Source organism: Pseudomonas sp. RA_35y_Pfl2_P32 (genome assembly GCF_963970735.1).
Taxonomy (GTDB): Bacteria; Pseudomonadota; Gammaproteobacteria; order Pseudomonadales; family Pseudomonadaceae; genus Aquipseudomonas.
In genome coordinates this window covers 1-55,394 of sequence record NZ_CAXAQF010000026.1, presented here as the reverse complement: position 1 = coordinate 55,394, position 55,394 = coordinate 1, and the positions used below count along the sequence as shown (strand labels likewise).

Sequence of the window (55,394 nt, the reverse complement as noted above, 5' to 3'; positions counted from 1 at the left end):
CCGGTGCTCGGCCAGCCACTCGCGGATGCCATCGTTGTCGGCTGAGCAGTTGGTCGCGGACGATACCACCATGCACCCCTGTGGCCGGCCGGGCAGGGTGTACAGCTCGACGGCGTCCCTGAGCATGCGCTCGATGGCGTCGCGGACACTGCTTTCCCCGGCCAGGGCAACGTCGGCAAAGGCCCCGTCGGCGGACTCGTAGAGGGCGATGGCTTCTCGAAACAGCGCTTCCTTGGAGCCGAACGCGGCATAGATCCGGGCTGACGCGATGCCCAGCGCCTCGACCAAGTCGGACATGGACGTGGCTTCGAAGCCGCGCCGCCAAAATACATCGCGGGCCTTGCACAAGGCTTGATCGCGGTCGAACTCTCGGGGTCTGCCAGCCATGGGTTGGGGGTCTCTTGGGGGAAGGAGCGTGGGGTCTGTCGCTATTATTGGTCGATCGACAAAAAAATCAAGTCGGCGTATTGACCGAACGCGGTGAACGTCCCTATTCTTTGTCAATCGACAAATAAATGGAGTCAGCGATGAAAACCCTCAAGGGACCGAGCTTGCACCTGGCGCAATTCAGTGACGCCGCGCCGCCGTTCAACAGTCTGCCGGCCATCGCGGCCTGGGCCGCGGACCGCGGATTCAAGGCGCTGCAGATTCCGGCCTGGGATGAGCGCCTGTTCGATGTGAGCCTGGCAGCGCACAGCCAGGATTATTGCGATGACATCAGCGAGACCTTGGCAGAGCACGGCCTGGTGATCAGCGAGTTGACCACCCACCTGTTCGGGCAATTGGTGGCGGTGCATCCGGCCTATGACAGCTTGTGCGACGGGTTCGCCCCGCCAGCGCTGCAGGGCAACGCAGCTGCCAAGACCGAGTGGGCGCTTGAGCGCTTGCGGTTGTCGGCCAAGGCTTCACGCCGCTTGGGGCTGACGGACATGGGCACATTCTCCGGCTCCTTTGCCTGGCCCTATCTGTTCCCGTTCCCGCAGCGTCCCGCAGGCCTGATCGATTCGGCATTCGACGAGTTGGCCAAGCGCTGGCTGCCGATCCTCAATGCCTGTGACGAGGAGGGCGTGAACCTGTGCTACGAAATCCACCCCGGCGAAGACCTGCACGACGGGGTGACATTCGAGATGTTTTTGCAGCGGGTGGGCAATCATCCACGCTGCAAGATCCTCTTTGACCCCAGTCACTTCGTGCTGCAGCAACTCAACTACCTGGACTATCTGGACATCTACCGCGATTTCATCCGCATGTTTCACGTCAAGGATGCCGAGTTCAATCCAACCGGGCGCCAGGGCATCTACGGCGGGTATCAGGGATGGGCCGATCGCGCGGGTCGGTTTCGTTCCCTGGGCGATGGCCAGGTCGATTTCAAGGGCATCTTCTCCAAGCTGGCACTCCATGACTATGCCGGCTGGGCGACGCTGGAGTGGGAGTGCTGCCTGAAAGACCAGGATGACGGCGCCAGGCAAGGTGTGGCGTTTATCAATGAGCACATCATCCGGGTCACGGACAAGGTGTTCGACGACTTTGCCGGCGCCCCGGTCGACCAGGCCCAGCTCGACGCCATGCTCGGACTGGCCCGGCCTTCGCTTCAAGGGCGGGCATGACCATGGATCACTTCGAACAGCAGGCGTTCGCCGGACGCACCCATGAGCATGGTTACGCCGAGGTCGACGGCAGCCGCATTCATTATGTGACCGAGGGCCAGGGGGCGCCGGTACTGTTGATCCCCGGTTGGCCGCAAACCTGGTTGACCTGGCGGCATGTAATGCAGGCACTGGCGGCGAACGGATTCCAGGCGATCGCGGTGGATCTGCCGGGCACCGGGCTCTCCGATAAACCGCTAGCGGGTTATGACACCGGGGCCACGGCCTGCCGTTTGCACGGTTTGATGCAGGTTCTGGGCCACGAGCACTACGCGGTGGTTGGTCATGATGTCGGCATGTGGGTGGCGTACGCCCTGGCGAGCGACTATCCGCAGGCGGTTGATTGCCTGGTATTGACGGAGGCAGTGATTCCCGGATTGGCGCCAGCGCCGTCGATTTTTGCGCCTGCGGGGCAGAACATCTTTCTCTGGCATTTCATGTTCAACCAGTTGCTCGACCTGCCCGAGGTGCTGATCGCGGGGCGGGAAGCCCAGTACCTGGCCTACATGTTTGCACAATGGTCGGTGCGCCAGGATCGGGTTGCGGTGCAGAGCTACATCAACGCCTACTCGACACCGGGAGGACTGAGGGGTGGGTTCGGCTATTACCGGGCGATCCCGGAAACCATCGCGCAGAATCAGCGGCGAGCCAGCAGGCCGCTAGAAATGCCGGTGTTGGCGATCGGTGCCGAACATGCGACCCACGATGCGCCGCTGCTGACGATGCAAGGCAATGCCCTGAATCTGCAAGGCGCGATTGTGCCAGGTTGTGGTCACTTCATTACGGAGGAGGCGCCCGAGGAATTTGTCGCGCATCTGCTGCCGTTTCTGCTGGCCTGGCCAGCACCCCGGATCAGCGTGCAGCGCTGAGGGGCTGCTGCCAGCGCCATGGAATGGCGCTGGCAGGCCGGCGGATTAACGGATGAAGGCTTGCAAGTCGCTGTTGAGTTTGGCGATCGCCGCCTTGAAGTCGTTGGTGGTGATCTTCTGGCTGGAGTTCTCCAGGGTCTTGCCGAAGAGTTTGCGCACGACCCTGGCCACCGTCTGGTTGGTGCGGGCGTCGACCAGCTCGGCCTCGATGAACAGTTCGGTGTCCTGGTCACGATGACCGGTGGCCGCGCTGACCCCGCCGACGACAGCGGCGATGGGCACCACTTCATACCATTTCATGCCTTCGTTGGAGGCGCTGACCCCGGTGATCGCGGCACGCAGGATCAACACCCGTGAGCCGGCGGGTGCCGCTTGCGGGGCAGCCACGATGCGGTACTTCTGGCCCAGGGTGGCCTTGGTACCGGCGGTCATGTAGCGCTGCAACTCATCCAGGGTCTGGCGGTTGACTCGCTCATCGGGCTTGGGCGCCGGGTACAACTCCAGCTTGTCGAAAGCCACGGTGTCGTAGGCGTTGGCGTTCCAGGACGGGCTGACCCAGCGCATGGATTTCTCGCCGCTGGTGGTGGTGACTTCTTCCATGTTGTTGTAGTTGGGCAGGAAGCCGGAGTACTGCTCCCGCTCTGTGACTTTCGAGGTGCAACCGCCCAGCAAGAGGCTGGCCAATGCGGCGCCGAAGATCATTTTTCGCGTCAAGCTCATAGGGTGTGACTCCAAATATTTAAGTTCGGGTTGCAGGGTCTCAAAATCAACAGGTCATGTTGCCGGTCACTGCGTGTATCCAGGCGTTATCGAATTGCCCCGAAATTCGCTCGCCTGAGCGTGATTTGCTCTGATCCACCGGCATGTCCCCCAGCCAGACCAAGGCCCAGCTGAGATTGACATCGGTGCTGTCGTTTACAGCATAGGTGGCTCCTGTGGCAATGCGCCAGGATTCTGCCATGGGTACGCTCACCGTGCGGTGGTTGTCGCAGGCACCTCGCCTGGCAACACGAGCCGGACGGTTACTGGTAACGGATCACAATGCCTTTGAGTTTGCGGCCCTGGATGGTTTCGATATCGCGACTCCACAGCGGTCCGCTGACATAGGCGGCCACCGGCTGGATACGGTCGTAGACCACCACCACGGCGTCTCCGCCGATTTTCGCCGCTTCATCCTTCAATTTCAGTTCAACGTCAGCGATCGGCGGGGCAGGGTCGACACTGGCATCGACCAGAATTTCACCCAGGCGCACAGGGGGGCGCATCGGCTCAACCCGCAGCACCTGGACGTTGGACGCCAGGGTCGGGCCGGGATGAGGCCCGCCAACGTAGGCGGTGGTCTGGGCATCGATGCTGGCGCAGGCACTGAGCAGCAGGCTGACCAGGGTAATCGTCAGCCAGGAAAGCGTGTTTTTCATCGCACAACTCCGTCATCCAGGAATGGGTGGGTTCAAGCGCTGCTCATCGGGTGAAAAAAAGCCTAGCACAAGGTTTTGCGCGTACCGCTGCAAGCGGCGCGAGGTCGCCCGGCGTGGGCGATCACAGCACCTTGACCGCCCGGCCGATGAACTGGATCGGCCCGGTGGGTTTGCCGGTCGGCGAGCCACCGGGGTTTTCCAGGGTCAGTTCAAACAACTGGTCGGGCGTCAGAGGAGGTAACTGGTCCAGGGGCACTTGCAAGCGCTGCCCGGGCTTGACCAGGCCCAGGGACACCGGCGCTTGCCAACCCTCGGCCTTGGTCCAGAACTGCAGGGCCTTGTCGGCAGGCACCTGGGCGACCCCCAGGGGAATCAGTTGAATCTCCCGGGGACTGCTCGCCTGGATGACCCAGCCTGGGGCCTGGCTCTGTGGGGCCACCAGCACCACCAGGTAGGCGGTCTCGGGCAGGGGCGTGGTCCGCGTCAGCAGCACGCTGCCCAGTACCAGGGTCGCGGCAAGCCCGGCGCCGGCGAGGCCGCGCCACAGTGCCAGGCGGTCCCACCAGGTTGGCGCTGTGACCGGGGCAGACGTTGCCGTTACAGGCCGATCGAGGGCGTCGAGGCTGCGTTCGATGCGCCCCCACAGGTGTGTGCTGGGAGGGTGGGGCTCGGTCAGGTCGGTCAACTCCAGCAGGCGCCGCTCCCAACTGGCGACCGCCAGGCGCAGGTCTGCGTCCACGGCCAGGCGTTGCTCAACCTCGCGCCGTTGTTCGGCCGCCAGGGTGCCCAGTACGTATTCACTGGCCAGTTCGTCATTGTCCTCGGGGCTCGTGTTCATCCCATGCACTCGCGTAAGGCCGCCAGGCTGCGTTTGATCCAGGCTTTGACGGTGCCCAGGGGCGTACCCAGTTTGTGGGCAATCTGTCCATGGGAATAGCCGTCGACATAGGCATGCAGCAGGCAATCGCGGCGGGCCGGCTGCAGTTGTTCAAGGCAGTCATATATCCGTCCCGAATGAGCGTGCAGGTCGAAGCCGGACGAGGCGTGTTCGTGGTCCCCGTCGATCGGCACCAGCCTGGCGCTGTTACGCATGAAGTTGAGGGCCAGGTGCCGAGTGACGCTGAAGATCCAGCCGCGCGCGGTCCCCAGCGCCGGATCGAAACTGGCGGCTTTGGTCCAGATCCGGATAAACGCGTCGTGCACGATGTCTTCGGCCAGGGCGTTGTCCCCGGCGATGCGGCGGGCCACCCCGAGCAGCCGGGCGCTCTCCTGCGTGTAGAGGTCGTGCAGGGCCTGTTGGTCGCCTTGGGCGCACGCCGTCAGGCACGCTTCATAATCAAAACCGGGTTCGGGCAAGGACAATGGATCCGCCATCGACAGGGTGAAACCGCCCCAGCCCTAAGGCTGGGGTGCCATGGCAGCAGGTTAGACGAGTTTTCCCTGCTGCTCGGGTTTTTGCCCCGCGCCGTCAGTTGGTCGCCCAGAACAGGTAGTCGGCCTGATAGCTGACGACCTCACGCTGTCCCTTGTTCGCGGCAGTGCAGGCGAGGCTGGGGGCGACACCGCCGCGCGTTGCCACGCGCTGGATGTAGCTGACACCGGTCATGGCACCCTTGCCTTGCGCCGGATTGGCCTTGACCAGTTGATAGGGCAGGTTGCCGCTGGATGAGGGAGCGACCGCCAGTTGGGTGCCAGTGATGGTCGAACCGTCCTTGGCCTGCCAGGTGGCAGGCGGGCCAAAGTAGCTGCCCAGCATTTGCCCGTCGCGGGCATTGAGCGTGGCTTTGGGGCCGACAAAAAACCATTCGGTCTGCCCGGGAGCGTTGGCCTTGCCGCGGCACTCATAGGTGATTTCGCCAACCCCCACGCTTTCCAGCACCAGCTTGTGCCCCGACGGCACTTTGATCGGGTCCGGCAGGTTCGTTTGCCCGTGGGCGAGCGACAGCGCGCTCATCAGGCAGGTCGCGGATAACGCAGTACCGAGGTGGCAGAGCAATTGTCGGGTGTTCATTGAGGTCTCTCCAGCAGGTTGAACAGCTCGGCAGCGCAGGGGCTGCTACCTGTACTACCCGCCAGGGAGGGTTTTGGATGCAGGTGCCGGAAAAAATAAGCGGCGGCCGGATTAAACAGCCTGAAACAACTTGTTGCAGGGCGTCGAAATGCTGTTTTACCGAAGTGGCGCAGCGCTCTGGCGCAGGGTTTATGGCCCATACCGCGGGGCCACGGCGCGGTCGTCGCTGTCCTGCGCTGGTTTAATCGCGGCATCGACTTGGAATATCACGGCACATCCTGTGCGTCCCTTGGTACCATCGAGCACATCTATATGAAGATTTAATGTCTGGAAGATTATTTTTGTGAACATCATTCGTCACTGGTTGCAGCACCCGCGCGCGCGCCTGGTTGCCCTGATGGGTCTGGTCCTGGTGACACCCCTGTGCCTGCGAGCGGCCATGGGCTGGTCCAACCCCTTGGGCTATCTGTCGGACCTGGGCATCGGCAGCCTGCTGGTGGTGCTGTTGCATCGCCGTCCCTGGTGGCTGGCGCTGCCGGTGTTACTGGTCTGGGGCCTGTTTACCGTGGCGACGGCCGAGTTGGTCAGCGCGGTCGGCCGGCTGCCCAATGCGGCCGACCTTAACTACCTGATCGACCCGCAGTTTCTCGACAAATCCACCAGCGGCAGTTTCGCCCAGCCATGGCTGGCCGCCAGCCTGATGTCGGGGTTGCTGGTGTGGCTGCTGTGCCAATGGGCAGGTCGCGGTCATCCTGCGCCGCGCCTGCCGCGCAGCGTCTGGGCCGCCCCGGCATTACTGCTGGCAACGCACTGGGGTACCCAGTACCTGCACCCGACGGATGCCGATCAATGGCAACTGTTCAACCTGCCGCACCAGTTGCTGGCCGCCGGCGTCGGCGACGTGCAGATGCGCGCCGAAGAATGGCTGGAAGGGGATGTGGTCGATGTGCCGCCGCAGATGGCCGGCCTCACTCAACTGGACCTGGACGGGCAGCAACTGCTGGGCGCCCCGGGTCGCGCGCGCAACGTGCTGATCATCACCCTGGAGGGCATTCCCGGGGCCTATGTCGGGGTCAATCGCCAGGCCCTGCACAGCAGCTATCAGGAAAACCTGATGCCCAACCTCAGCCGCTGGGCCGAGCGCGGCATGAACACCCCGGACTATGTGCTGCACAGCCACCAGACCATCCGTGGCCTGTACGCCATGCTTTGCGGTGACTACGACAAGCTCGACAACGGCACGCCCAAGGGCGTGGAAATGCTCACCCAGACCGAACGCAACCAGGCCTGCCTGCCGGCCCAACTGCGCCAGCACGGCTTCGCCACCCATTACCTGCAGGGTGCCGGCCTGCGCTTTATGGCCAAGGACAAGATCATGCCGCACATCGGCTTTGATGCGACCCATGGCCTGGAGTGGTTCAGCAACAGCAACTACCTGGAATTCCCCTGGGGCAAGGACGACAAAGCTTTCTTCGAAGGCGCGCTGGACTACGTCGGTCAACTGAAAAAACAGAAACAGCCGTGGATGCTGACCCTCCTGACCGTGGGCACCCACCAGCCGTACTCGGCCCCGGACGAGTACCTGCAACGCTACGACACGGCCAAACAGGCCGCCGTCAGTTACCTGGACGATGCCCTTGGGCAATTCCTCGATGGCCTGGAACGCCAGGGCATTCTCAAGGACACCCTGGTGGTGATCACTTCCGACGAATCCCATGGCATCGATGGCGTGCGCCTGGCCTCGTCCTGGGGTTTCAACCTGACACTGGCCCCCGAGCAGGAGCAACTGCCCCGGCTCAAGCACGGGGTCTATGGTCACGTCGACCTGAGCACCTCGATCCTCGACTATTTCTCCCTGCCGGTGCCGCCGAGCCTGAGTGGCCGCTCGCTGTTTCGCGACTATGCCAGTGGCCGTGAAATCATGTCCTACACCAACGGCAACCTGCGCTACCACGACGGCCAGGGCACCCTCACCGAGTGCGATTTCCAGCAACGCTGCCGTTATTACAACAGTGAGGGGTTCATTGCCGATCGCGCGACCTTCGCCGGCCAGTACGGCGGCCTGCGGGCACGTCAGATCAGCGCCCGCGCCGAGGCCCTGGACCGCACACTGCTGCGCACCCCGCTGAACCAGCGCTACCAGTTCGGCAGCCCGGCGATCATCCCGCTGCAAGCACAGATCAAGGACGACTGGGCCGACAACCTGATCGGCGCGCAGTACCTGGAAATGCCCAAGGGCTCCCATACCCGCGTGCGCCTGACAGTGCGTTCGGTGGACCCGCAGGAGAAGGCCTACATCCTGCTCAAAGCCAAGGAAATGGAACAGGACGTACCCCTGGGGCTGCCGGAAGAAATGCTGGTGACCGGCGATCAACCGCTGCAGATGAACTTCAGCTTCGACAACCCAGAGTCACGCAAGGCGTTTTCCTTCCACCTGCTGGGGTACGGGGTGGGAGCGATCGAGGTCAGTGATTTCACGGTAATCACCGAAGATCCGGGGCAACCGGAGTCGTTGGACGATGGCCCGGACGAGGCGATTGTGCATTCGAGCTGAAGCCTTCAGCTCGCCCCAGGTTTTGTTGCCAACTGCGCGTAGCCAATGAAGTCGGTGCCGAACTCGCCTGCGCCGGGGCGGGGAATCGCAGGGTGTGCAATTCGCTCAGTCAAGCAGGCCGGCGTTCTTCAGCAGCGGGTAGAGGCCATCGGGCACCAGGGGGGCGCTGGCGGTGAACGCCGAGCTGTCTTGCCAGGTGGCCTGAAAGGCCATGCCGTCGCTTTCATGACCGGTGAGGTAGGCCATCTGGTACAGGCGCTGATCGCGAAATTGCCCATCGTAGACCTGGACGATTTCATGCCCTGGCGTGTTGTTGTAGGTGAACAGGCTTTCCAGCGTGCCGACCAGGCGCAGGTGGTCGATCACCTGGTCAAGCTCTTCCTGGACTTCGCGCACGATCGCCTGGGCACTGGTTTCACCGAATTCGATACCACCGCCCACTGGCCGGAACAGGGTCTGTCCGGTGACGGGGTCGTCGAAGCGATGGACCAGGATTTTTCCCTGGTGGTGGAACACGCAGAGCGCGAGTGCGCGAATGCGGGGAGATGTCATGGGTTGCAGTCCTTTTGCCGGTGGCGCGCGAAATAGCGCCAGGTCCTGGGGCAGGATAACGCGGCGACCGTGTTTGAAGCCATGAGGGTGGGTGGTGGGTGTATGCAGAATCTGCCAGCACCCAAAATTACCAATGTGCGAGCCTGCTCGCGATGGCAATCTCGGATACACCCCAGCCCCCTGTAGCCGCTGCCGAGCCTGCGAGGCTGCGTTCGAGGACGCAGTCCTCGCCGCCTTTCACTCACCCCGCCAATTCCCGCTCCTCCAGCGCCAACTGCTTACCGTGCACGCGGTTGACCCACCAACCGAAGCCTGCGGCGGTGAAGAACATGATGAAGCTGTAGATCGCGGCCGGAATGGCCATGGTGGCGTTGTTCAGCAGGCTCGGGCTGAGTGCCAGGGCGATGGCCAGGGTGCCGTTGTGGATACCGATTTCCATGCCAATGGCCACGGCCTGGCGTTGTGGCAGGCGGAGCAGGCGGGGGACGCCGTAGCCGATGGCCAGGCTGAGCAGGTTGAACAGCAGCGCGGCCAGGCCCACGACCGGCGCGTAGTCGACCACGGTCTGCCAGTCCTTGATGAAGGCGATGGTCACCGTGCCCACGAGGAACAGGGCAGAGACGATTTTCATCGGTTTTTCCATGCGGCTGGCAAAGCGGGGCCAGAAGCGGCGCACCAGCATGCCCAGGCCGACCGGCACCAGGACAATCGCGAACACCTGCAGCACCTTGGCAAATTGCAGGGGAATGGCCTGGTCGGCGGACATGAAGTACAGCAGCGACAGGTTCACCAGCATCGGCATGCTGAGGATCGCGATCATCGAGTTGACCGCCGTCAGCGTCACGTTCAACGCCACGTCGCCGTGGGCCAGGTGGCTGTAGAGGTTGGCGGTGGTGCCGCCGGGCGAGGCGGCCAGCAGCATCAGGCCCACGGCCAGCGCTGGTTCCAGGCGAAAGCCCTGGACGATCAGGAAGCACAGGAATGGCAGTACCAGCAACTGGCAGACCAGGCCGATCAACACGGGCCTGGGGTATTTCACCACGCGGGTGAAGTCGGCCAGGGTCAGTGAGAGGCCCAGGCCCAGCATGATGATGCCCAGGGCAATGGGCAGGAACGCGGTCAACAGGGGAGTAGCGGTCATGGTCGGTCGACTCGAGGGAAAGGACGCTCACCAAGGTGTAGCACGCAGTCGGGAAATGGACAGGTCGTCAGTGGTTAAAAAATTCTCGCTGGCGGCTGGACCCCGTCGCGACCGATGAGCGCCTGCATCAGGCACCAGCCCGCATGACTGGTCTGCCAGCCGGCAATTGCGTAACATTCACGCCCTTTTCCCGCCATCGCCCACGACCGGCTGTACCGGTCGCCATTTCAGGTAAGCCATGAAACCTCAACGTCTGCGCGCCGATGTCCTGGCCGGACTCACCACGTCTTTCGCCCTGTTGCCCGAGTGCATCGCCTTCGCCCTGGTGGCCCACCTCAATCCGTTGATGGGGCTCTACGGTGCCTTCATCATCTGCACCCTGACCGCGCTGTTCGGTGGCCGCCCGGGCATGGTGTCCGGCGCGGCCGGTTCGATGGCGGTGGTGATCGTCGCGCTGGTGGTCCAGCACGGCGTGCAGTACTTGCTCGCCACCGTACTGCTGGGCGGGCTGATCATGCTGGCGTTCGGCTTGTTGCGCCTGGGCAAGTTGGTGCGCATGGTGCCGCACTCGGTGATGCTGGGGTTCGTCAACGGCCTGGCGATCATCATCGCCCTGGCGCAACTGGAGCATTTCAAGAGCGGGGAGGCCTGGCTCAGCGGCACGCCGCTGTACCTGATGCTTGGGCTCGTGGCCGCGACCATGGCCATCGTCTACCTGCTGCCGCGCCTGACCCGCGCGGTGCCGCCGGCCCTGGTGGCGATCCTGGGCGTCGGTGCGGCGGTCTACCTGCTGGGCCTGCCAACCCGTACCCTGGGGGACATGGCGCACATTGCCGGCGGCTTGCCGGTGCTGGCCTGGCCCGACTTGCCGTGGACCCTCGAGACCTTGCGCATCATTGCCCCTTACGCGGTGTTGATGGCGCTGGTGGGGCTGCTGGAAACCCTGCTGACCCTGAACCTGACCGATGAGATCACTGAAAGCCGTGGTTACCCGGACCGCGAGTGCGTGGCGCTGGGCGCGGCCAACATGGTGTCGGGGGTGTTCGGGGGCATGGGCGGCTGCGCGATGATTGGCCAGACCGTGATCAACCTCAGCTCCGGTGGGCGCGGACGGCTCAGCGGCGTGGTGGCAGGGATGATGATCCTGCTGTTCGTGCTGTTCCTCTCACCGCTGATCGAGCGTATTCCCCTGGCGGCCCTGGTCGGGGTGATGTTCGTGGTCTCGCAGCAGACCTTCGCCTGGGCCTCCCTGCGGGTCCTGAACAAGGTGCCGCTGAACGATGTGCTGGTGATTGTCGCGGTGACCCTGGTCACGGTGTTCACTGACCTGGCCACTGCGGTGATGTGCGGGATCATCATTGCCGCGCTCAACTTTGCCTGGCAGCAGGCTCGCCAACTGTATGCCGACAGCCACCTGGAAGCTGACGGCAGCAAGCTCTACCGGGTGCACGGCACGCTGTTCTTCGCCTCGACCACGCCCTTTCTCAACCAGTTCGACAGCGCCGGCGACCCACCCCAGGTGACCCTCGACTGCCAGCACCTGAGCTTCGTCGACTACTCGGCCATCGCCGCCCTCGACACCCTGCGCGAGCGCTACGCCAAGGCCGGCAAGCACCTGCGCGTGCTGCACCTGTCCGAGCGCTGCAAGAAACTGCTCAAGCGCGCCCGGGTGGCTCACGACTGAGGGGCAGCCTGGTCGTCGAAGATGCTTTCGATCGGCATCTCGAACGCCCGGGCAATCTGGAAGGCCAGGGGCAGGCTCGGGTCGTAGCGTTCGTTCTCGATCGCATTGATGGTTTGTCGCGAGACGCTCAACAGGCCGGCCAGGTCGGCCTGTGACCAGCCGCGTGCGGCCCGCAGTTGCTTGAGTCGGTTTTTCATCGATAGCGCCGTCTGGCAATGGCCAGGCCGAGGATCCACATCATGCCCATCACCGGCCAGACCCAGTGCCAGGTGATGTGGGGAAACCCGACATTCTCCAGAAAACCGTAGCTGAAGGTCAGCAGGGCGGACGCCGCGAAGGCGAAACCGAGGGCCTCGAACTGGATGCGCAGGTGCATTTCATCGAGCCGCCGCATTTGGCGCACGATGGCCCAGCACATCAGGCCTGCCGGCAGCACCGGTGCCAGGGAGACCAGCGTGCGCAATAGCCGGCCCATGTCGTGGAATTGCTGCAGCAGGTACAACGAGGTGAACAACGCCACCATGTACAGCGCCAGCGCCGAGCCCAACTCAATGTAGTAACGTCTCATGTGTTTCGTCCTTGTGTAAGACATCCTTTCCATCTTCGTCGATTGTTTTGCCAATGTAAAGCGAGCTTTCCATCGCGTGCGCGCGGGGATACCTCCCCAGTGTCCTTGACTCTCCCCCCAGGGGCAGAGTCTATGCTGGCCGCCACGACAGGGATCAACGAGGCGCTATGAGTCAGTCATGTCTGGTCACCGGGGCCAACGGGCACCTGGGCAATACCTTGGTCAGGGCCTTGCTTGAGCAGGGCTATCGGGTGCGGGCCGGGGTTCGCGATATCGACAACCGCACGGCGTTCCAGGGCCTGGATTGCGAACGGGTCTACGTCGAGTTGCTCGACGAGGAGTCGCTGTCCAAGGCGCTGCAGGGCGTTGAGGTGTTGTTCCAGGTGGCGGCGGTGTTCAAGCACTGGGCCCGCGATCCCCAGGCCGAGATTGTCCAGCCGAATGTCGAGGGCACCCGCCGGATCTTGCGGGCAGCGAAGCGGGCCGGGGTCAAGCGGGTGGTCTACGTCAGCTCCGTGGCGGCTGTCGGGCACAACGGGCAGGCGCTGGATGAGCAGCAGTGGAACGTCGAGCAGGACAACCCCTACTACCGCTCGAAGATCCTCGCCGAGCAACTCGCCTGGGACATGGCGCGAGCCCTTGACCTGTGGATGGTCGCGGTCTTGCCTTCGGCCATGATCGGCCCGAACGCGACGCGCCTGACCGACACCATGGGTTTCATCGAGTCGATCAGGCAGCGCAAACTGCCGCTGGACCCGGGTTTTCATTTCAATTTCGTCGATGTGCGGGACGTGGCCGCGGGCATGATCCTGGCCGCGCAAAAGGGCGTGCCTGGGCAGCGGTATATTCTGGCCAACGAACGTTCTTCGTCCCTGGCGCAGATCATCGACGCGGCCAACGCGGTCGCTGCGGGCTATCGATTGCCCGCGTCGGCGCCGCGCTGGCTGTTGCTGGCGTTGGCCTGGGTCGAGGAAGCGCGGGCGCGGCTGACTGGGCGGCCGGCGCAGTTGTTGCAAAGTCAGGTGCGGATGTTCCACCGGGTACGCCAGGAATACTGCATCGACAAGGCCAGGCAGCACCTGGGTTTTGCCCCGCGCTCGCCCGAGGCCGCGCTGCAAGCCGCTTTCAGCTACCTGGGGAGCCGTCCGTCGTCGAGCTGATACCAGCAGGCTTTGGCCTCGAGGCAGCTATGGCGTTGCTTGGTGGGCTGCAATGGAGTGTCCAGGGTGGCGACGGCAATCGAGATCCAGTCCGGGAACGCCCCCCGGGCATCGGACCAGAACAGCGATGAACCGCAGTGCCCGCAGAACTGGCGGGTGACCCCGGGGGAGGATGGGTAGGCCTTGAGCGCCGAGGCAACGGCCGTGATCGCCAGCGCCGACTTAGGTGCACTGGCATAGGTGGCGAACGCCGCGCCATGGGCTTTCTGGCATTTGCGGCAATGGCAATGAGTGAAGGCCTTGAGCGGGCTGCTGAGCTGGTAGCGGACGGCGCCGCACAGGCAACTGCCGCGGTGTGACTGATCCATGTACAGAGGGTCCCGCAGGGTGGTTGAGTGGCTCACAGGATGACATCCAGCCACCAGCCCGCCAAGCCGCATCCCAGCACGACCTTCCACGGCGCGACCTTGCCGAACATCAGCGCCACCCCTGCCACCAGGGCCAGGGCAAAGTCTGCCGGGGTGAGGATGGCGCTGGTCCATACCGGCTGATACAGCGCCGCCAGCAGCAGGCCGACCACTGCCGCGTTGATCCCCAACATCGCCGCCTGCATGCGCCGGTTGCGCCGCAGGCGCTCCCAGAACGGCAGTGCGCCGACCACCAGCAGGAACGACGGCGCGAAGATCGCCAGCAGTCCCAGCAGCCCACCGAGCCAGCCCGACTGTGGGCCGTTCATCGACGCGCCGAGAAACGCGGCGAAGGTGAACAGCGGCCCCGGTACCGCCTGGGTGGCGCCGTAGCCGGCGAGGAAGGTCTGATTGCTGACCCAACCGTTGGGCACCACGTCGGCCTGCAGCAACGGCAGCATCACGTGGCCGCCGCCGAACACCAGCGAACCGGTACGGTAGAAGGCATCGACCATGCTCAGGGTCGGGCTCGCCAGCAGTTGGGCGAGAATCGGCAAGCCCACCAGCAGCACAGCAAACAGCGCCAGCCATAACAGCCCGGCGCGCGGGCTGACGGTGATGGGCAATGGCTCATGCGCGAGGGTGGGCGCCGGCTTGAACAGCCACAGCCCGGCAAACCCTGCCGCGACAATCACCCCGACCTGGGCCCAGGCAGCAGGCAGCATCAGCACCAGGCAAGCGGCGCAGATCATCAGCAGGATGCGCGGCAAGTCCGGGCACAACAAACGCGCCATGCCCCACACGGCTTGGGCGACAACCGCCACCGCCAGCACTTTCAGGCCATGCACAATGCCCCCGGGCAAGGCGTCGGCATAGTCGTGCAGGCCCAGGGCAAACAGGATCAGCACCAGGGCCGAGGGCAGGGTGAAGCCGCACCAGGCGGCCAGGGCGCCACGGTAGCCGGCCCGTGACAAGCCCAGGGCCATGCCGACCTGACTGCTGGCCGGGCCGGGCAGGAACTGGCAGAGCGTGACCAGTTCGGCGTAGCTGCGCTCACTCAACCAGCGCCGACGCACCACGAACTCCTCGCGAAAGTAGCCCAGATGGGCAATCGGGCCGCCGAAGGAGGTCAGGCCCAGGCGCAGGAAAACCACAAAGACTTGCCAGGGACTGCGGTCTGCGCTCGGGAGTGGGGACATTCAAGGCTCTACGAAAAAGGTGGGGGGACAGGCAGCGAGCATAACAACGCACCGATGCGCTTTCGATAGCCCGCGGCGTTTCAAGCGCCGCTGAACAACTGGCGGATCAGGTTGGGGGTGCTGCCGGTCCAGCGCTTGAACGAGCGGCGAAAGTTCGCCGGGTCGTTGAAGTTCAGGTAGGCGGCCACTTCCTCGTTGCTCAGGCCCTTGACCTGGTACAGGTACAGCGCCACATGCTTGCGCACCAGGTCGACCTGCTGCTGGAAGCCGGTGTCGTGCTTGTGCAGCTTGCGCTTGAGGGTGGCCGGGCTCATGGCGAAAGCCTGGGCTGCCTGCTCCAGGCTCGGCGCCTGGCGAACGTGGCTTTGCAGGTAGCGGTACAGGCAGGCGAGAAAACTGCTGGCATGGCCCAACTGGTCCAACTGCTGCTGGGCCTCCTGGCGGGCGACCTGGCCGGCCGTGGCGGAGGCGCCGGGCCAGGCTTGCGTCAGGTACTGGCGGGGAATGCGCATCATGTCCAGGGGCCGCTGGAACTGGGTCTGCTCGCCCAGGTGTACCCAGTACTGCTCGACATAACGTGGCTCGCCATAGCTGAAACTGCAGTGCCAGGGCAGGCGCTGGCCGCTGAGCCATTGGCTCATGGCGACCAGCGAGGTCATGCTCGCTTCCAGCAGGAAGCGCCACTGCTCGCTGGCGCCGCAGCTGTCGAGCCAGTAGACGTAGGCGTATTGCTCATCCAGCACCAGTTGCGGCGTCACCAAAGGACTGAGCAGCGCTTGCTGCTGGACCAGGGTGTCGAGGGCCTGGTGCAGGTTCTGCGCGTGGCGCAGGGCATGGCTGGCGGCGCCGTAATGCCCGGGCAACAGGCGCTGGCCAAACAGGAAACTGCTGTCGTCGGCGTCGAGCAGGCGCTTGCTGTTGCCGATCAGGGCGAAGAACTGCTGGGGACTGAGGCGGGTCTGGCCGGCCAGGATGTCTTCATGAAACAGCCCGGTGCCGCGCAGCAGGCGATGGCTGTCGATATCCCGCGACAGGGCCAGGTCGATCAGGGTCGCCGGCTGGTAGTGCCCGGGAATGAAGCGACTGTCGTTTTCGTACCAGAGGGTTTTGCAGGTCATGTGCGCGCCTCAGGCCGTCTTGGCCAATGGCTGCTTGGCCCGGGCCAGCGCCAGGTTCAGGCGTTTGAGCAACTGCTCGGGGGATTCGTCCATGGCCATCACCACGGCGGTACTTGCCGACAGGTGCAGGCGTTCGCCGTGCTGGCGGGTTTTGTGGGCCAGGCCGTGTACGGCCTGTTGCAGTTCCAGCGCCAGCAGCCGCGCCTGGCTTTCGCCGGTGTTGGCCAGCACCACCACGAAGCGGTCGCCGGCCAGGCGGCAGAGCAGGTCCTGGCGCCGCAGGTTGAGCAGCAGCAAGTGACTCACGGCCTGCAGCACGGCATCGCCCTCGGCGTGGCCACAGGCCTGGTTGATGGCGGCGAAGTTGTCCAGGTCCAGGGCCAGCAGCGACAGCGGTTGCTGCTGCTCCAGGCTTTCGTCGAGGCTGCTGGCCAGTTGGCGCTTGAGGTAGTCGGCACCGCCCAGGGGCGTGAGCTTGTCGAACAGCCGGTGTTCGCGAAACAGCCGCTCGCGCTTTTCCATCTGCGCGCTGATCGCCAGTTGTTCGCGGTGCCAGTGATAGATGCCCAGGGTCAGCAGGAGCATGCCCACCGGCATCGGCCCGGACTCCAGCCAGTGATCCCAGGTGATGCTGTCGGGCAGGCGGATAAACTCGTCGAGGCTGTCGATCCACCAGGAAAAGAAGATGCAGCCCAGGCCCAGCACCAGGTAATTGGTGACCCGTCCGGCGGGCCGGCTTTTCAGCACCAGGCCCAGCCAGAGCAGGGCCAGTAGGGCCGAACCGCCTTCACCGACGATGTCCAGCCAGACCCACTCGCTGACACTTTTCAACTCGCCACAGGCCAGGTGCAGGAGCAAGCCCAGGTTGGCGGCCAACAACAGCAGGAGCAGTTTCCAGCGGTGGGGTTTGAGTACCGAGAACATGGCCGTGATCCTTTGGCGAACGAGCAGTGCGCGCCAGCACAGCAGATGTCTGTGACAGTTGGGTGACAGGGGTGGGAGGTCGAATCAGCTCAGCCTGGGACAGGCGTTTTTTTGTGCCACCCCGCGCGCTGTGCCTGGGAAATCGCCATCGTCGGAACGCCGCCCGGAGCACGCTCGCGCCCACGTACATGCACACACCCTGTGGGCGCGAGCGTGCTCGCGATGCTCTTTAGTCAGCGCAAAAACGCTTATCCGGCGCGCCGTATCAGAGGTCAAATCAGCTCACTGTGCCCGGTAAACCGCGCTAAACCCGCGGTTTGCCGGGCTACTTGACACCGACTGTCACAGAACCGTCATTCCCCACCCCTAGCGTGCCCTCCCAGTTGCCGGGCGTCTTGCCTGGCGTCATCGGACTCTTGGGGGGGACCACCATGTACCAGCGCAGTAGCCACCCGCGCAGCGGCACCGCCGGGCTCGTCAGTTTCACGCTGACCGCCCTGGCCCTGGCGATTGCCAGCGAACGCCTGCACGCCGCCGAAACCGCCGGCCAGACCGAGCACATCGAAGTGGTCGGCCAGGCCGCCAGTATCGATCAGGCGCTCAAGGAACAGCGCCGCTCCGACAGTATCAAGAGCGTGGTGCATGCCGACGGCGTGGCGCAGTTGCCGGACGAAAACGTGGCCGAAGCCGTGCAACGCCTGCCGGGGATCAGCGTCGAGCGCGACCAGGGCGAAGGCCGGTTTGTCAGCGTGCGCGGCCTGGGCCCGGACCTCAACAGCGTGACCATCAACGGCACCCTGGTGCCCTCGCCGGAAAGCGAGCGCCGCGCCGTGGCCTTGGATGTGCTACCGGCGGAGTTGGTGCAATCGCTGTCGGTGATCAAGACCCTGACCCCGGACATGGATGCCAACTCCCTCGGTGGCACCGTGGATGTGCAGAGCCTGTCGGCCTTCGATCACCAGGGCCTGTTTTACACCGGCAGCAGCGAGGCCAGCTATGACCAGAACAGCCACCAGACCAGCCCGAAATTCTCCGGGGCCATCAGCGACCGCTTCAGCCTGGGCGACGGCATCGACAACTTCGGGGTGGCCGCGGCGCTGAGCTGGCAGAAGCGTGACTTCGGTTCGGACAACGTCGAGACCGGCGGTGCCTGGGACTTCGAGCGGGGCGCAAGGCTTGAGGAGTTCGAGCAGCGTGACTACGACATCAGCCGGGAACGCGCCGGTGGTGGCCTGAACTTCGACTACAAGCCCGACGACCTGAGCAGCTATTACCTGCGCACCCTCTACAGCCGCTACAAGGACAGCGAGACGCGCAACTCCACCAGCATCGAGTTCGCCGAGCCCCAGGCCGCCGGTGAGTTGGGGAACGCCGACGGCCAGCGCAAGCTCAAGCAGCGTGAGGAGACCCAGGAAGTCCAGTCTTACGTGCTGGGCGGTGAGCGCCTGTTGGGCCTGTGGACCCTCAGCGGCCAGGCCGGCTACAGCCGCTCCAGCGAAGACAGCCCGGGGCACATCGCCAATGCGGCCTTCAGCGGCGCCGACGACTTTGCCGGCAGCGGTTTCTACGACACCGAAAAGCCTCGGCTGATCATTGGCCAGGACTTCTACAACCCCAACAACTTCAGCCTCGACAAGGTCGACTGGGAACAGCAGAAAACCACCGACACCGAGAAAAACCTGCGCCTGGACCTGGCCCGCGACTACGACCTCAGCGGTTATGCGTCCCAGGTCAAGTTCGGCGGCAAGGTCAGCCGGCGCAACAAAGACAACAACCTTGACGCCTGGGTCTATGAGGACTTCGACGACCTGGGCTTGAGCGATGATCAGCTCAACCTCAGCCAGTTCCAGAAGGGCAAGGTCCACTACCGTCTCGGCGAGTTCGGGCCGGGCATCAGTGGCAGCGCGATCAAGGACCTGATCGGCGGCCTCGACCGGGCGCAGTTCTATGACGAGACCGAGTCGCGGGTCAACGACTTCAAGATGAGCGAGGACATCAACGCCGGCTACCTGATGAACACCCTGGACATCGACGACTGGCGCTTCATTGCCGGTATGCGCTACGAAGGCACCGAGTTCGCAGCCAAGGGCACCGGGGTCAACGACGGCGAGTTCGAGGCCAGCGACAGCAAGCGCCGCTACCACCACTGGTTGCCCGGCCTGCATGCGCGCTACCAACTGGACAAGAACACCCAGGTGCGCGCGGCCTGGACCAAGTCAGTGGTGCGGCCGACCTTCGGTCAACTGGCGCCGGGCTTTGTCATCGACGATGACGAGGCGACCTTCGGCAACCCCAACCTCAAGCCCCTGGAGTCGAGCAACCTGGACCTGGGCATCGAGCACTACATGGGCCGTGCGGGCACGGTCTCGGCGTTCGTGTTCTACAAGGACATCCAGAACTTCGTCTACAACACCGACGTCGCCGGCAGCGGGGCCTGGGTCGATTTCTCCGAGGCCCACACCTTCACCAACGGTGACAGCGCCAAGCTCTACGGCCTGGAGTTGGCCTACTCGCAGAAATACGACTGGCTGCCCGCACCCTGGAACGGCCTGCTGCTGGGGGCCAACGCCACTTTCAGCCGTTCGGATGCCGAGATCGAAGGCTTCGACGCCGCCAGCGGGAGCAACCGCAAGCGCAGCATCGACCTGCCGAGCCAGTCGGACACCGTCGGCAACCTGATGCTCGGTTGGGAAAACGACACGCTCAGCCTGCGCCTGTCGGCCAACTACAAGTCCGACTACCTCTATGAGCTGGCCGCGATCAACGACAAGGCCCACGACCTGCACGTGGATGCCCAGACCTTCGTCGACTTCAGTGCGCGCTATTCGCTGACCAAGAACCTGCAGCTCAACTTCGAGGCGCAGAACCTCACGGACGAGTCGTACTACGTCTACACCGGCCACGGCGCCTACAACGCCCAATACGAAGAGTACGGCCCGACCTTCAAGCTCGGCCTGACCTTTACCCATTTTTGATTCCCTGCGGGCCGCAGATTCGGGCAATACATCACCAAGGACTTTCATGACTATTTCGTTTTCCCCCAAGCGCTGCCTGTTGGCCGCCTTGATCTGCCTGGGCACGGCCCAGGCGCTGGCCGCCGGGCCGAAGCTGACCCTCAGCCCCTGGGCGCCGGGCCTGACTGTTGACGCCCTGGCGTTCCTGCCGGCCGACCTCGGCCCGGAACGCCTGGCGGCCAGTGAGCGCGATGGCTTGTTGTTGCTCGACGACCAAGGTGCGCCGCTGGCCAGCCTGCCGGGCACCTTCAGTGGCCTGGACCGCCGGGCGGCCGGCCAGCAAGTGCTGCTGGCCAGTCTCGACAACCGTCGGCAACAGGCACTGCTGGTCAGCCTCGATCCGCGCCAGCGGCGTTTTGGCCAGCCGGTGTATCTGCCGGCGCGGGACTTCCCGGTCAATGGCCTGTGCCTGTACCGCGACGACGCCAGTAACCTGTTCCTGTTCCTGGTGGGCGAGGAGGGCAAGGGTGAGCAGTGGCTGGTGGGCCACGGCGCGCAGTTGAACCCGCAACCGCAGCGGGTGCGTGGTGTGCCGCTGCCGCCTTCGGCCCAGTTCTGCCAGGTCGACGATGGCGCCAACCAGTTGCTGGTCAACGAGGAAAACGTCGGCTGGTGGGCCTATCCGGCCCACCCAGAGGCCGAGGTGCTGCGGGTGCCGGTGGCCCTGCGCGCGCCTTTTGGCGAGATCAGCCAGGTGGCCGGGGCCATGGCGCTGGTGCCGGGCGGCGTGGTCGGGCTCGACCCCAAGGCGGCACAACTGCATCTGTACCAGCAGCAGGGCGCCGCCTGGACTGCCGCCGCAACGCTGGCACTGAGTGGCTTGAAGGCGCCGGAAAACCTCGCCCTGCGAGCCACCGCCAAAGGCCTGCAACTGTTGCTGCGTGACGACGATGACGGGCGCCTGTACCAGGGCGAACTGGACTGGCAGGCCAAGCCTGTGCCCCTGGCGCCGGTGCTGCCCAGCGTCGGTGCTATGGCCCAGAGCGACCCGGTCGGGCGCCAGGGCGATGCGGCGGACGATCCGGCGATCTGGATTCACCCGCAGCAACCGGCCTTGAGCCGGATCCTGGGCACCAACAAAAAACAGGGGCTGTTGGCCTATGACCTGCAAGGCAAGCTGCTTCAGGAGTTGCCGGTGGGGCGCCTGAACAATGTCGACGTGCGGCCCAACTTCAAGCTTGGCGCGCAGACGGTCGATCTCGCGGTGGCGAGCAATCGCGATCACAACAGCCTCAGCCTGTTCAGCATCGACCGCAGCAGCGGTGAGTTGCGCGAGGCTGGCGAGATCGCCACGCCGCTCAAGGACATCTATGGCATCTGCCTGTTCCAGCCGGCCAGTGGCGAGCTGTATGCGATTGCCAACGGCAAGGACGGCACCTTCCTGCAGTACCGCCTGAGTGCCCCCCGTGGTGTGGTGCAGGGTGAGCTGGTGCGCCAGTTCAAGGTCGACAGCCAGCCCGAAGGCTGTGTGGCCGACGATCAACGCCAGCGTTTGTTCCTCGGCGAAGAGGACGTTGGGGTCTGGGCGGTGGATGCCCGCGCCGATCAGCCAGCGCAGTTGACCAGCGTGATCAAGGTTGGCCCGCAACTGCACGCCGATGTCGAGGGCCTGGCGCTGTACCAAAGCCCGGGCCATGACTACCTGGTGATCTCCAGCCAAGGCAATGACAGCTACCTGGTGCTGGACGCCGAGCCGCCATTCGCCTCCCGGGGCGCCTTCCGAGTCGGCCTGAATGCGGCCGCTGGCATCGACGGTGCGGCGGAAACCGACGGCCTGGAAGTCACCGCGGTCAACCTTGGTGACGCCTGGAGCAAGGGCATGCTGGTGGTGCAAGACGGGCGCAAGCGCATGCCCGAGCAGACCCAGAACTTCAAGTTCGTGCCCTGGGCCGAGGTCACCCAGGCACTGCAGTTGCCCTGAGCGCGGCCGTCATCAACCTGTCATCGGTTTTTCATCGAATAGCCTGGCGGCCGTTGCACGGCAACCGCCACCGGGCACCCACCAAGGAGCTTCACCATGCAGGCCACACTGGAACACATGACCGTCTGGGGGCTGATCAGCGACGCCAGTCTGTTGGTCAAAGCCGTCATGCTCACGCTGTTGCTGGCATCCGTGCTCAGCTGGTACCTGATCATTGCCCGCAGCCGTGTGCTGCGTCAGCGCGAGCGCCAGGCCAACGGGTTTATCGAGCGCTTTCGCAGCGCCCCGGACTTGCAGCCGTTGTACCGCGAGACCGCGCAGAGCCGCGATCCCGAAGCCGGTGTCGAGCCCATTTTCCATAGCGCCTTGTTGGCCTTCAGCCAATTGCGCCAGCACCCCGGCAACAACCCCGAGGTGGTGCTCGAAGGCGTGGAACGAGCGATGTTCGTGGCCCTGAGTGAGCAGGAGATCAAGCTGGAAAAGGGCCTGCAGTTTCTCGCCACGGTCGGTTCGGTCAGCCCTTACATCGGCCTGTTCGGCACCGTGTGGGGGATCATGAACGCCTTCCTCGGCCTGTCCCAGGTGCAGCAGGCCAGCCTGTCCACGGTGGCGCCGGGCATCGCCGAAGCGCTGATTGCCACGGCCATCGGCCTGTTCGCGGCGATTCCGGCGGTGATCGCCTACAACCGCTTTTCCGCCCGCAGCCAGACCCTGCTGACCCGTTACTACGCCTTCGGCAATGAGTTGCAGGTACGCCTGCATCGCACCTTGCACGGTGGCGCCATCAACCTGGCCGTAGCCGCCTGAGCAGGAGAGAGCCGATGTTAGTCAGGCCGCAACGCAAACACGGGCCCAAGGCCGAAATGAACGTCGTGCCCTATATCGACGTGATGCTGGTGCTGTTGGTGATCTTCATGGTCACCGCACCGATGCTCACCCAGGGCGTGAAGATCGAGCTGCCCAAGGTCGCCAGCGAAGCCCTGGCCACTGACAGCCGCCAACAGATCCTGACGCTGTCGGTGAAGGCCGAGGGCGGTTACGCCTGGAACCTGGGAGGGGAGCTCGACACCCAGCAGCAGACCGACAGCGCGCTGACCCTGGACGAGATGCGGGCCAAGGTCACGGACATCGTTGCGGCCAACAGCCAGACCCAGGTCTACATCCGCGCCGACAAAGACGCTGGCTACGGCACGGTGGTGGCGGCCATGGCGGCGTTGCAGCAGGGCGGGGTGAGCAACCTCGGACTGGTTACCGAGGCGCCGCAATGACCAGCATGAGCATGGCCAATCCAGCCCTGGTGTTGCCGCGCGTCGATCACTCGGGGTTCTGGCGCAATAGCCTGGCGGCGGCCCTGGCCGTGGCGCTGCATGGGCTGGTCCTGGGCTTGCTGGTGCACACCTGGTCGGTAGCGCCGCCACCTCCCGCAGCGGCAGCGGTGCTGCGGACCCAGTTGGTGATGTTGCCCCCGGCGCCGCCACCGCCGGCCGCAGTACCGCTGCCGGCGGTGGTCGAGCCAGCACCGCCGGCGCCGGTAGTGACCGCGCCGGTGCCCCCGGCTCCAGTCAAGCCGGCGGTCGACCCGCAGATCCAGGCCCGAAAACTCGAACAGGCGACCCTGGCCCGCAAGCGGGTCGAAGAGCAGCGCACGCGCGAGGTCGAGCAACAACGCCAGCGCGTGGCCCAGGAACAGCGCACCCGCGAGGCCGAGCAGCAACGCCTGGCCCAGCAGCAGGCTGACCAGGCGCAGCGTGCCGACCTGGCGCGTCAGGCAGCCGAGCGCGCGCGCCAGCAGGCGGCGGCCGACAGTCGTCAGTACCTGCCGTTGAGCAAGGAGGCGCCGGATTATCCGCAGCGGGCCCTGGACAAGAACATCGAGGGCGACTGCTCGGTGGAGTACACCGTCAACCCCCAGGGCAAGGTGGAAAACCCGAGGGTGCTCGACGGCTGCCATCCGTTGTTCATGCGTCCGTCACTGGCGGCGGCCAACACCTTTCGCTACCAGCCACGCCTGGTGGACGGCCGCGCGGTGGCCGTGCCAGCAGTGCGCAATACCTTTCATTACCGGATCAAGTGAGGCGCGGGGCAGGGGATTGGCGCCAGGGCAGCGCCAATCCCCTGTGGGTCACAGTGGCGGGGTGCGGGGTGGGACCAGGCGCTTGGAACCGGTGGACTCGAACGCCGAGGCCAATCGCAGCAGCGCCGAATCGTCATAGGCCCGACCGGCAAAGGTCAGCCCCACGGGCATGCCGATGTCCGGCATGACGCCCATGGGCACGGTGACGGTCGGCACGCCCAGGTGGCGGATCGCGAGGTTGCCGTTGGCTACCCACACGCCGTTGCTCCAGGCGATATCCGCGGCTGCCGGATCGACATCGGCATTGGCCGGCGCCACGTCGGCGACGGTGGGGAACAGCACCGCGTCGAGCCCCAGGCGGTCCATCCATTCCTCGAGGTCGATGCGCCGGGTCTGCTCCAGGCCGCGCAGGCCGTCAGGCACCGTGCTGATCTGGTCCCAGGGGGTGATGCCGCGCTCGGCCATGCGCACGTATTCGTCCATGCCGGCGACCAGGTCGCCTTCGCGGTTGGGCAGGGTGCCCGGGTCGTGGGGGAAAATCAGCGCGCCGTCGACGTCCACCAGGCGGTTCAACTGCGGATCACCGTTGGCCTGCAGGAAATCGTCGAAGGCCCAGGCCGTCAGGTCCCACAGTTCGTGATGGAGGAACTCCTTGGACACCAGGCCACGGGTCAACACGGTGGGCGCGCCGGGGCGATCGCCTTCGCAGTTGGAGACCAGCGGGAAGTCCACGTCGACGACTTCGGCGCCAGCCGCTTCCAGGGCCTTGCGCGCGGCTTGCCAGAGGCCGATCACCGACTCGCGGGTGTGAATGCGTTGCCCGGTCGGGCCACCGATTCCCGGGGCGGCACTGGTGCCGGCATCCGGGTCGGCGTTGATGAACATGCGGGGCACGCCGAAGCGTTTGCCGGCGAGGGCTTCGGCCTGGGCGGCGAGCGCCGGGTAGGACGCCGGACGCACCGAGGTCACGCTGGGGATCGGCACCCAGGGTTGCAGGCGCCACAGGTCGCCACGGGTGTCGGGGTCCTCGGCGACCACGATGTCCAGGACTTCCAGCAGGTCGGCCATGGTGCGGGCAAAGGGCACCACCACGTCCATGGTCGGGGTCAACGGCCAGTTGCCGCGCACCGAGATCACCCCGCGCGACGGCGTGTAGGCGCACAGGCCATTGTTCGACGCCGGCCCGCGACCGCTCGACCAGGTTTCCTCGGCCAGGCCGAAGGCGGCAAAACTGGCGGCGGTCGCCGTGCCGGCCCCATTGGAGGAACCGGAGGCGAAGGGCGCGGTGAGGTAGGCGGCGTTGTACGGGCTTTCGGCACGGCCGTAGACGCCACGCTGCATGCCGCCGTTGGCCATGGGCGGCATGTTGGTCTTGCCCAGGCAGATCGCGCCGGCGCCGCGCAGCTGTTCGATGGTGAATGCATCGCGGCAGGCGATCAGCTTGGCGAAGGCCGGGCTGCCGGAGGCGGCGGTGAGGCCCTTGACCAGGTAGCTGTCCTTGGCGGTGTAGGGGATGCCATCCAGTGGCCCGAGGGTCTGGCCCTTGGCGCGACGGTCATCGCTGGCCTGGGCTTCTTGCAGCGCATCCGGGTTGGCCACCACCACGGCATTCAGCGCGGTAGGGGTATCGGCGCCGTCGTAGGCGGCGATTCGCGCGAGGTAGGCCTGGACCAGCTCAACCGAAGTTGTCTGGCCGGATTCGAGCGCAGCCCGCAGCTGCGCAATGGATACCTCGGTGACCTCAAACTGCTTTTTCATATCGACTCTCGTTGCACTGTATTACCCGCCAGGGTCCGGGCTTGCGCCCTGAGCGGGCTATTTAACACCAAGGCGCGGCTAAAAGAATCAGCCCAGGGATTTTTCCCGGGTTATCCGCCAATTGCGATCGCACCCTGGATTGGCGTAATATACGAAACGTATACATTTCATATTGAGTGACCCCATGGGTATCGTAAAAATTTCCGAAGGCATGCATGAGAACCTGCGTGTCGCCAGCGATGCGCTCAGTCGCTCGATCAACGCCCAGGCCGAGCACTGGATGCGCATCGGCATGTTGAGTGAGTTGCATCCCAACCTCGACCACAGCGATATCTGCCGTTTGCTGATTCGTGCCGAACAGGCCGGTGGCCTCGACTTGAACCAGCTGTGCGCACCGGCGGACCAGGTTTCGAGCCCGGCAGTGCGGGCAGTCGGGGGGGCCCAGCGATGAGTGCGAAAGTCCCGCTCAATACCCCGGCGCAGATTGCCCAGTCGCGCACGGCCGGAATGCTCGCCGCCGAAGTGCTGGCGATGATCACCCCGCACGTCAAGGCAGGGGTCACCACCGACCAACTGGACAAAATCTGCCACGACTACATCGTCAACGTGCAGCAAGCCATTCCCGGCAACGTCGGTTATCACGGCTTCCCGAAAACCGTGTGCACCTCGGTCAACCAGGTGGTCTGCCACGGCATCCCCTCGGCCAAGGCCCTGCAGGACGGCGACATCCTCAACATCGACATCGCGGTGGTCAAGGATGGCTGGTACGGCGACACCAGCCGCATGTACTTCGTCGGCGAGCCCAGCGCGGACGCCCGGCGCCTGGTCGAGACCACCTATGAAGCCATGTGTGCCGGGATCCGCACCGTGCGCCCGGGCTCGACCCTGGGCGACATCGGCCATGCGATCCAGACCGTGGCCCACCGCGAGGGCTACAGCGTGGTGCGCGAGTACTGCGGTCACGGGATCGGCAAGGTTTATCACGACGAGCCCCAGGTGCTGCACTACGGCCATCCCGGCCAGGGCCTGATCCTCAAGCCGGGGATGATCTTCACCATCGAGCCGATGCTCAACGCCGGCAAACCCCACACCCGGACCCTGGGCGACCGCTGGACCGTGGTGACCAAGGATCACTCGCTGTCGGCGCAGTGGGAGCACATGGTGGCGGTGACCGCCGAGGGCTTCGAGGTGTTGAGCCCCTGGCCGGACACGCCGGCCGGGTTTGCGCCGATTGTTTGAGCGCGTGGCGCGGCAGGCGTAAAAGCCCGTGCTTGGGTGGCAGGCTTGGCCAGACTCCAGGGTCGAGCCCTGACCTGGGCCGAGAGCCCTATGACCCTCAAACTGCTGCGTGCCGATGACGTCCGCGACCCCGGCTACTACACCTATTGCCTGGACCTGAAGTAACCCGGCTGGCACACGTTTGATGGATGGATGCACAATCTGCGAGCACCCGGTTCTGTGGGGGATTCCAGGGGTGAGGGCAAGCCCCGGATGCATACCTTCGCTGGGCAGGTGGACCAAATCAAAAGCATGGCGACCGGCCGCTCGGCCTGCGTTTTCCTGGTGTGTGAATTTCCCCTGTGGGAGCGGGCTTGCCCGCGATGGGGCCAGTACCATCAACAGCGGTGGTGCCTGACACACAGCCATCGCTGGCAAGCCAGCTCCTACAGGTCCGGCGTGCACCAGGCTCGGCAGGGTTGATTTGCCGTAGACTGCGGCGAGCACATTCTCCTGCCCGCCCGAGATGGATCCTCCATGCATAACCCGGTTTCGCAACCTCCCCTCTGGAAAATCTACCTGCTGTTCCTTGCCCCGATGGTGCTGTCGAATTTCCTGCAGTCGATGTCGGGCACGGTCAACAGTATCTACATCGGCCAGATGCTCGGTACCCAGGCGCTGGCGGCGGTGTCCGGGATGTTCCCCATCGTGTTTTTCTTTATCGCCCTGGTGATCGGTCTGGGCGCCGGCGCCGGGGTGTTGATTGGCCAGGCCTGGGGCGCGCGGGAGCCGGCGATGGTCAAGGCCATCGCCGGCACTACGCTGCTGCTGGGGGCGCTGATCGGCTTGGTGGCGGCCCTGCTCGGCAGTGTGTTCGCCCGGCAGGCATTGCAGGGCTTGGGCACCCCGGCGGACGTGCTGGAGGATGCGGTCGTCTATGCCCGGGTGATGATGTGGACCATGCCGCTGCTGTTGGTGTTTGTGCTGTTCACCCAGTTGTTGCGCGGGGTCAGCGATACGTTGTCGCCGCTGTTGGCGCTGGTGGTGTCGACCTGCATTGGCCTGTTGCTGACGCCGGCGTTGATTCGCGGCTGGTTCGGCTTGCCCGAGATGGGCGTGCAGAGTGCGGCGTGGGCGGGCCTGGCGGGCAACCTGGCGGCGATGCTGTTGCTGGTCTGGCGCTTGAACCGCAAGGCCCATGTGCTGGCGCCGGATCGCGCGTTGCTGGCCGCGATGCGCCTGGACCGGGTGATCCTGGCCAAGGTGCTGCGGATCGGTTTGCCCACGGGGCTGCAGATGGTGGTGATTTCGCTGTCCGAGCTGGTGATCCTGGCGCTGGTCAACCAGCACGGTTCCCAGGCCACGGCGGCGTACGGCGCGGTCACGCAGATCGTCAACTACGTGCAGTTCCCGGCGCTGTCGATCGCCATCACCGCCTCGATCCTCGGGGCCCAGGCCATTGGCGCCGGGCGTGTCGAGCGCATTGGCCCGATCCTGCGCACGGGGCTGCTGATCAACGTCTGGCTGACCGGCGGCCTGGTGCTGCTGGGCTACCTGTTGTCGCACTGGCTGCTGGGGTTGTTCATCACGGAGCCGGCGACCCAGGCACAGGCTGAGCACCTGTTGCACATCATGCTCTGGAGCATGCTGGTGTTCGGCTTCCAGTCGGTGATTGGCGGGATCATGCGGGCCAGCGGTACGGTGCTAGTGCCGGTAGCGATTTCGCTGTTTTGCATTCTGGGCGTGGAGTTGCCGGTGGCTTACCTGCTGGATGCGCGTTTCGGCCTGCCAGGTGTGTGGATGGCCTTTCCGGTCGCCTACCTGAGCATGCTGGCATTGCAGTCTGCCTACTACCGGCGGGTGTGGCGCCATCAGAAGATCGAGCGGCTGGTGTAGGGCAGGCGCCCGTGCCGTCGCCACGGCCCGGGCGTTTGTCGGTAGCCCTTACTTCGGCGCCGACGTGGTGCGCAGATACGGCAGATGGATGTCCAGGCTGCCGTACTGGTCCCGGGCCTGTTCATCGTTGAGTGCCAGGGCGACGATCACATCCTGGCCCGCGTGCCAGTTGGCCGGTGTCGCCAGGGGTACGTTGTAGGTCAGTTGAAGGGCATCCAGGGCGCGCAGCACCTCGGCAAAGTTGCGCCCGACGGACATCGGGTAGGTCATCGACAACTTGAGTTTCTTGTCCGGGCCGATGATGAACACCGAGCGCACCGTGGCGGTGTCGGCCGCCGTCCGGCCATCGGGCAGGTAGGCCTCGGCCGGCAGCATGTCGAATGCCTTGGACACGGCCAGGCCTTCGTCGGCAATGATCGGGAAGTCGGCCTTGGCGCGGCAGAAGCCTTCGATGTCGGCCTTCCACTTCGTGTGCGAGTCGGCGCTGTCCACGGACACGCCGATCACCTGGGTGCCGCGCTTGGCCCACTCGGCGGCCAGTTGCGCCACGGCGCCGAACTCGGTGGTGCACACCGGGGTGAAGTCCTTGGGATGAGAAAACAGAATCGCCCAGCCCGAGCCGATCCAGTCATGGAACTGGATCGGGCCCTGGTCCGTGTCGGCGCTGAAGTCGGGGACGAGGTCGTTGATGCGCAATGCCATGGGAGTCTCCTGGTGTCGTGTGAATAGAAGCAAGCCTGACTCAGCCTAGTCGGGATTTGCCGCCTGGCCTGGCACCCGCAAACCGTTCGTCACCTGGCCCGCACCCCGGCGCACGGACGCCTTCCAACAAGTACGGCCCAGGCTTTCTGGACCTCAATCGGTGAGGTGACTATGTCTACTGACTCGAGTTTCCAGGACGAACCCCTGGACGATGATCCATCCTCTGTCGACCCGGCATCGGAGGACGATCCACGGTTGTCCGATCCGCTGGCGCGTCCCGATGTCGTGACCCCAGCGCGGCCTGAAGACTGGAACGAACCCAGCGAGGGCGATGGCATTCCCAGCGACAAGGAGATGCCGCTGCCCAATGACTGATCTGCATTTGAACCGCACGCCTGGCAGGTCCTGATGGCCCCCAGGTGTCTTGAATGAGGTACACGATAATGTCCATGTTTACCCCGAACGAACCCGGCCCCAGCGATCCACCGGATCCGGCCCGGCAACACGACCCGGTGACCGACCCCAACGTCAATGGCGATGCCGATCGCCAGGACCAGGACACGGATGTCGAGCGCCCAATGGACCCGGATGCGCCCGGCGCCAACCCACAGGTACCAGGGCCCAACGAGCCATCGCCGTTGTCCGACGACCGGCGTTAGGAATGTGCTCGGATCGCCCCGTATAGGGGCCTGTAGCAGCTGTCGAGGGGGTTATGGCGCGCCGAACAGGCTCGTCCAGTAGATGCCCGCATCACTTTTCGGGTCGACGGCATAGGCCGCGCCCAGCTCGCTGAATTGCGGGTTCATCAGGTTAGCGCAGTGCCCGGGGCTGGTCAGCCAGCCGTCGAGCACTTTGCGCGGGGTGTCCTGTCCGGCGGCGATATTTTCGCCGACCCATTGTCCGCTGTAGCCCGCCAGTTCTGCGCGGTCGCCGGGTGTGCGGCCGTCGCGGTCCTTGTGATCGAAGTAGTTGTTGTTGGCCATGGACCGGGTGTGATCCAGGGCAGCGGTGGCGAGCGTGGCGTTCCAGGCCAGGGGCGTGGTGGCGGTGAACGCCTGGGTGCCACACTGGCGCGCCTGGGCGCGGGCGCTGTTGATCAGTTCCAGCAGTTTCTGGCCTTCGGCCTGCCAGTCACCCAGGCGCCCGCTCAGCAGTGGCCGCGCCAGTACAATGCGCCATGCCGGGCCAGCGCGGCTGACCCCGATGTCGATGAACTGCGGGTCGAGCACCACCTGGCAAAAACTTTCCTGCACCGCTTTCATCGCAGCCTGGGCGTTGAGTGGACCCTTGAGGGTGATCGCCTGCACGTTGACCATCGGATAAGCCGCGCGGGCCATGGCCTGTTGCAGGTCGCCGAGGTTGCTGTCGGGGGACAGCACCAGTCGTGGGTCGGCCGCCAGTGGGGGCAGTTCGCCGGCGGCCTGGCCGGCGCAGCGCTGGATCTGGCTGCGATAGGCGTTGATCGAGTCCACCAATTGGCTTTCCTCGGTGGCCGCCGCGCTGTTGGCAAAACCTAAGGCCAGCGACAACGTGGCAAGACGCAAAACGGATGACAGGACGCGCATGAAGGTCTCCCTTGAACTGACTGGGCACATGATGCGCGATCTTGCCCCGGGTCGCGCAACGGGTTTTTACTTCGCAGCTACGCTTACGCCTGTCAATCGGCCGCCGTGTCGACTGTTTGGGGCTGTCGCCAATCTATCAGCAGGGTGCGCTCATGCGTTGCATCTGGAGGGTCTGTGCTCTGGTATTCGTGCTCCTGGGGAGCCAGGCGGTCGCGGCCGAAGGTCAGCAAAAGCCGGCCGCGGTAGTCGAGGACAAGGCCGAGCTCCTTGAGCAGAAAGTCGTCGACAAGGCCGGGACGGCCCCGGTGCCCAAGGCCCAGGCCATCACCCCCAGCGAGGTGCAGGTGGTCGATCCGGCCGGCAAGGCGCCGCTGGACGATGCCATCACCTGCCTGTCCCGGACGATCTACTGGGAGGCAAAAGGTATCTCCACGGCCGACATGGAAGCGGTGGCCAGCGTGGTGATGAACCGCCTGGGCCATCGCGGTTTTCCCGACACCGTGTGTGGCGTGGTCAAGCAGGGCGTCGAGACCCGCGCCTGCCAGTTCTCCTGGTGGTGCGACGGGCGCTCGGATCAGGTCCGGGAGGAGGGCGAGTACACCGAGGCCAAGGAGATCGCGCGCAAGGCGCTCAACCAGCAACTCAAGGACCGCACCCTGGGGGCCTTGTATTTCCATGATCGCAATGTGAAGCCCGACTGGTCGCGCCAATACATCAAGACCGCCGAGACCGGTAGTTTTCTGTTCTATAAACCGCGTAATGGCACGGCGCAGTAAGGGGCAATGTAAACGGTTTTCCCCCCTGCCCGTTTCAGGCGGTAATCAAGCGGTTTTGCGGGTTCGTTGAGCGCCGCACCTGAGGTAGAATGCCGCGGCACGGAGGCTCGCGGCCTCGGGGATCATGGGCATCCGGCGTCTTCAGGCGTTGGGTGTGAGTGCCGCGAAGCGGTTGACGGGCGTAGTTGAGCAAGCGGGTCTACTCTGTTTAATCACTGCGCTTGATGTTGTATCCGAAATTAGTGTCACCCATGTAGCTGAAGCCAATGACTTACAAGAAAGTCAGCGCGGGAGGGGCCTAAACGTGAAGTCGACAGTGTTTGTCGGCCTTATATGTTCACCCACCGGTCTTCCTGAGTGCGGGGTTCGACGGCGTGCGCCAGCGCATGTTGCCAGCCAGGGCGCCTCATGATCATGAGCGGGGGTGAATGGCGTTCTATCCTAGGTATTACCGAATGTTAAAAAAAATGAACAAGGGGCTACTTGGCCTGGCCATGTCGATGGCCCTGATGCCTGTGCATGCAGCTGAAACCAAAAAAGTCGATGTGCTGCTGATCGGTGGCGGCATCATGAGTTCCACCCTGGGTGTCTGGCTCAACGAACTCGAGCCTGGCCTGTCGATGGAGATGGTCGAGCGTCTCGATGGCGTCGCCCTGGAAAGCTCCAACGGCTGGAACAACGCCGGTACCGGCCACTCCGCCCTGGCTGAGCTGAACTACACGCCGGAAGACAAGAACGGCAAGGTCGAAATCCCCAAGGCCATTGAAATCAATGAAGCCTTCCAGATTTCCCGTCAGTTCTGGGCCTGGCAGGTCAAGAACGGTGTCCTGAAGGACCCGCGTTCGTTCATCAACTCCACGCCGCACATGAGCTTTGTGTGGGGTGAGGACAACATCAAGTTCCTCAAGAAGCGCTACGAAGCCCTGCAGGCCAGCCCGCTGTTCGCGGGCATGCAGTACTCCGAAGACCCGGCCCAGATCAAGCAATGGGTCCCGCTGATGATGGAAGGCCGCGATCCGAACCAGAAGATCGCCGCCACCTGGTCGCCCCTGGGCACCGACGTGAACTTCGGCGAGATCACCCGCCAGTTCGCCGGTTACCTGCAGACCAAGCCGAACTTCTCCCTGAAGGTGTCGAGCGAAGTCGAAGACATCACGCGCAACGAGGACGGCACCTGGCGTGTGTCCTACAAGAACCTGAAAGACGGTAGCGAAACCCAGACCGACGCCAAGTTCGTGTTCATCGGCGCTGGTGGCGGTGCCCTGCACCTGCTGCAGAAGTCCGGTATCCCGGAAGCCAAGGAATATGCCGGTTTCCCGGTGGGTGGTTCGTTCCTGGTCACCGAGAACCCGACCATTGCCCAGCAGCACCTGGCCAAGGCCTACGGCAAGGCGTCGGTTGGCGCACCGCCGATGTCGGTTCCGCACCTGGACACCCGTGTGCTGGATGGCAAGCGCGTGATCCTGTTTGGCCCGTTCGCGACCTTCTCCACCAAGTTCCTCAAGGAAGGCTCGTACTTCGATCTGCTGACCAGCACCACCACTCACAACTTCTGGCCAATGACCAAGGTGGGCATCGAGCAGTACCCACTGGTTGAATACCTGGCCGGTCAGTTGATGCTGTCGGACGCCGACCGCATGAACGCCCTGAAGGAATACTTCCCGAACGCCAAGGCTGAAGACTGGCGTCTGTGGCAGGCCGGTCAGCGTGTGCAGATCATCAAGCGTGACGAAGAGAAGGGCGGCGTGCTGAAGTTGGGCACCGAGATCGTGGCGTCGCAAGACGGCAGCATCGCTGGTTTGCTGGGCGCATCGCCCGGCGCATCGACCGCCGCACCGATCATGCTCAGCGTGCTGGAGAAGGTCTTCAAGGACAAGGTCGCGACCCCGGCCTGGCAGGAAAAACTGCACCAGATCGTGCCGAGCTACGGTACCAAGCTCAACGATGATCCAGCCCGTGTCGCCCAGGAATGGGCTTACACCAGCGAGGTCCTGCAACTGGATCCTCCGCCGGCCATCAATCCGGCCCTGGCGCCAGCTGCAACCCCGGCAGCCCCGGCCAAGCCTGTGCCGAGCAACCCAGCGGCCGACATGGCGCTGTAAAACCTTGAGTCCCCCTCAACACGTTTGAGGGGGCAGGGTTTGAATCGATGTGCAAAAGCCCAGCCCTAGCGCTGGGCTTTTTTTTGGCCGTGCACGACCCCGCCAAGCTTCGAGACGTCCGGTTGCGGGGCCTTCCTGCCTCGGGTCGGAGGTCGCGAGCGGACCATGCGCCAGGCCACCCGCCTGTGGACCACCGTCACCAGCGGCCGCTGAGTGGGCGCCGGTCACGTATGATGGGCGCTTTGGCCGCCCGTCATTCAAGGAACCCCCATGGCACTGAGCAAACGCGAACAGGCGCACATCGAGCGCCGCCTGATCGCCACCCTGACCGAGGCCTGCGAAACGGCCAAGGCCGAGATCGTCGGCTTCTGCTGGTTGACCCACGAGGTCGATTATCAACGGTTCCCCGCCAGCTTGCGGGTGACCTGGGTATTCCAGGCCCAGGCCCAGCTGGATCGAGCGCTGGCCAGCGGGGAGGGCGAGCGCATGCTTGAACTGACGGCCGTGGCATTGCGGGAGGCCGAGGTGCCAATCCAGCAAGTCGCGGCACATGTACAGTTCGCCTGCGAAGCGCTGCGGGGCTGAGCCATGGCCAAGGACATCGAGAATCCGTGCATCGCCGTCTGCCAGTTGAGCGGCGAGCTGTGTGTCAGCTGTGGTCGGACCAAGGATGACATCCGCCAATGGAAACGCATGAAGCGCCCGGAAAAAATGGCGGCGGTGCACAGGGCAACGCTGCGCTTGAAGAAGCTTAAAAAACCCAACTTGCTCAAGGCTACGATCTTTTGATCTGGGCTTTTTGGGCATATCCGTTGTTGCGGTAACGGCGGCTATTGGTTCCGCCCTTACGGCGGGTCACTTTGGCAAACGCCCCAAAGTAACCAAAGGTCTTTGCCCCTGGCGTACGGCCCCTCGCTAGGGCTCGGGGTTCCTTCGCTACGGTGCCCATCAGGGGGCATCGCCTCCGGTTTGCTTCGCTGCACCTCCTCTCGATGTATGCGGCTTCGCCGCACGGCGCTACGCGCCTCCCCCCTGATGGACACCTCCGCTCAGCCTGCCGATGGGGCGGGTGGATCAAGATCAAGATCAAAAGCCAGAGCACGGCGACCTGCCGGTCGGCCTGAGTGGTAAGGGCGGGCGAGGCGGCCTACCGGCCGGCCTGCTTTTTTTCGTTGGAGTACCTCTGTGGGAGCGGGCCGGGCGGCGCTCCGCTTGCCCGCGATAGGGCCGGCACAGCCACATTTATGGCCTCTGACACACCGCCATCCCCTGCAAGCGGAGCGCCGCCCGGCCCGCTTGCGGCTTGCTCGCGATAATCGTCAACGATGACGCAGGCACTCAGGATGAGCGCGGCGTTCTCCAGGCCATCGCTAGCAGGTTTGCTCGCACATTCACATCTCGGGCAGCCTCTAGACCAGGTATCGCTTGAACCACGCCAGGGTCCTGCTCCAGGCCAGTTCGGCGGCGTCCTTGTCGTAGCGTGGGGTCGAGTCGTTGTGGAAGCCGTGGTTGGCGCCTGGGTAGATGTAGGCTTCATAGGTTTTGCCATTGGCCTTCAGGGCTTGCTCATAGGCCGGCCAGCCTTGGTTGATCGCCTTGTCCAGTTCGCCGTAGTGCAACAGCAGCGGCGCCTTGATGCGGGGTACATCCTTGGCGTCGGGCTGGCGGCCGTAAAAGGGCACGGCCGCCGCCAGTTCCGGGTAGGCCACCGCCGCGGCATTGGACACCCCACCGCCATAGCAGAAGCCGGTCATCCCGACTTTGCCGTTGCTGGCGTCATGCTTCGTCAGCCACTCGATGGCGGCGAAAAAATCGTTCATCAGTTTCGCCGGGTCGACCTTCGCCTGCAGCTCGCGACCCTTGTCATCGTTGCCCGGATAACCGCCCACCGAACTCAGGCCATCGGGTGCCAGGGTGAGGAACCCGGCCTTGCCCAGGCGCCGAGCGACATCCTCGATATAAGGGTTGAGCCCGCGATTCTCATGCACCACCACCACACTCGGCAGCTTGCCGCTGGCCTTGGCTGGGCGCACCAGGTACCCGCGAACGTCACCATGGCCCTTGGGCGAGGGGTAGGTGATGTACTCGGCGAGGATTTCAGGGTCAGTAAAGGCCACCTGTTCGGCCAGCGCATAGTTGGGGCTCAGGGCCGCGAGCAGGGCGCTGGCGTTCATGCCGGCGAAGGTGAATAGCGCGGCACGATCGAGGAACTGGCGTCGGTTGATCCGCCCATGGGCGTAGTAGTCGTAGAGTTCCAGCAGTTCAGGGGCAAAGTCTTTCGCAGTGAGACGGTCCATCTGTGCGCTCCCGTGAAAATCGTTGGCGGACCCCAGCAGCAGGGAATCGAGCTGTCGCGGCGTCAGAGCAGCATAGCAGGCGCCGCCACGGCGCAGGCTTCACGCGCGCCGTTGCTGGGGTCGCCTTCGGCCAGCATCCGCGTGAGGATTTTGCGCTCGTTTGTCCCCGGCAGGATGCCGCGAGTATGGGCCAGCAGTACGACAATCCCGTCTTCGTTGGTCATGGTCACTGTCGCCGTGGCCCGGTCGTTGTCGGTGATCTCGGTGATGACCCAGTGACAGGTGATGCGGTCGCCGGCATACACCGGCTTCTTGAAGTCGAACGTCATGCCGGCCGCCAGCCAACCGATCTGCCCACCGATTTCGGTGAGCAGGCTGGCGGTGAGCAGACCGTGGGACACCGGCGCGCGAAAGCGCCGGGACTCGGCGAAGTGGGGATCACAATGCACCGGGTTGTAGTCCCGGGATATTTTCGCGAAGTCCTGGATGTCGGTTTCACTGAAGAGACGGCTGAGGGTGAAGCTGTCGCCCACCTTCAGGCCCTGGGCGGCACGCTGTCTGAGGCTGGTCACGGAGTCGTCCTTTTTATTGTGGTGATCGGCGCAGCCTATCAATAAGCGGCGGGTTGGCGTGCGTCAACGAGCACATCCATCACCCCCTAATGTACACGCGACGTCGGCACCCTTGCACACCGCCATCAGACCCCGCGACGCCTGTATCGCGCAAATGCAGCTCATCTGTGTCTATCGCGGGTCCTGGCGGATGGGTAGTTTGCGCCGATCAACTGTGCTCCAGGAGGCTCCCATGGACCTGACAAACATTCCCTTCGGCACCACCGATTGGTCAACCATCGAACCCACTCGGCACGAGGGGCAAACGGGTACGGCGTATTGGCGGACCTGCCAGTTTGCGTCGACGCGGGTGCGAATGGTGGAGTACAGCCCGGGCTACCTGGCCGATCACTGGTGCTGGCGTGGGCATATCCTGTTGTGCCTGGAAGGGGAGTTGCTCACCGAACTGGAAGACGGGCGCCAGTTCACCCTGACGCCGGGCATGAGCTATCAGGTGGGCAACGATGCAGAAGGGCACCGTTCCTCCACTGCCCTGGGGGCAAAGCTGTTCGTGGTCGACTGACTTACATCTTATGGTCGGCCATGTTCAGTGCCCGCACCGGGGCCTGGACCTCAACCGACTCTTTTTCGCCCTTGGCGTTTTCAACGATCAAGGTCAGCGGCACGGTGTCGCCTTCCTGCACCTGGGCCACCAGGTCGATCAGCATCACGTGGTAGCCGTGGGGATCGAATGATACCGCCTTGCCGGCAGGCAGGGCGACGGACTCCACCGGTTGCATGCTCATCACGTCGTTCTTCATGGTCGACTGATGCACCTGGACGAGCTTCGCCGCGGGTGATTGCACGGCCAGCAGCTTGCTGTCGGTGCTGGCGGTCAGGGTCATGAACGCCCCGGTGGCCTGCTGCCCGGCGACGGTGGCGCGAACCCAGGCGTCATCGACCTGGGTCTGGGCCGAGACCTGCAAGGCCAGGCCCAACAGGGAAACACCCAGGACCAACTGTTTGATACGGCTTTTGGCGAACGATGCGGTCATTAGCAGACCTCCATGACAGTGAGCAGGTCTTCCGTACACTCTTGTGCCGAAAGTGACTGGGACAACCCAAGGCGCAGGGTGCCCCGGGAGTCGTAAACATAACTGGTGGCGGTGTGGGACAGGGTGTAGGTCGAGCCGCTGGGGACCTTCTCGAAGAACACGTCGAACTCTTTGGCCGTGGCGGCGGTTTCTTCGAGGCTGCCGTACAGCGCGACAAACGACGGGTCGAAGGCCTTGACGTAGGCGTCGAGTACTTGCGGGGTGTCCCGTTCCGGGTCCAGGGTAATGAAGATCACCTGCAGGCGGTCGCCATCCTTGCCCATCAGCTTCTTGATGTTCGCCGCACGCGCAAGCGTCGTGGGGCAGATCGCCGGGCATTGGGTGAACCCGAAGAACACCATCGGCATCATCCCGCGAAAGCTCGACAGGGTTTGCACATCGCCATGGGTGTCTTTCAACTTGAAGGTGCGCCCCAGGATCTTGTCACTCAGGTCCTTGCCGTATTTGTACGACAGCTGGCCGCGGGTGTCGCAGCCGGTCAGCAGCCCCAGGCCCAACAGCCCCATCCCTGCAATCACCTTGCGGCGATTCATCAAAACACTCATGCGTCAACGCCCTTTGGCCACCTGGCAGTCGAGTTGACCTGGCAGGGGGGTCACCGTGAAAGGGCAGCATCCTATCAAAATCGCGGCGATGGGTGCCGGCTTCGGGACAATTGGTCGCAGCCCGGCCCTCGTGCGCTCAGGGAAAGAACTCCCCAGGTGTGGCGCCGAACTGCTGGCGGAAGGCGGCGATGAAGGCCGAGGTCGAGTCGTAGCCGCAGGCCAGCGCCACGTCGGTGACGCGCTCGCCCTGTTCCAGTGGGGTCAGCGCGCCGAGCAGGCGCAAGCGCTGGCGCCAGGCGCGGAAAGTCAGGCCGGTATCGCGCAGGAACAAGCGGCTGAGGGTCTTCTCGGTGACCGCGAATTTTTCGCTCCAGTGGCCCAGGGTGGTTGCTTGCTCGGGGTGCAGTTGCAGGCTCTGGTAGATTTTCTGCAGGCGGCTGTCCTGGGGCAGGGGCAACATCAGGTCGATCTGCGGCGCCTCGGCCAACTGGTCGAGCAGAACCTGGACCAGTCGACCCTGGGCGCCGTCCGCCTGGTACTCCACGGGCATTTGGCTGAAGCGGCGGATCAGTTCGCGCAACAGGTCGCTGACCCCGAGCACGTGGCATCGCGCCTGGCCCCAGGCGGTGACGCTGCAATCGAGGTACAGGCTGCGCATTTCCGTGCGCGGCGAGCTGAACACCCGGTGCGGCACACCGGCGGGGATCCACACGGCCCGTTGCGGCGGCGCGACGAAGCGTCCGGCGCTGGTCTGCACCTCAAGCACCCCTTGAATGGCGTAGGACAACTGCACCCAGGGATGGCTGTGGCGGCGGGTCAGGGCGCGATTGGGCAGCGATTCGGTGCGCCCGTAGACCGGTCGTGGCAGGCTGGGCAGCCCGGGCACACTGCGTCGGTAGCTCTGGTCATGTCCTTTAGGCGGCATCTGCTGGCTCTTTGGCGTTAGTCGGTCATACGCAGTCACGTTAGAGTCGCCGCTACGTTCTTGGCAACCCCCGGATGATCCCGATGACCCGCCCCCGTTTCCTGCCCGACAACTTCACCCTGACCCTGATCGGCGTGGTGCTCCTGGCCAGCCTGCTGCCCGTCAGCGGCCAGGTCGCGGTCGGCTTTGGCTGGCTGACCAACGGCGCGATTGCCCTGCTGTTTTTCCTCCATGGGGCCAAACTGTCCCGTGAGTCGATCATCGCCGGGGCCGGCCACTGGCGCCTGCACCTGCTGGTGTTCGGCCTGACCTTTGTGCTGTTCCCGTTGCTGGGCCTGGCGCTCAAGCCGCTGCTCTCACCGATGGTCGGCAACGACTTGTACATGGGCATGCTCTACCTTTGCGCGTTGCCGGCCACGGTGCAGTCGGCGATTGCCTTTACCTCCCTGGCGCGGGGCAACATTCCAGCGGCCATCTGCAGTGCGGCGGCGTCCAGCCTGTTCGGGATCTTCCTCACGCCCTTGCTGGTGGCCTTGCTCCTGAATGTGCACGGCGAGGGCGGCTCGACCCTCGATGCCATCCTCAAGATCAGCCTGCAGTTGCTGCTGCCGTTTGTGGCCGGGCAGATCGCGCGCCGCTGGGTCGGTGCCTGGGTGGGGCGCAACCAGCATTGGCTGAAGTTTGTCGATCAGGGCTCGATTCTGCTGGTGGTCTACGGCGCCTTCAGCGAGGCGGTGAGCGAAGGGCTCTGGCAGCAGATTCCGCTGTGGGAACTGGCGGGCCTGGTGCTGGCTTGCTGCATCGTCCTGGCGCTGGTGTTGATCGCGGCGACGCTGCTGGGCAAAGCCTTTGGTTTCAATCAGGAAGACCGCATCACTATTGTGTTCTGCGGTTCGAAGAAGAGCCTGGCCACCGGCGTGCCGATGGCCCAGGTGCTGTTCGCCGGCAGCACCATCGGCCTGTTGATCCTGCCGCTGATGCTGTTCCACCAGATTCAACTGATGGTCTGTGCCGTGCTGGCCCAGCGGTATGCCAAACGCCCGGAGACGGTGGCCGAACTGATGGGCCAGGTCGATCCCTGAACCGCGGGCCGATTGCTCAGGCCCGACGCAAGTGGGCGGCGGCCACAGGCGGCTGCAGCAAGGCGAACAGGTTTTTCGGGTCCTGCAGCGTCGGCACCAGTTCAATCTCACTGCCGATGTCCAGGGCCTTGGCCACGTCCAGCACGTAGCGCAGGGCTGAGTAATCCTCAAGGGCGAAGCCTACGGAGTCGAACAGGGTGACTTCGTCGGCGTGTCGTCGGGCCTGTTCCTGGCCGTTGACGACTTTCCAGAACTCGACCACCGGCGAATCCGCAGGCATCTGCTGGATCTCACCCTCGATGCGGCTTTGCGGTTCGTACTCGACGATCACCCGGGCCCGCTCGACGATGTCGCGGTGCAACTCGGTCTTGCCAGGGCAGTCGCCGCCCACGGCATTGAGGTGCATGCCCGGTTCGATCATCTGCGGGGTGAGGATGGTGGCGTAGGCCTTGTCGGCGGTCACAGTAGTGACGATGTCGGCGCCGCGCACCGCATCGGCGACACTGGCGGCAATCGTGATCTTGAGGGCCGGGTAGGCACTCAGGTTGGCCTGCAGTTTGGCGCTGGCGGCCGGGTCGATGTCGTACAGGCTCAGTTCGTCGATGCCCAGCAGGGTGTGAAATGCCAGGGCCTGGAATTCACTTTGCGAGCCGTTGCCGATCAGCGCCATGCGCCGGCTGTCCGGCCGGGCCAGGTAGCGTGCGGCCAGGGCGGACGTGGCGGCGGTGCGAAGGGCGGTGGTCAGGGTCATCTCGCTGAGCAGCACCGGCTTGCCCGTATCGACATCCCCCAGCGCGCCAAAGGCCATGACCGTCAGCAGGCCGTTGTGGGTGTTTTTCGGGTGGCCGTTGACGTACTTGAAGGCGTACAGCGCGGCATCCGACACCGGCATCAACTCGATCACGCCCTCGGGCGAGTGATTGGCCAGGCGGGCACATTTCTCGAAGTCGTCCCAGCGCAGGTAATCCTGGCGGATGTACTCGGCCATTTCAGTCAGGCAGCAGGTCAGGCCTTTGGCCTGGACGAGGCGGCTCAGGTCATTGACATCAACGTAGCGGGTCATGGGCGTACCTTTTTTATTAGCGTTTGAGGGGGGGAGATGCGGCGGTTGGCCATAGCGCCATTGTCGGGGTAAGCGCCGGCCTATCTCGGCCAATCCGTGGCCATGGCGCAGCGGTTGCGGTTGAATACCCCGGGATCACAGCCGAATCGGCTGTGAGCATCGGGAAAGCGCCCGGACTGTCGTGAAAACGACTTGTTGGCATCGAACGCGAACCCCACTGAGTTTTCTGTTGAACGACTGTTCAGCTTGAACTATGTTGAGCGCACCTTCTGTTCCCGGCTGGTTGCGGGCTTGGCTTTCCTCTCTTCGAACGAGGCACTGGCATGCGGTTTTCACCCTTGGTAGAGCGAATCCCAGGCCCGGATGCTGACGTTGGGGAGATTCCTCAGGCAGCCCGGACGATGATCGAAGTCGATCGCCTGCATAAACGTTTCGGCAATATCGAGGTGCTCAAGGGCGTCTCGCTGACGGCCCGCGAAGGCGAAGTGGTGTCGCTGATCGGCGCCAGTGGCTCGGGCAAAAGCACCTTGCTGCGCTGCATCAACATGCTCGAAGTGCCGGACCAGGGGCGCGTCCTGGTGGACGGTGAAAGCATCCGCCTCAACCATTCCCGTCCCGGTGCGCCGCTGGTGTCCGACGCCAGGCAACTGGTGCGGATTCGCTCGAGCCTGGGCATGGTGTTCCAGAACTTCAATCTCTGGCCCCATCGCACGGTGCTGGAGAATCTGATCGAGGCGCCGACCCAGGTCCTGCGCGAGAGCCGGGCCGAAGCCACCGAACGCGCTGAAGCCCTGCTCGAACGGGTGGGGCTGGCGGCCAAGCGCAACGAGTACCCGGCGTTTCTTTCCGGCGGCCAACAGCAGCGGGTGGCCATCGCCCGGGCCCTGGCCATGCGGCCCAAAGTCATGCTGTTCGATGAACCGACTTCGGCCCTCGACCCGGAGTTGGTGGGCGAAGTGCTGCGGGTGATCCGCTCGCTCGCCGAAGAAGGCCGGACCATGATCCTGGTGACCCACGAGATGGCCTTCGCCCGAGATGTCTCATCCAACGTCGCCTTCCTGCACCAGGGACTGATCGAGGAAAGCGGTACGCCGGACCAAGTGTTTGTACACCCACGCAGCGAGCGTTGCCGGCAGTTCGTCAACGCTCATCAGACTCGCTAAAACACAATAACAAGACGGGGAAACATCATGGCAAATCGACGTTTGGCAAACTGGTTGACGGGTGTGGCCTGCGTGATGCTGGCTGGCATGAGCGCCGCGCAGGCTCAGCCGATCAGGTTCGCGGTGGCAGCCGAACCCTATCCGCCGTACACCGAGAAGCAGGCCAACGGTGAGTGGAAGGGCTTTGAAGTCGACCTGATCCACAAGCTGTGCAGCGAAATGAAGGCCGAGTGCGAGATCAAGGAAGTGGCGTGGGACGGCATCATTCCTTCGCTGCTGGCGAAGAAGATCGACGTGATTTTTTCCTCGATGTCAGTCACCGCCGAACGCGAGAAACAGATCGCTTTCAGCAAGGCCTACTACGATTCGGCGATCGCTGTGGTAGGGCCCAAGGGCAGCTCGGTGAGCAAGTACCCGGATGACCTCAAGGGCAAGATCATCGGCGTGCAGAACTCCACCGTCAGCGCCAGCTACCTGAAGGCCAAATACGAAAAAATCGCCGAGGTGAAGTACTACGACACCCAGGACTCGGCCAACGCCGACCTGATCGCCGGGCGCATCGACCTGATGATGGCCGACGGCACCGCCATGACCGAGTTCGTCAAGACGACCGACGCCAAGGACCTCGCCTACCTGAGTACCGTGCCGTACGACCCGATCTTCGGCAAGGGCGTCGGCGCCGGCCTGCGCAAGGACGACGCCGCACTCAAGGCACGCCTGGACCAGGCGATCCAGACTCTGCTGGCGAGCAAGGACTACGATGACCTGTCGCAACACTACTTCGGAACCAGCGTAAAACCAGCCTTCTGACGACGAACCGGATCGCCGTGGGTGTAGGCGCAATCTGCAACCACCCACCCCTTGTGGGAGCGAGCCTGCTCGCGATGAGGCCTTTGGATTGTGCGCCGTGGCTGAGGCCGCCATCGCTGGCAGGCCAGCTCCCACAAGGGATGCAGCGGTGCACATGCTGATTCTGTGAGCCCGGTCTTTGAACTGCTCCCACAAGGGTTGGACATCCGCTAACCGGAGAGTGAAATGCCTGCAATGTTCGAATTGATCGGCTTCAGCGAACAGGGATGGGGTGGGGCCTTGTTGCGTGGGTTGTGGATGACCCTGCAGATATCCGCCGGGGCCTTCGTGGTCGGGTTGTTGATCGGCCTGGTGGTGGCCTGCCTCAAGCTGGGCGCGCCGAAACCGATTGCGGCCTTGATGCGCGGCTACACCACCTTGTTCCGCGCGATCCCGGAATTGCTGTTGATCCTGCTGCTGTACTACGTCGGTTCGATGCTGCTCAACGCCCTCATGGCGCGCATGGGCTACGACGCGCTAGACGTCAGCGGGCCACTGGCGGCAATTCTGGTCCTGGGGCTGGTGCAGGGGGCGTACGCCTCGGAGATTTTCCGCGCGGCGATCCAGGCCATTCCGTTTGGCCTGATCGAGGCGGGAAGAGCCTTCGGCCTCAGCGGCTTTGGCCTGTTCCGCCGGGTCACCCTGCCGATCATGGCGCCCTATGCGATGGCCGGGATGGCCAACCTGTGGATCAACCTGATCAAGGACAGCGCCCTGATCAGCGTGGTCGGCACCAACGAGTTGCTGTACACGGCCAAGCAGGGCGCTGGCTCGACCCGCCACTACCTGCTGTTCTACCTCACCGCCGCCGCGCTGTATTACGCGGTGACGCTACTGTCCAACTACCTGTCGGGACGGCTGGAGCGACGCATTCGTCGCTGGATGCCATTGGCTGAGTGAATCACATGATAGCAGCGTGGATAATCGAGTACGCCGCCCTGTTGGGCCGAGGGTTGCAGACCACCATCAGCATCCTGCTGCTCGCCAGTGTGTTGGGCTTCGTCCTGGCGGTGCTGGTGGCGCTGGCGCGGATCTCGAAAAACCGCCTGCTGGCCAAGGCCAGCCTGTTCTACACCAGCCTGTGGCGCGGAACGCCGCTGCTGATCCAGATCTACATTTTCTACTACGGCCTGGGCAGCCTGTTTGCCCAGTTCCCACTGCTGCGCGCCAGCTTCCTCTGGCCTTACCTGCGCGATGGCTACTGGTACATCGTGTTCGCCCTGGTGCTGTCGGTGGGGGCCTATGTCGGTGAAGTGATTCGCGGCGGCCTGCTGGCGGTGCCCAAGGGCGAGATGGAAGCGGCCTCGGCTTTTGGCATGACGGCGCGCCAGGCGCTGCTGCGGGTGCGCCTGCCCCGGGCGATGCGCCTGCTGCTGCCGACCCTGGCCGGGGAGTGCGTGATGCTGCTCAAGTCCACGGCGCTGGCCTCGACCATCGCGGTGATCGACCTGCTGGGCGCGGCCAACGTCGTCCGCGCCCAGACCCTGCAGGTGTATGAGCCGTTGCTGCTGGTGGCCCTGGTGTACGTCTGCCTGACGTTCCTGATCGAGGCGCTATTTGCCTTTGCCGAACGTCGTGGCACCCCCGTGCGCAGGTCGGTCTGATGAGCAACTCGCGGGTCGACCGCTCATTGCAAGGTATCGGCCTGTGTACCCTGGGTTACGCCTTCCTGGCCCTGCAGGACGCTGGCATCAAGTGGCTGGTGGCTGATTATTCGGTGGTCAGCATCCTGTTCTGGCGCAGCCTGGTGGTGGTCGTCGCCTGCGTGCTGGTGGGCCGCCTGCAACTGGTGCAACGGGCCTGGCGATCGCCGAGCCGGCGCTTGCTGGTGGTGCGCGGCCTGCTGTCGATCGTCGCCTGGCTGCTGTATTACACCGCCGCCCGCGACCTGACGCTGGCGGAGATGACCACCTTGTATTTCTCGGCGCCCATCATGGTCACGGTGCTGGCGGCGGTGATGCTCAAGGAGCGCGCCAACGCCTGGCAGTGGCTGAGCCTGATCATCGGTTTTGTCGGGGTGGTGATCGCCTGCCGCCCGACCCAGATCCAGGACCCCTGGCCGGTGGTGCTGACCCTGCTGGCCGCGATGTGCTGGGCCTTCACTTATATCCAATTGCGCCAGGTCGATGAGCAAACCTCGGTGCTGGAGCAGATGCTGATCACCAATGGGGTGTTTGTGCTGTGCATGCTGGTGGCGCTGCCCTGGACCCACACTCCGGTGCCGACCCCGGCCTGGCTGGGCATGCTCGCGGCGGGGTTGGTGGGCGGGATCGGCCAGTTCCTGCTGTTCGCCAGCTTCCAGCGGGCCACCGCGACCTTGCTCGCACCGTTTGAATACACCGGGCTGATCTGGGCCTTTGCCCTGTCGAGCCTGGTCTGGGGCACATTGCTGGACGGCTCGCTGATTATCGGCGCCGGGTTGATTGCGGTCAGCGGCACCCTGGCGATGATCTTCGGTCGGCATGGCTCCCAAGAGGTGGTCGGCGCTGAGTGTTCGGTCTCGCAGCCGTTGTATCCGCCAGCGACCCAGGAGCAGGCCGTGCGCGACCGGCAATCCGTTGAGCAACAGCCATGAACAGGGGAGGACAGGGGGATGGCCGAGGATATTTCATTCAGTGTGCCGAACAATAACGGCGACCCGGTGCGGGTCGGTGCCTGGCGTTTCGCCGGCGATGGCCGCGGCCCGACCGTGCACCTGCAGGCCGGGGTCCACGCCGATGAAATCGCCGGCATGCTGGTGCTGCACCTGCTGATGCCCAAGTTGGCCCGGGCCGAAGCCGCGGGCCGGCTCAAGGGCTCGGTGAGCGTGGTGCCCCAGGCCAACCCGCTGGGCATCGGGCAGTTTCGCCAGGGGCGGATTCTCGGGCGGTTCCACGAGGCCACGGGGCACAATTTCAACCGTGGTTTCGACCAGTCAGCGGCGATGGCGCAGCCGTCGACCGTGGTCCAGCACTGGCAAAAAAGCTTGGTGCAACTGGCCTCCGGCGCCGACGTGGTGCTGGACTTGCACACCGACGACGAAGCCCTGCCATACCTCTACCTGCACCGCAGTTTCTGGCCCCACGGCCGCGCGCTGGCGGCGGCGATGCGCATGGACGTAGCGATCATCTGGGATGACGGCGGTGACGGTTCTTTCGAAGAAACCCTGATCACCCCCTGGCTGCGTGCAGGCGTGAACGAGCGGCAAATGGCCGCGACCCTGGAGCTGCGCGGGCAGGGCGATGTCAGCGATGCCGATGCCGCGCAGGACGCCGAGGGCCTGTATGCCTGGTTGTGTGGCCATGGGGTCATCGATGAGGCGCGTGAGCCTGTGGACTGGCCTGTCGAGGCCATGGACATGGGTCAGATGGAAACCATCCTGGCGCCGCAGCCGGGGGTGCTGGTGTTTGAGAAGGCGCTGGGGGATTTCGTCGAGCAAGGGCAGCGATTTGCGCGAATTATCGCGCGCCCGGGTGATCCGTCTTCCGAGGTGGTGTTGTTGGCCGAACAGGCCGGGCGGATGGTCACCCGCCATCGGGACCGCCTGGTGGCCCAGGGCACGGTGGTCGCGAAGTTCACCGGCAGCCAGGTGTCGCGTAACTGGCACGGTGGGTTGTTGGACCCCAATTAAGGCAAGCGGTGCCTAATGCCGATCAGTTAAGCGATAACAGGAATCTGTAGCAGCTGCCGAGCCCGCGAGGTTGCGTTCGGCTGCGAAGCAGACGCCAAGGAGCTTATAGCAACCCGGCGAGGACTGCGTCCTCGAACGCAGCCTCGCGGGCTCGGCAGTTGCTACAAGGGCTGCGCAAATTGCTCAACTGATCGGCAAAGCGTCAGAGTCCGGCGCTTTGCTCGGCTTCGGTCTTTGGCTTGCCGTAGTGCCATTCGTAGACCACGAACTTGAAGTCCTTGAGGTCGCCTTTCTCGTCGAAGCTCAGGTCGCCAGTGGGGGTCTTGAAGGTGCCGCTGTGGATCGCGGCGGCGACTTTTTCCGGGTCTTCGCTCTTGGCCGCGACGATCGCGCCGGCAATCACGTCCACCGCCGAGTAGGTTGGCAGCACGAACGGGCCGCTGGGGTTTTCCTGTTTGGCGGTGAAGGCCGCCACCAGCGCTTGGTTGGCCGGGTCCTGGTCGAAAGATTTCGGCAGGGTTACCAGCATGCCTTCGGCCGCGTCCTTGGCGATCTGCGAGATCGAGTCGTTACCCACGCCCTCCGGGCCCATGAAGCGGGCGCTGAGGCCTTTTTCCTTGGCCTGGCGCAACAGCAGGCCCATTTCCGGGTGGTAGCCGCCGAAGTACACGAAGTCGACATTAGCCTGCTTGAGCTTGGTCAGGATCGAGGAGTAGTCGCGTTCGCCGACGTTGATGCCTTCGAACATCGCCACCTTGATGCCTTCCTTGCCGAGGATATCGCGCACCGAGGTGGCGATGCCTTCACCGTACTGCTGCTTGTCGTGCAGCACCGCGACATTGGCCGGTTTCAGGCCGACGATGTAGCGCGCCGCCGCCGGGCCCTGGGCGTTGTCCAGGCCGATGGTGCGGAAGATCATCTTGTAGCCGCGAGCGGTCAGTTCCGGGCTGGTCGCGGCCGGGGTGATCATCACGATGCCTTCGTCTTCATAGATATCCGACGCCGGCTGGGTGGAGCTGGAGCACAGGTGCCCGACCACGTACTTGATGCCGTCGTTGACCACTTTGTTGGCCACCGCCACCGCCTGCTTGGGGTCGCAGGCATCGTCGTATTCCACGGCCACCAGCTGTTTGCCATCGACGCCGCCACGGGCGTTGATCTGCTCGATGGCCATGCGGGCACCGCTGAACTGCATGTCACCGTACTGCGCCACCGGGCCGGTTTTCGGCCCGGCGATACCGATGCGGATGGTGTCGTCAGCCAGGGCATGGCAGGACAGGCCGGCAAGGATCATGGCGCTGAGCAGTTGGGTGGTTTTTTTATTGATACGACTCATGGTGTTCCACTCCTGTGGGTAATGACTCATAAAGGTCTTGCAGTTGATTCAGCGATCCCAGGGCGCGCTGCGCGATGGATCGGGGCGGTAGCGGCTGATCGCCTCGGTGAGTATGCCAGCGTCGAGGCCATCATGGTCCACCAGACTTTTTAATCCGGCCAGGACAATGCTGTGCTGATCCACCTCAAAGAACTGCCGCAGGTTGGCCCGATTGTCGCTGCGGCCAAACCCGTCGGTGCCCAGGGCGGTGAAGGGCGCCTCCAGGTATTGGCCGATCAATTGCGGCCAGGCACGTACGTAGTCACTGGCGGCAATGATCGGTTGGCGACCGCCCAGCTGTTGCTGCAGATGGCTGCTGCGCGGCTCGCCAGTGTGCAGGCGGTTGTCGCGCTCGACCTCGCGGGCCTCGCGCGCCAGTTCGCTGAAGCTGGTGGCGCTGAACACGTCGGTGTGAATCCCCCAGTCATTGGCGAGCAACTCGCTGGCAGCGATCACCTCGCGCAATATGGCGCCCGAGCCCACCAGGCGCAGGCGAATCGGCGACGGATCGGCACCACTGCGCGAATAGCGATACAGGCCACGCAGGACATCGGCGTGCAGGCTGTCGTCGAGACTCGGCTGCGGGTAGTTTTCGTTCATCACCGCGACGTAGTGAAACTCGTCGCACTGTTGTTCCAGCAGGCGCCGGGCCGCGTGGTCGAGGATCACCGCCAGTTCCCCGGCAAAACACGGGTCCCACGCGCGGCAGTTGGGCACCATCGCCGCCATCACCAGGCTGGAGCCGTCCTGGTGTTGCAGGCCTTCGCCACCGAGGGTGGTACGGCCCGCCGTGGCGCCGAGCAAAATGCCCCGGGAGCGCTGGTCGGCGGCGGCCCAGATCAGGTCGCCGACCCGCTGGAAGCCGAACATCGAGTAGTAGATGTACACCGGCAGCATCGGCACGCCGTGCACGGAATAGGAGGTCGCGGCCGCCACCCAGGAGGACAGGGCGCCGGCCTCGGTGATGCCTTCTTCGAGCAACTGGCCATTGCGTGACTCCCGGTAGGAGAGGATCGAGCCGCTGTCTTCCGGTTCGTACAACTGGCCGTGGGGCGAGTAAATACCAATCTGCCGGAACAGGCTGGCCATGCCGAAGGTGCGCGCTTCATCGGCGACGATCGGTACCACTCGCGGCCCCAGCTCTGGCGCCTTGAGCCAGGCGGTCAGCAGGCGCACGGCGGCCATGGTGGTGGACATTTCCTTGCCCTCGGCCTTGAGGGCGAAACCGCCGGACAGCACCAGCGCCGGCACCGGGATCTGCGGCGCAGTGCTCTTGCGCGCCGGCAGCGGACCGCCCAAGGCCTGGCGTCGGGCGCGCAGGTAGCGCATCTCGGCGCTGTCCTCGGGCGGACGGTAGAAGCGCAACTGCTCCACATCCTGGTCCGACAGCGGCAGGTGGAAGCGGTCGCGGAACGCCAGCAGGGCGGCGACATCCAGTTTTTTCGCCTGGTGCGCGGTCATCCGCGACTCGCCGGCCGCGCCGATGCCATAGCCCTTTTTGGTCTTGGCCAGGATCACCGTCGGCCGGCCCTTGCAGGCCTTGGCGGCGGCGAAGGCGGCGTGCAGTTTGCGCAAGTCGTGGCCGCCGCGTTTCAGGCCGTTGATCTCCTCGACGCTCATGTGTTCCACCAGGCGCCTTACCTGTGGGTCCTTCTGGAAGAAGTGCTCCAGGTTATAGGCGCCGTCATGGGCGCCGAGGGTCTGGTATTCGCCGTCCGGGGTGGCTGCCAGGCGCTTGAGCAACACGTTGTCGGTGTCGCGGGCAAACAGCGCATCCCACTCCGAGCCCCACAGCACCTTGATCACGTTCCAGCCGGCGCCGGCGAACAGTGCTTCGAGCTCCTGGATGATCTGGCCGTTGCCGCGCACCGGGCCATCCAAGCGTTGCAGGTTGCAGTTGACGATAAAGGTCAGGTTGTCCAGTTGCTCGCGGGCGGCCAGGGACAGGCCGGCGATGGACTCGGGCTCGTCCATCTCGCCGTCGCCAAACACCCCCCAGACATGACGGCCTTCGGTCTGCAGCAGCTCGCGGTGTTGCAGGTAGCGCATGAACCGCGCCTGGTACACCGCGCTGATCGGGCCAATGCCCATGGAGCCGGTGGGGAACTGCCAGAAGTCCGGCATCAACCACGGGTGAGGGTAGGAACACAGCCCGGGGCCGTTGATTTCCTGGCGGTAGTTGGCCAGTTGTTCCTCGCTCAGGCGCCCTTCGAGAAAGGCCCGGGCATAGACCCCGGGTGCCGAGTGCGGCTGGAAAAACACCAGGTCGGCGTTGCGTTGGTCAGCGTCGCCATCGCCACGGAAAAAGTGCTGGAACCCCACCTCGAAGATTTCTGCTGCCGAGGCGTAACTGGCGATATGGCCGCCCAGTTCACCGTAGGCATGGTTGGCCCGGACCACCATGGCCAGGGCGTTCCAGCGCAGCAGGCCGGTGATGCGTTCTTCCAGCAGCAGGTCACCGGGGTAGGTGCCCTGTTGCTCCAGCGACAGGGTGTTGCGGTAGGCGGAAAAGGCCTGGGCGTCGCGGTTGATGCCGTGTTCGCCGGCGTATTCTTCCAGGCGCTTGAGCAGGTAGCGGGCGCGGGCAGGGCCACAGGCGGCGAGGGTCGAGGCCAGGGCGTCGAGCCATTCGCGGGTTTCTTGCGGGTCGTCATCCTGGGCGCAGGGCGTGCCCTCATGAAGCGGGACGGGCGTAGTCATCGTTGGCCTCCCTCAGGCGCAAGCGTCGAGGGCCTGGGTGACGTCGGCCAGCAGGTCGGCGATGTCCTCCAGGCCCACCGACAAGCGTACCAGTCCTTCGGAAATACCGTGTTCGGCGCGTTGCTCCGGGGAGTAGGTGGAGTGGGTCATGCTGGCCGGGTGCTGGGCCAGGGACTCGGCGTCCCCCAGGCTGACTGCGCGGCTGAACAGTTGCAGGGCGTTCATGAAGCGCCGGCCGTCGACCAGGCCACCCTTGAGTTCGAAGGCGATCATGCCGCCGGGCAATTTCATCTGCCGCGAGGCCAGTTCGTGCTGGGTAAAAGAGGCAAGGCCCGGGTAGGTCACCCATTCGACTGCCGGGTGTGCCTGCAGATATTCGGCGATCACCTGGGCGTTGCTGCAATGGCGCTCCATGCGCAGGGCCAGGGTCTTGAGCCCGCGCATCAGCAGGAAGGCATCCTGGGGCGACATCACTGCGCCGGTCAGGTCCTTGAGGCCCTGCAAGCGGATCCGGTCGGCCAGCGCCTGGCTGCTGACCACGATGCCGGCGGTGATATCGCCATGGCCGCTGAGGTATTTGGTGGCCGAGTGCACCACCACGTCCGCGCCCAGTTCCAGCGGGCGTTGCAGGTAAGGGGTGCAATAGGTGTTGTCCACCACCAGGGTGACCTGCGGGTGCTGCCGGGAGATCTCGGCCACGGCGGCGATGTCCACCAGTTGCATGGTCGGGTTGGCCGGTGTTTCGCAGTAGATCATCCGCGTGGCTGGGCTGATCGCTGCGCGCAACTCACTGAGGTTGGACAGGTCGACATGCCGCACCTTGACCCCGAACTCGCCGATGCCGTGGTGCAGCAGGGCGAAGGTGCAGCCATACAGGGTGCGGTCGACGATGATCTCGTCAGCCGGGCGCAGCAAGGTCCAGAGGGTTGCGGCAATCGCGCCCATGCCGGAGCTGAACGCCACTGCCGCCTCGCCGTTTTCCAGGGTCGCCATGCGCGACTCCAGCAAGGCCAGGGTCGGGTTGGAAATCCGCGTGTAGAAATGCCCGGGCTGTTCGCCGGCAAAACAGCCGGCACCGTATTCGGCAGTGGGGAAGGTGAAGGTGGACGTCAGGTAGATCGGCGGGATCAACGCCCCCTGGTTGTCCAGCGGGTTGTAGCCGTGGTGGATCGCACGGGTAGAAAAGCCAAGTTCGTTGTTTTTATTGTTCATGGTTGACGCTCCCTGATTTCCTACAATGCTATGCTCAAATTCAACGCGATAAATTCCAAATTTGCCCGCAAATAAACGGTCAATTGGAATGAATGCCCATAAAAACAAGTGAAAGAGGCAAGACATGCCCCCTGGTCTGGATCGTACCGACAAAGCCCTGCTGATCGCCCTGCAAGGCAACGCCCGCCTGACCACCGCCGAACTGGCCGACCAGGTGGCCCTGACCACTTCACCGTGCTGGCGCCGGGTGAAAATCCTCGAGGAAAGCGGGGTGATCACCGGCTACCAGGCCATCCTCTCGCCCAAGGCCCTGGGCTACGGCGTGACTGCGTTTGTCAGCGTGATGATGGAATCCCACAGCCAGGAAATGGCCCGCACGTTTGAACAGCGGCTGCTGCAGATCCCGGAAATCGTCGCTTGCCACAACGTCTCCGGGCGCTATGATTTCCTGCTGGAAGTGGTGGCCAAGGACCTGGAGTCCTTCGGCGAATTCGCCCGCGAAGTGCTGCAGACCTTGCCGGCGGTGAAGGAGATTTATTCGAGTTTTTCGTTTAAGTCGGTGAAACCGTCGCGGGTGATTCCGGTGTTGGGGTGAGGGGGGCGAGTCTTGTCAACGGCCCCTGGTGCTGCCAGCCCGGCGAGCCAGCAGGCCAACGTCGGGGTGATTGGCGGGATGATCACCGCGACATTGGCGGTGCTGTTTGTGCCGGTGATGAAGGTGGTGCGCAGGTGGCATGAGGAGCGCTGAGAACAACTTCTCTTACAATACTCGCTCCCATGTTTTCTCGTGGAAGCGCCATTGTAGATACTGGTATAGGACCGGGTTGTTTGTGATATTGGCACCGGCAGGTTAACTGACTAGCCTCCTCACCTCTCAGAGGGGGCTTTTAACCTTGATCTGAGACCGACTACTGGGCGCTCTGCTTATTACTTAGTAATCGGCGTTAACTGTCAAAAACCTCAATATTATCTATATACGCTGTCCCCCCGTTCGCTGCTGTAGGCGGGTAAATATGAAGCCGGAGGATACCTCCCCGATCAGCTCCATATACCTGTATTACACCAGACTGCCCATTCGGCCATGCATGATTGGTCAATGTTCCATTTTTGTATTGAACCATAATTCCAATACGCGAGTCCCAGTGGCTGACCCATGCCGAAAATCTGACGCGCCCTACATACTTTTTGAAGTCTACATGCACAACGCTGCCTTTCAACATATACAAAGCACGGCCAGAGAAATGCGGAAGTGTGGTGGTAGAAATTTCCGGCATTCTGGTAACGTTACCCGCAGTAAAATCCATGAGTGGACGATCTTTAATACTTGTAAATGATCCTAAGCGTATCGACTCGAAATCCTCGATCGTTTCCTCGATCACCGTGAGTACTCTCGGTGCTGATACTTGCCCACTGCCATACAAGGCTTTGGCGGTAAAGCTGTGGGTCGTCACACTCAGTGCAGTAACCTGCAAGGTCCAGACTCCCGTGCTCGCGTTAGCCGTAGGCTGGCCTTTGGAGACCCCGCCGTCGAGCACATCGACTTTCCGCCCTTTGCTGGCGCTGCCTGTCAGGGTGATCGTGGTCTCGACGGTGGTCTCTCCTTGAGGAATTTCGGCCCCCTTGGCGTCCTTCACTGAACTGATGGTGGGCGCAACGACGGCCGTCACGTTCACGACCCTGGCGGTCGATGAGGCGCCCGGGCCATACAGGGCCTTGGCGATGAAACTGTGGGTCGTCACGCTCAGTGCAGTAACCTGCAAGGTCCAGACTCCCGTGCTCGCGTTAGCCGTAGGCTGGCCTTTGGAGACCCCGCCGTCGAGCACATCGACTTTCCGCCCTTTGCTGGCGCTGCCTGTCAGGGTGATCGTGGTCTCGACGGTAGTCTCTCCTTGAGGAATCTCGATCCCCTTGGCGTCCTTCACCGAGCTGATGGTGGGCGCAACGACGGCCGTCACGTTCACGACCCTGGCGGTCGATGAGGCGCCCGGGCCATACAGGGCCTTGGCGGTGAAACTGTGGGTGGTGACGTTCAGGCCGGTGATGACCTTGGTGGTGGTCCAGATGCCCGTTGTCGCGTTGGCAGTCGGTTGGTCTTTGGAAACGGTGCCATCGAGGATATCGACCTTCTGGCCTTTACTGGCCGTGCCGGTAAGGGTCACGGCGGTCTCGACAGTGTAGCCGTTGTGGGCAATCTCGACCCCCTTGGCGTCCTTCACCGAGCTGATGGTGGGCGCAACGACGGCCGTCACGTTCACGACCCTGGCGGTCGATGAGGCGCCCGGGCCATACAGGGCCTTGGCGGTGAAATTGTGGGTGGCGACGTTCAGGTCGGTGATGACCTTGGTGGTGGTCCAGATGCCCGTTGTCGCGTTGGCAGTCGGTTGGTCTTTGGAAACGGTGCCATCGAGGATATCGACCTTCTGGCCTTTACTGGCCGTGCCGGTGAGGGTCACGGCGGTCTCGACAGTGAAGCCGTTGTGGGCAATCTCGACGCCGCTGGACGAGCCTTTGACCGAGGTAATCGTAGGGGTGACCAACTCAATGGCCTTGATGGTGTAAACCTGGTTCGGGAACACCAGCGCATTTTCGACCTTGTTGCTTTTATCCAGCGCGGCCTTGAAGGTGAGCGT

54 protein-coding genes and 3 pseudogenes (1 of these 57 running past the window's edge) are annotated in these 55,394 nt (G+C 64.0%); 29 read left to right on the top strand and 28 right to left on the bottom strand.

Annotation, left to right across the window (positions count from 1 at the left end; all coding sequences use genetic code 11):
* A protein-coding gene (locus AACY45_RS23420) for a TetR/AcrR family transcriptional regulator (RefSeq protein ID WP_339547613.1) crosses the window boundary here: on the bottom strand, positions 1–387 show its 5' portion. The gene continues 222 nt to the left of window position 1, outside the view; the window shows 387 of its 609 coding nt (coding positions 1–387); the start codon lies at positions 385–387; the stop codon falls past the left edge of the window.
* 140 nt (positions 388–527) lie between these two features.
* On the opposite strand from AACY45_RS23420, the gene AACY45_RS23415 reads away from it, so the two are divergent.
* Both AACY45_RS23415 and AACY45_RS23410 read left to right on the top strand, forming a co-directional pair.
* The gene (locus AACY45_RS23415; RefSeq protein WP_339547611.1) at positions 528–1,607 is read left to right on the top strand and encodes a sugar phosphate isomerase/epimerase family protein; all 1,080 of its coding nucleotides are present in this window, start codon (positions 528–530) and stop codon (positions 1,605–1,607) included.
* A gap of 2 nt (positions 1,608–1,609) precedes the next feature.
* Positions 1,610–2,515, top strand: coding sequence for an alpha/beta fold hydrolase (locus AACY45_RS23410; protein WP_339547640.1), 906 nt, complete (start codon positions 1,610–1,612; stop codon positions 2,513–2,515).
* Positions 2,516–2,560: 45 nt separating this feature from the next.
* Here AACY45_RS23410 and AACY45_RS23405 read toward each other — a convergent pair whose 3' ends face one another.
* The 6 genes and pseudogenes from AACY45_RS23405 to AACY45_RS23380 all read right to left on the bottom strand — a co-directional run bounded on the left by AACY45_RS23405 (position 2,561) and on the right by AACY45_RS23380 (position 5,944).
* On the bottom strand, positions 2,561–3,235 hold the full coding sequence (locus AACY45_RS23405; RefSeq protein WP_339547610.1) for a DUF3313 domain-containing protein: 675 nt from the start codon (positions 3,233–3,235) through the stop codon (positions 2,561–2,563).
* A gap of 46 nt (positions 3,236–3,281) precedes the next feature.
* Positions 3,282–3,503 (bottom strand): annotated as a pseudogene (locus tag AACY45_RS23400) (transporter); the annotation flags it as partial.
* Positions 3,504–3,537: 34 nt separating this feature from the next.
* A complete protein-coding gene (locus AACY45_RS23395; RefSeq protein ID WP_339547608.1) occupies positions 3,538–3,933 on the bottom strand; it encodes a hypothetical protein in 396 nt (131 codons plus the stop codon).
* A 121-nt stretch (positions 3,934–4,054) separates the two neighbouring features.
* The gene (locus tag AACY45_RS23390; RefSeq protein ID WP_339547607.1) at positions 4,055–4,771 is read right to left on the bottom strand and encodes an anti-sigma factor; all 717 of its coding nucleotides are present in this window, start codon (positions 4,769–4,771) and stop codon (positions 4,055–4,057) included.
* A complete protein-coding gene (locus AACY45_RS23385) occupies positions 4,768–5,307 on the bottom strand; it encodes a sigma-70 family RNA polymerase sigma factor (protein ID WP_445261214.1) in 540 nt (179 codons plus the stop codon). Before AACY45_RS23385 ends, AACY45_RS23390 begins: the two co-directional genes overlap by 4 nt.
* 94 nt (positions 5,308–5,401) lie before the next feature.
* Positions 5,402–5,944, bottom strand: a complete 543-nt coding sequence (locus AACY45_RS23380; protein ID WP_445261213.1) for a DUF3455 domain-containing protein — start codon at positions 5,942–5,944, stop codon at positions 5,402–5,404.
* A gap of 397 nt (positions 5,945–6,341) precedes the next feature.
* On the opposite strand from AACY45_RS23380, the gene AACY45_RS23375 reads away from it, so the two are divergent.
* Entirely contained in the window at positions 6,342–8,498 is a 2,157-nt protein-coding gene (locus tag AACY45_RS23375; protein ID WP_445261216.1) for an LTA synthase family protein, read from the top strand.
* Positions 8,499–8,603: 105 nt separating this feature from the next.
* Here the strand turns inward: AACY45_RS23375 and AACY45_RS23370 are convergent, their stop codons facing one another.
* Positions 8,604–9,050, bottom strand: coding sequence for an NUDIX hydrolase (locus tag AACY45_RS23370; RefSeq protein ID WP_339547605.1), 447 nt, complete (start codon positions 9,048–9,050; stop codon positions 8,604–8,606).
* 241 nt (positions 9,051–9,291) lie between these two features.
* Positions 9,292–10,191, bottom strand: coding sequence for a bile acid:sodium symporter family protein (locus tag AACY45_RS23365; RefSeq protein ID WP_339547604.1), 900 nt, complete (start codon positions 10,189–10,191; stop codon positions 9,292–9,294).
* Between the two features lie 238 nt (positions 10,192–10,429).
* Between AACY45_RS23365 and AACY45_RS23360 the strand changes: the two genes are divergently transcribed.
* Entirely contained in the window at positions 10,430–11,875 is a 1,446-nt protein-coding gene (locus tag AACY45_RS23360; protein ID WP_339547603.1) for a SulP family inorganic anion transporter, read from the top strand.
* On the opposite strand, the gene AACY45_RS23355 is transcribed toward AACY45_RS23360, so the two are convergent.
* Both AACY45_RS23355 and AACY45_RS23350 read right to left on the bottom strand, forming a co-directional pair.
* On the bottom strand, positions 11,866–12,072 hold the full coding sequence (locus AACY45_RS23355) for a helix-turn-helix transcriptional regulator (protein ID WP_339547602.1): 207 nt from the start codon (positions 12,070–12,072) through the stop codon (positions 11,866–11,868). The two genes, AACY45_RS23360 and AACY45_RS23355, sit on opposite strands and share 10 nt — an antisense overlap.
* Complete coding sequence (locus AACY45_RS23350) at positions 12,069–12,443, bottom strand: hypothetical protein (protein WP_339547601.1); 375 nt, start codon at positions 12,441–12,443, stop codon at positions 12,069–12,071. The genes AACY45_RS23355 and AACY45_RS23350 overlap by 4 nt, the downstream gene beginning before the upstream one ends.
* Before the next feature lie 167 nt (positions 12,444–12,610).
* Between AACY45_RS23350 and AACY45_RS23345 the strand changes: the two genes are divergently transcribed.
* Positions 12,611–13,603, top strand: coding sequence for an NAD-dependent epimerase/dehydratase family protein (locus tag AACY45_RS23345; protein WP_339547600.1), 993 nt, complete (start codon positions 12,611–12,613; stop codon positions 13,601–13,603).
* On the opposite strand, the gene AACY45_RS23340 is transcribed toward AACY45_RS23345, so the two are convergent.
* The 4 genes from AACY45_RS23340 to AACY45_RS23325 form a co-directional block, all read right to left on the bottom strand.
* Positions 13,573–13,971 (bottom strand): GFA family protein, encoded by a 399-nt coding sequence (locus AACY45_RS23340; RefSeq protein WP_339547599.1) that lies wholly within the window; start codon positions 13,969–13,971, stop codon positions 13,573–13,575. The two genes, AACY45_RS23345 and AACY45_RS23340, sit on opposite strands and share 31 nt — an antisense overlap.
* Before the next feature lie 32 nt (positions 13,972–14,003).
* Positions 14,004–15,209 (bottom strand): chromate efflux transporter, encoded by a 1,206-nt coding sequence (gene chrA / locus AACY45_RS23335; RefSeq protein WP_339547598.1) that lies wholly within the window; start codon positions 15,207–15,209, stop codon positions 14,004–14,006.
* 80 nt (positions 15,210–15,289) lie between these two features.
* Positions 15,290–16,327 (bottom strand): AraC family transcriptional regulator, encoded by a 1,038-nt coding sequence (locus AACY45_RS23330; protein ID WP_339547597.1) that lies wholly within the window; start codon positions 16,325–16,327, stop codon positions 15,290–15,292.
* Between the two features lie 9 nt (positions 16,328–16,336).
* The gene (locus tag AACY45_RS23325; protein WP_339547595.1) at positions 16,337–17,251 is read right to left on the bottom strand and encodes a GGDEF domain-containing protein; all 915 of its coding nucleotides are present in this window, start codon (positions 17,249–17,251) and stop codon (positions 16,337–16,339) included.
* A 431-nt stretch (positions 17,252–17,682) separates the two neighbouring features.
* Here AACY45_RS23325 and AACY45_RS23320 point away from each other — a divergent pair, with 431 nt between their 5' ends.
* The 5 genes from AACY45_RS23320 to AACY45_RS23300 all read left to right on the top strand — a co-directional run bounded on the left by AACY45_RS23320 (position 17,683) and on the right by AACY45_RS23300 (position 24,260).
* Positions 17,683–20,226 (top strand): TonB-dependent receptor, encoded by a 2,544-nt coding sequence (locus AACY45_RS23320; protein WP_339547594.1) that lies wholly within the window; start codon positions 17,683–17,685, stop codon positions 20,224–20,226.
* A 46-nt stretch (positions 20,227–20,272) separates the two neighbouring features.
* Complete coding sequence (locus AACY45_RS23315; RefSeq protein WP_339547593.1) at positions 20,273–22,186, top strand: phytase; 1,914 nt, start codon at positions 20,273–20,275, stop codon at positions 22,184–22,186.
* A gap of 96 nt (positions 22,187–22,282) precedes the next feature.
* Positions 22,283–22,993, top strand: a complete 711-nt coding sequence (gene tolQ / locus AACY45_RS23310) for a protein TolQ (protein WP_339547592.1) — start codon at positions 22,283–22,285, stop codon at positions 22,991–22,993.
* A gap of 14 nt (positions 22,994–23,007) precedes the next feature.
* Complete coding sequence (gene tolR / locus AACY45_RS23305; protein WP_339547591.1) at positions 23,008–23,454, top strand: protein TolR; 447 nt, start codon at positions 23,008–23,010, stop codon at positions 23,452–23,454.
* Positions 23,451–24,260, top strand: a complete 810-nt coding sequence (locus AACY45_RS23300) for an energy transducer TonB (protein WP_339547590.1) — start codon at positions 23,451–23,453, stop codon at positions 24,258–24,260. Before tolR ends, AACY45_RS23300 begins: the two co-directional genes overlap by 4 nt.
* Positions 24,261–24,308: 48 nt before the next feature.
* On the opposite strand, the gene AACY45_RS23295 is transcribed toward AACY45_RS23300, so the two are convergent.
* Entirely contained in the window at positions 24,309–26,018 is a 1,710-nt protein-coding gene (locus AACY45_RS23295) for an amidase (protein WP_339547589.1), read from the bottom strand.
* A 184-nt stretch (positions 26,019–26,202) separates the two neighbouring features.
* On the opposite strand from AACY45_RS23295, the gene AACY45_RS23290 reads away from it, so the two are divergent.
* The 3 genes from AACY45_RS23290 (at position 26,203) to AACY45_RS23280 (ending at position 29,132) form a co-directional block, all read left to right on the top strand.
* A complete protein-coding gene (locus tag AACY45_RS23290; protein ID WP_339547588.1) occupies positions 26,203–26,469 on the top strand; it encodes a ParD-like family protein in 267 nt (88 codons plus the stop codon).
* Complete coding sequence (gene map, locus AACY45_RS23285) at positions 26,466–27,257, top strand: type I methionyl aminopeptidase (protein WP_339547586.1); 792 nt, start codon at positions 26,466–26,468, stop codon at positions 27,255–27,257. Before AACY45_RS23290 ends, map begins: the two co-directional genes overlap by 4 nt.
* 516 nt (positions 27,258–27,773) lie before the next feature.
* Complete coding sequence (locus AACY45_RS23280; protein WP_339547585.1) at positions 27,774–29,132, top strand: MATE family efflux transporter; 1,359 nt, start codon at positions 27,774–27,776, stop codon at positions 29,130–29,132.
* Positions 29,133–29,180: 48 nt separating this feature from the next.
* On the opposite strand, the gene AACY45_RS23275 is transcribed toward AACY45_RS23280, so the two are convergent.
* Positions 29,181–29,834 (bottom strand): peroxiredoxin, encoded by a 654-nt coding sequence (locus tag AACY45_RS23275; RefSeq protein WP_339547584.1) that lies wholly within the window; start codon positions 29,832–29,834, stop codon positions 29,181–29,183.
* A gap of 171 nt (positions 29,835–30,005) precedes the next feature.
* On the opposite strand from AACY45_RS23275, the gene AACY45_RS23270 reads away from it, so the two are divergent.
* Complete coding sequence (locus AACY45_RS23270; RefSeq protein WP_339547582.1) at positions 30,006–30,209, top strand: hypothetical protein; 204 nt, start codon at positions 30,006–30,008, stop codon at positions 30,207–30,209.
* Between the two features lie 68 nt (positions 30,210–30,277).
* Complete coding sequence (locus AACY45_RS23265; protein WP_339547581.1) at positions 30,278–30,493, top strand: hypothetical protein; 216 nt, start codon at positions 30,278–30,280, stop codon at positions 30,491–30,493.
* 51 nt (positions 30,494–30,544) lie between these two features.
* Here AACY45_RS23265 and AACY45_RS23260 read toward each other — a convergent pair whose 3' ends face one another.
* The gene (locus AACY45_RS23260; protein ID WP_339547580.1) at positions 30,545–31,399 is read right to left on the bottom strand and encodes a CAP domain-containing protein; all 855 of its coding nucleotides are present in this window, start codon (positions 31,397–31,399) and stop codon (positions 30,545–30,547) included.
* Between the two features lie 152 nt (positions 31,400–31,551).
* Between AACY45_RS23260 and AACY45_RS23255 the strand changes: the two genes are divergently transcribed.
* From AACY45_RS23255 to AACY45_RS23240, 4 genes are all read left to right on the top strand, one after another.
* A complete protein-coding gene (locus tag AACY45_RS23255; protein WP_339547579.1) occupies positions 31,552–32,175 on the top strand; it encodes a cell wall hydrolase in 624 nt (207 codons plus the stop codon).
* A gap of 455 nt (positions 32,176–32,630) precedes the next feature.
* On the top strand, positions 32,631–34,277 hold the full coding sequence (gene mqo / locus AACY45_RS23250) for a malate dehydrogenase (quinone) (RefSeq protein WP_339547578.1): 1,647 nt from the start codon (positions 32,631–32,633) through the stop codon (positions 34,275–34,277).
* A 270-nt stretch (positions 34,278–34,547) separates the two neighbouring features.
* On the top strand, positions 34,548–34,862 hold the full coding sequence (locus AACY45_RS23245) for a hypothetical protein (RefSeq protein WP_339547577.1): 315 nt from the start codon (positions 34,548–34,550) through the stop codon (positions 34,860–34,862).
* A 3-nt stretch (positions 34,863–34,865) separates the two neighbouring features.
* A complete protein-coding gene (locus AACY45_RS23240) occupies positions 34,866–35,066 on the top strand; it encodes a DUF1289 domain-containing protein (protein ID WP_339547576.1) in 201 nt (66 codons plus the stop codon).
* Positions 35,067–35,686: 620 nt separating this feature from the next.
* On the opposite strand, the gene yghX is transcribed toward AACY45_RS23240, so the two are convergent.
* Together yghX and AACY45_RS23230 are read right to left on the bottom strand one after the other, a co-directional pair.
* Positions 35,687–36,574, bottom strand: a complete 888-nt coding sequence (gene yghX / locus AACY45_RS23235; protein ID WP_339547575.1) for a YghX family hydrolase — start codon at positions 36,572–36,574, stop codon at positions 35,687–35,689.
* A 62-nt stretch (positions 36,575–36,636) separates the two neighbouring features.
* Positions 36,637–37,146: a MaoC family dehydratase gene (locus AACY45_RS23230; protein ID WP_339547574.1), complete on the bottom strand. Its 510-nt coding sequence runs from the start codon at positions 37,144–37,146 to the stop codon at positions 36,637–36,639.
* Positions 37,147–37,378: 232 nt separating this feature from the next.
* On the opposite strand from AACY45_RS23230, the gene AACY45_RS23225 reads away from it, so the two are divergent.
* A complete protein-coding gene (locus AACY45_RS23225; RefSeq protein WP_339547572.1) occupies positions 37,379–37,708 on the top strand; it encodes a DHCW motif cupin fold protein in 330 nt (109 codons plus the stop codon).
* A 1-nt stretch (position 37,709) separates the two neighbouring features.
* Here AACY45_RS23225 and AACY45_RS23220 read toward each other — a convergent pair whose 3' ends face one another.
* The 3 genes from AACY45_RS23220 to AACY45_RS23210 form a co-directional block, all read right to left on the bottom strand.
* Entirely contained in the window at positions 37,710–38,180 is a 471-nt protein-coding gene (locus tag AACY45_RS23220) for a copper chaperone PCu(A)C (protein WP_339547571.1), read from the bottom strand.
* The gene (locus AACY45_RS23215; RefSeq protein ID WP_339547570.1) at positions 38,180–38,785 is read right to left on the bottom strand and encodes an SCO family protein; all 606 of its coding nucleotides are present in this window, start codon (positions 38,783–38,785) and stop codon (positions 38,180–38,182) included. Before AACY45_RS23215 ends, AACY45_RS23220 begins: the two co-directional genes overlap by 1 nt.
* A 136-nt stretch (positions 38,786–38,921) precedes the next feature.
* Complete coding sequence (locus tag AACY45_RS23210; protein ID WP_339547569.1) at positions 38,922–39,710, bottom strand: AraC family transcriptional regulator; 789 nt, start codon at positions 39,708–39,710, stop codon at positions 38,922–38,924.
* Positions 39,711–39,793: 83 nt separating this feature from the next.
* Between AACY45_RS23210 and AACY45_RS23205 the strand changes: the two genes are divergently transcribed.
* Positions 39,794–40,792 carry a bile acid:sodium symporter family protein gene (locus AACY45_RS23205; RefSeq protein WP_339547568.1) on the top strand — a complete coding sequence of 333 codons (999 nt, stop codon included), beginning with the start codon at positions 39,794–39,796 and terminating at the stop codon, positions 40,790–40,792.
* Positions 40,793–40,808: 16 nt separating this feature from the next.
* Here AACY45_RS23205 and AACY45_RS23200 read toward each other — a convergent pair whose 3' ends face one another.
* Entirely contained in the window at positions 40,809–41,855 is a 1,047-nt protein-coding gene (locus tag AACY45_RS23200) for an ornithine cyclodeaminase (RefSeq protein WP_339547567.1), read from the bottom strand.
* 401 nt (positions 41,856–42,256) lie between these two features.
* On the opposite strand from AACY45_RS23200, the gene AACY45_RS23195 reads away from it, so the two are divergent.
* From AACY45_RS23195 to AACY45_RS23170, 6 genes are all read left to right on the top strand, one after another.
* On the top strand, positions 42,257–43,018 hold the full coding sequence (locus AACY45_RS23195; protein WP_166591787.1) for an ABC transporter ATP-binding protein: 762 nt from the start codon (positions 42,257–42,259) through the stop codon (positions 43,016–43,018).
* Between the two features lie 27 nt (positions 43,019–43,045).
* The gene (locus AACY45_RS23190) at positions 43,046–43,828 is read left to right on the top strand and encodes a transporter substrate-binding domain-containing protein (RefSeq protein WP_339547566.1); all 783 of its coding nucleotides are present in this window, start codon (positions 43,046–43,048) and stop codon (positions 43,826–43,828) included.
* A 225-nt stretch (positions 43,829–44,053) separates the two neighbouring features.
* Positions 44,054–44,767, top strand: a complete 714-nt coding sequence (locus AACY45_RS23185; RefSeq protein WP_339547565.1) for an ABC transporter permease — start codon at positions 44,054–44,056, stop codon at positions 44,765–44,767.
* Positions 44,768–44,772: 5 nt separating this feature from the next.
* Positions 44,773–45,471, top strand: a complete 699-nt coding sequence (locus tag AACY45_RS23180; protein WP_339547563.1) for an ABC transporter permease — start codon at positions 44,773–44,775, stop codon at positions 45,469–45,471.
* Complete coding sequence (locus tag AACY45_RS23175) at positions 45,471–46,442, top strand: DMT family transporter (protein WP_339547562.1); 972 nt, start codon at positions 45,471–45,473, stop codon at positions 46,440–46,442. The genes AACY45_RS23180 and AACY45_RS23175 overlap by 1 nt, the downstream gene beginning before the upstream one ends.
* An 18-nt stretch (positions 46,443–46,460) precedes the next feature.
* On the top strand, positions 46,461–47,477 hold the full coding sequence (locus tag AACY45_RS23170; protein ID WP_339547561.1) for a succinylglutamate desuccinylase/aspartoacylase domain-containing protein: 1,017 nt from the start codon (positions 46,461–46,463) through the stop codon (positions 47,475–47,477).
* A gap of 202 nt (positions 47,478–47,679) precedes the next feature.
* Here the strand turns inward: AACY45_RS23170 and AACY45_RS23165 are convergent, their stop codons facing one another.
* Genes AACY45_RS23165 through AACY45_RS23155 form a run of 3 tightly spaced genes read right to left on the bottom strand, consistent with a single transcriptional unit; the run spans position 47,680 to position 52,764 of the window.
* Positions 47,680–48,813, bottom strand: a complete 1,134-nt coding sequence (locus tag AACY45_RS23165; RefSeq protein ID WP_339547560.1) for a branched-chain amino acid ABC transporter substrate-binding protein — start codon at positions 48,811–48,813, stop codon at positions 47,680–47,682.
* A 48-nt stretch (positions 48,814–48,861) separates the two neighbouring features.
* Complete coding sequence (gene mdeB, locus AACY45_RS23160) at positions 48,862–51,552, bottom strand: alpha-ketoglutarate dehydrogenase (RefSeq protein WP_339547559.1); 2,691 nt, start codon at positions 51,550–51,552, stop codon at positions 48,862–48,864.
* Positions 51,553–51,564: 12 nt separating this feature from the next.
* Complete coding sequence (locus AACY45_RS23155) at positions 51,565–52,764, bottom strand: methionine gamma-lyase (RefSeq protein ID WP_339547558.1); 1,200 nt, start codon at positions 52,762–52,764, stop codon at positions 51,565–51,567.
* Between the two features lie 124 nt (positions 52,765–52,888).
* Here AACY45_RS23155 and AACY45_RS23150 point away from each other — a divergent pair, with 124 nt between their 5' ends.
* Positions 52,889–53,359: an Lrp/AsnC family transcriptional regulator gene (locus AACY45_RS23150; RefSeq protein ID WP_339547557.1), complete on the top strand. Its 471-nt coding sequence runs from the start codon at positions 52,889–52,891 to the stop codon at positions 53,357–53,359.
* A gap of 12 nt (positions 53,360–53,371) precedes the next feature.
* Positions 53,372–53,512, top strand: a pseudogene (locus AACY45_RS23145) (hypothetical protein); the annotation flags it as partial.
* A 196-nt stretch (positions 53,513–53,708) separates the two neighbouring features.
* Here the strand turns inward: AACY45_RS23145 and AACY45_RS23140 are convergent.
* Positions 53,709–55,394 (bottom strand): annotated as a pseudogene (locus AACY45_RS23140) (hypothetical protein); the annotation flags it as partial.

Coding starts and splice junctions, on each gene's coding strand:
- AACY45_RS23415 (WP_339547611.1), top strand. CDS start 528: ATGAAAACCCTCAAGGGACCGAGCTTGCACCTGGCGCAATTCAGTGAC.
- AACY45_RS23410 (WP_339547640.1), top strand. CDS start 1,610: ATGGATCACTTCGAACAGCAGGCGTTCGCCGGACGCACCCATGAGCAT.
- AACY45_RS23405 (WP_339547610.1), bottom strand. CDS start 3,235: ATGAGCTTGACGCGAAAAATGATCTTCGGCGCCGCATTGGCCAGCCTC.
- AACY45_RS23395 (WP_339547608.1), bottom strand. CDS start 3,933: ATGAAAAACACGCTTTCCTGGCTGACGATTACCCTGGTCAGCCTGCTG.
- AACY45_RS23390 (WP_339547607.1), bottom strand. CDS start 4,771: ATGAACACGAGCCCCGAGGACAATGACGAACTGGCCAGTGAATACGTA.
- AACY45_RS23385 (WP_445261214.1), bottom strand. CDS start 5,307: ATGGCGGATCCATTGTCCTTGCCCGAACCCGGTTTTGATTATGAAGCG.
- AACY45_RS23380 (WP_445261213.1), bottom strand. CDS start 5,944: ATGAACACCCGACAATTGCTCTGCCACCTCGGTACTGCGTTATCCGCG.
- AACY45_RS23375 (WP_445261216.1), top strand. CDS start 6,342: ATGGGTCTGGTCCTGGTGACACCCCTGTGCCTGCGAGCGGCCATGGGC.
- AACY45_RS23370 (WP_339547605.1), bottom strand. CDS start 9,050: ATGACATCTCCCCGCATTCGCGCACTCGCGCTCTGCGTGTTCCACCAC.
- AACY45_RS23365 (WP_339547604.1), bottom strand. CDS start 10,191: ATGACCGCTACTCCCCTGTTGACCGCGTTCCTGCCCATTGCCCTGGGC.
- AACY45_RS23360 (WP_339547603.1), top strand. CDS start 10,430: ATGAAACCTCAACGTCTGCGCGCCGATGTCCTGGCCGGACTCACCACG.
- AACY45_RS23355 (WP_339547602.1), bottom strand. CDS start 12,072: ATGAAAAACCGACTCAAGCAACTGCGGGCCGCACGCGGCTGGTCACAG.
- AACY45_RS23350 (WP_339547601.1), bottom strand. CDS start 12,443: ATGAGACGTTACTACATTGAGTTGGGCTCGGCGCTGGCGCTGTACATG.
- AACY45_RS23345 (WP_339547600.1), top strand. CDS start 12,611: ATGAGTCAGTCATGTCTGGTCACCGGGGCCAACGGGCACCTGGGCAAT.
- AACY45_RS23340 (WP_339547599.1), bottom strand. CDS start 13,971: ATGGATCAGTCACACCGCGGCAGTTGCCTGTGCGGCGCCGTCCGCTAC.
- chrA (WP_339547598.1), bottom strand. CDS start 15,209: ATGTCCCCACTCCCGAGCGCAGACCGCAGTCCCTGGCAAGTCTTTGTG.
- AACY45_RS23330 (WP_339547597.1), bottom strand. CDS start 16,327: ATGACCTGCAAAACCCTCTGGTACGAAAACGACAGTCGCTTCATTCCC.
- AACY45_RS23325 (WP_339547595.1), bottom strand. CDS start 17,251: ATGTTCTCGGTACTCAAACCCCACCGCTGGAAACTGCTCCTGCTGTTG.
- AACY45_RS23320 (WP_339547594.1), top strand. CDS start 17,683: ATGTACCAGCGCAGTAGCCACCCGCGCAGCGGCACCGCCGGGCTCGTC.
- AACY45_RS23315 (WP_339547593.1), top strand. CDS start 20,273: ATGACTATTTCGTTTTCCCCCAAGCGCTGCCTGTTGGCCGCCTTGATC.
- tolQ (WP_339547592.1), top strand. CDS start 22,283: ATGCAGGCCACACTGGAACACATGACCGTCTGGGGGCTGATCAGCGAC.
- tolR (WP_339547591.1), top strand. CDS start 23,008: ATGTTAGTCAGGCCGCAACGCAAACACGGGCCCAAGGCCGAAATGAAC.
- AACY45_RS23300 (WP_339547590.1), top strand. CDS start 23,451: ATGACCAGCATGAGCATGGCCAATCCAGCCCTGGTGTTGCCGCGCGTC.
- AACY45_RS23295 (WP_339547589.1), bottom strand. CDS start 26,018: ATGAAAAAGCAGTTTGAGGTCACCGAGGTATCCATTGCGCAGCTGCGG.
- AACY45_RS23290 (WP_339547588.1), top strand. CDS start 26,203: ATGGGTATCGTAAAAATTTCCGAAGGCATGCATGAGAACCTGCGTGTC.
- map (WP_339547586.1), top strand. CDS start 26,466: ATGAGTGCGAAAGTCCCGCTCAATACCCCGGCGCAGATTGCCCAGTCG.
- AACY45_RS23280 (WP_339547585.1), top strand. CDS start 27,774: ATGCATAACCCGGTTTCGCAACCTCCCCTCTGGAAAATCTACCTGCTG.
- AACY45_RS23275 (WP_339547584.1), bottom strand. CDS start 29,834: ATGGCATTGCGCATCAACGACCTCGTCCCCGACTTCAGCGCCGACACG.
- AACY45_RS23270 (WP_339547582.1), top strand. CDS start 30,006: ATGTCTACTGACTCGAGTTTCCAGGACGAACCCCTGGACGATGATCCA.
- AACY45_RS23265 (WP_339547581.1), top strand. CDS start 30,278: ATGTCCATGTTTACCCCGAACGAACCCGGCCCCAGCGATCCACCGGAT.
- AACY45_RS23260 (WP_339547580.1), bottom strand. CDS start 31,399: ATGCGCGTCCTGTCATCCGTTTTGCGTCTTGCCACGTTGTCGCTGGCC.
- AACY45_RS23255 (WP_339547579.1), top strand. CDS start 31,552: ATGCGTTGCATCTGGAGGGTCTGTGCTCTGGTATTCGTGCTCCTGGGG.
- mqo (WP_339547578.1), top strand. CDS start 32,631: ATGTTAAAAAAAATGAACAAGGGGCTACTTGGCCTGGCCATGTCGATG.
- AACY45_RS23245 (WP_339547577.1), top strand. CDS start 34,548: ATGGCACTGAGCAAACGCGAACAGGCGCACATCGAGCGCCGCCTGATC.
- AACY45_RS23240 (WP_339547576.1), top strand. CDS start 34,866: ATGGCCAAGGACATCGAGAATCCGTGCATCGCCGTCTGCCAGTTGAGC.
- yghX (WP_339547575.1), bottom strand. CDS start 36,574: ATGGACCGTCTCACTGCGAAAGACTTTGCCCCTGAACTGCTGGAACTC.
- AACY45_RS23225 (WP_339547572.1), top strand. CDS start 37,379: ATGGACCTGACAAACATTCCCTTCGGCACCACCGATTGGTCAACCATC.
- AACY45_RS23220 (WP_339547571.1), bottom strand. CDS start 38,180: ATGACCGCATCGTTCGCCAAAAGCCGTATCAAACAGTTGGTCCTGGGT.
- AACY45_RS23215 (WP_339547570.1), bottom strand. CDS start 38,785: ATGAGTGTTTTGATGAATCGCCGCAAGGTGATTGCAGGGATGGGGCTG.
- AACY45_RS23210 (WP_339547569.1), bottom strand. CDS start 39,710: ATGCCGCCTAAAGGACATGACCAGAGCTACCGACGCAGTGTGCCCGGG.
- AACY45_RS23205 (WP_339547568.1), top strand. CDS start 39,794: ATGACCCGCCCCCGTTTCCTGCCCGACAACTTCACCCTGACCCTGATC.
- AACY45_RS23200 (WP_339547567.1), bottom strand. CDS start 41,855: ATGACCCGCTACGTTGATGTCAATGACCTGAGCCGCCTCGTCCAGGCC.
- AACY45_RS23195 (WP_166591787.1), top strand. CDS start 42,257: ATGATCGAAGTCGATCGCCTGCATAAACGTTTCGGCAATATCGAGGTG.
- AACY45_RS23190 (WP_339547566.1), top strand. CDS start 43,046: ATGGCAAATCGACGTTTGGCAAACTGGTTGACGGGTGTGGCCTGCGTG.
- AACY45_RS23185 (WP_339547565.1), top strand. CDS start 44,054: ATGCCTGCAATGTTCGAATTGATCGGCTTCAGCGAACAGGGATGGGGT.
- AACY45_RS23180 (WP_339547563.1), top strand. CDS start 44,773: ATGATAGCAGCGTGGATAATCGAGTACGCCGCCCTGTTGGGCCGAGGG.
- AACY45_RS23175 (WP_339547562.1), top strand. CDS start 45,471: ATGAGCAACTCGCGGGTCGACCGCTCATTGCAAGGTATCGGCCTGTGT.
- AACY45_RS23170 (WP_339547561.1), top strand. CDS start 46,461: ATGGCCGAGGATATTTCATTCAGTGTGCCGAACAATAACGGCGACCCG.
- AACY45_RS23165 (WP_339547560.1), bottom strand. CDS start 48,813: ATGAGTCGTATCAATAAAAAAACCACCCAACTGCTCAGCGCCATGATC.
- mdeB (WP_339547559.1), bottom strand. CDS start 51,552: ATGACTACGCCCGTCCCGCTTCATGAGGGCACGCCCTGCGCCCAGGAT.
- AACY45_RS23155 (WP_339547558.1), bottom strand. CDS start 52,764: ATGAACAATAAAAACAACGAACTTGGCTTTTCTACCCGTGCGATCCAC.
- AACY45_RS23150 (WP_339547557.1), top strand. CDS start 52,889: ATGCCCCCTGGTCTGGATCGTACCGACAAAGCCCTGCTGATCGCCCTG.